This window comes from Candidatus Beckwithbacteria bacterium (assembly GCA_012797845.1).
In the GTDB taxonomy this organism is placed as follows: Bacteria; Patescibacteriota; Microgenomatia; order UBA1400; family UBA1449; genus JAAZOH01.
The window spans coordinates 1-51,759 of the sequence record JAAZOH010000041.1 but is presented as its reverse complement, the minus strand read 5'-3'; the positions used below and the strand labels follow the sequence as shown (position 1 = coordinate 51,759).

Sequence of the window (51,759 nt, the reverse complement as noted above, 5' to 3'; positions counted from 1 at the left end):
GCATGAATACTAGATGGTAAAGCAACCTATGCTTGGTATGAGCACCCATCCAATATTTGAGTCCCATACCAGAAATTATGCCAGAACTAATCTTTCACCTCTAGTCTAAAGACTAGGGATTAATGAGCGGTATCATTTAAAATGAAAAAGCTAAGAATTACAGTAATAGCTACTCTAATATTAAAAAGAGGAGACATAACTGAAACATCTAAAGTTTTTAAGGCTATAAGATAAAGAGTTTCTCCGATTACAGTCGCCAAGGCAGCAAAAATAATATATGGCCACGACACTGCTAATCTCCCACCATATAAATAAGCGATTACAGACATAATAATGCTACTAAAAAGTATGGAAAAAAATGAAAATTGATAAGAATTTTTAATTTGATATTTACCAATAAGTTTGGCGGTAATAGTATATAGGCCATAGGTAACAGAGGCTACCCATGCAAGTATAATGGGTGACATATATATTGAGGTTTGAAAATTTACTATAGTAGATGTGTGCGGAAGGGGTGAGATTCGAACTCACGGGCCAGTAAACTGGCACGGTTTTCAAGACCGTTGCGATTGACCGCTCTGCCACCCTTCCGAAATCAGAAGTATGAATTTTGAATCAAGAATTATGAAGGGGGCTCAAAACCATTATTCATAATTCATGCTTCATGATTCTTTTGTATTATATCTTATCTTGCGAGCGTCAGAGCCCAGATTTTGCTTGCTCCCAGTTTTTTCAAGATTCGAGCACAAGTCTGCATAGTTGAGCCCGTTGTCCACACGTCATCGACCAGTAAAATCTGTTTGTCTTTCAGTGGTTTAGAGCTTATTTGTAAAACTTTACCAGAAGCAAAAAAAGCATTTTTGATATTTACAGCTCTTTCTTTTTTAGATAGTTCTGATTGCGGTTTGGTATTAACGATTCTAATAAGTATTTGTTTGGAAAATGGCAAATCGTAATATTTAGCCAGGGTTTTACCAATTATCTCAGCTTGATTAAAGCCTCTCTGTTTTTGTTTAAACTTATGTAATGGCACCGGAATTACAATTGGTTTTTGCTCCAAATACTTTTGAAGTCTTTGATACTTTGGTTTTTGCAGGTACAACAAATATAGCTGGATAATTTTATCAAAAAAAGCCCAGTAGTATCGATATTTAACTGATTTAATCACTTTTTGGATTACGCCCTTATACGACCAAATTGCGACCAAACCGTCAAGGTTACCTTTACACTTACTGTGTTTTTGGCCATACAGACTAGTTTGCAAACAAAAAGGACAGATCAACTGTTCCTGCTCATGAATTTGAGCTAAACATTTGGAGCACAAAACTTCAGCAAACTTACCACAAGAAAGACAGGTAGGTGGAAAAAGGAAGTCAAGAAAAAAATTGCTAAGCTGCATAGTATTATCCAGTGTAGCAATTTTGTGGAGATGGAGGGAATTGCACCCTCGTCTGATTGTGTTACTAAAAACTTTCTACACGCATAGCTTGTTAAGATACTAGCAAGGTGAATAACAAGCAATTCATAGCTTGCTAGTTTGGTCAAAAGTTTCGGGCTAGCTGACCAGACTAGTCTTACACCTGAAGTTTGTTTTCACCCTAGCTCGACTCCCTCAGGAAAAGTGAGCTAAGATGTCCTAAACCAAATTAAGCTGCTAGAGCAAAAGCTGGTGTTCGGAAACCAAAGTCAAAAGCTGAATTAACAGCATCTTTAGCCTTATCAGCTAAAGTTCGACCTCGATTTGTGTTGACTTGTTTATCAGCACTTATTTTTTTAAATCTGTTTAACGACAACTATTTAATGTCGGCGTGCCAGTTTTTAATGAGCAAAACCATCGATTCTAAACATCCCCATATATACATAAAACAATATGTAATATCGCACTTATTATACTTTGTTTGTCAATTTTTTACATACAACAACACACTATAATTGACGTACAATGTATTGTGTGTAAATGATAAATATTTTTATTTTTTATTATGGAATCTCAGAGTGCAAAATTTCCCGTTGATTACACCTAATCAGCAATGAAAGATGTTGTAACAAAAAATAATACTCCCAATATGGCTCAAACAGAGGACAGAAGGGGCAATTTATTAAGCTTAATTAAACCAGTTCTTGTGCATGACTTTAAAGGAAAAGGGCCTTTTATAATCCCAGACACAGACATTCAAGTTTTAGAAGTTATTCATAATGGAAGTTTTGGGCTAAAATGCAGAATCATTGAACCAAGTGGAAAAGAAAGGATTGTTAGCGCTGCATTTCTTATGCAATTTTTTAAGTAATAGTCTTTAATATTTTTTGAGCTTCCCGATCCAAATCCTGCTCTTTTATTTTCTGTTTTTTCTGATGCTGTTTTTTACCCCGCGCTAAGGCAATTTCTACTTTAACTTTATGGTGTTTGGTGTACATAGCTGTTGGCGCTAGAGTCAAATTACTACTTTCCATTTTTTTAGTCAAAGATAATAGTTCGCTTTTGTGCATTAAAAGTTTTCTGATCCGATTCGGTTCTTGCTCATCCTGATTGCCCGCAAATTTGTAAGGAGAAATAGTGGCATTGATTAAAAACAGCTCTCCACCCATTAAGCGCACATGGGCCTGGGCCAGAGATACATGACCAGCCTTAGCACTTTTGACTTCGGCTCCAGTTAACACAATTCCAGTTTCAAACCGGTCCAGCAGCTCATAGTTAAATCTAGCTTTACGATTGATGATTTTCATAAATTATTTCCGCATATTTCCTGTATTATTTCTGCAGGTCAATTCCATATATCTTATCATCTAGACCAAGCAGGATTTTGCCCAAGTTTTCTGAAACCGTGATAGTATCAATTTCTTGGATTTTATCCCAAAGATATTGCCCCACATATTCTCCTTGTTTAGAAATAACCACAATTCTATTGTTAGCCTGATCTAAGATATAAAGGTTTTTACAGTCTTCATCTGTGATAATTCGCTGTGGGTTTTTAAGTGGCACATCTAAACTAAAACTAGGATAGTAAGCATCCCGCAAACCCATTGTGTACTGCTCAACTCCCCCATCAGCTCGTAGTAGCCAAACCGAGCCATCAATCGCAAAATCATTAATTTCCTGTAAATCTTGCTCCTGCGAGAAAAAGGCATCTGGTTCAGCTAAACTATCTTTTATGCCTCGAAAACGCCAAAGTTGGCCCAAGTTTTTGTCTAATACATACACGTTATTGCTATAGCCTAATATTTGATCAATGGTGATTTTGCTGAGGCGAAAGCTTTGCAACTGCTTCCCGCTTTGTTTATCAATAATTTGAATTTTACTATCTGAGGCTAAAAATACCCAAGCCGGAATTGAAGCCAAAGTTGTATCGGTAAAAACTAAATCTTTACCAGCTAAAATTTTAATAGCCTTACTCTCAACATTAAGTAAGGCTAAAACTTGATTATCTTGATCAAGTAATACTAAGTCATCTTCGGATAAAGACATTTGCGAGAGTGAAAAGCCATCCCGAAACAGACTAAGATCATAAAAGATTTCCGGTTCTCTAACTTGATGTTGTCTAGCAACTTGAGCATAAGCTTCGTCCAATTTTTCCTGCAAGCTCTTGATTTGAGTAGCTTGGTCTGTGTTTTGCTCATATTCTTCTAAAATTTGTTTGGCTTCATTAAGGAGAGTTTTAGCCCTGTTGGGATTAAGGTTTTGTAAAGAGGTGGCTTGATTGAGCTTATAGGTAATTGCCTCTGCTAGCTGTTGCTCTTGTTTTTCTTGATTAAATTGCATTTTTTTGCAATAACCCAAACCTAAACTACCTCCAAGCAAGAGTAAAAATAAAAAAGCTATTCCTAAAGCTATCCGGCGTTTTTTGGAAAAAGTTCCTTGGCGCTTTGATATATAGTTTGTTTGATCAAAAAGCTTATATTTAATATCTTGAGGATTAAACCGCAATTTTGTAAGATTGGGAATTTTAGGAAAAGAAGGTGGAGTCTTGCTCAAATATTGCACAATGCCTCCTATTTTTGAGGAATCATGACCAAGTATTTTGGCCAGCTCTAGCCATGAATTGCTGTGCAAAGCTAATTGAATATGCTGAGTAGTAAGTTTTATAAAATCGCTCGTACCCCAAAGTAATGTATCGCCTGTCATAAATTCCCCACTTAAACCCATTGGACTCATTGGCAACTGACTAAGCTTTTGATTCCGATACAGTAAAACCTGAAAATGGACATCTCCAAAACATTGTAAGGTTGTGGGTTTTTTATCTTTTTTAATAGCCAGTAAACAAATCGGTTTGGCTAGTTTTTTGACAAGATTTTGATAAAAAATAGTTAAGTTCCCAGGTAAGTATTGGACTATCTCTTTTTGAAGATCTTCTGAACTAGGTACCAGTATTTGTTCTGTTTTACCAATCAAAAGCCAAACAAGCATAGAGGATTGATGAAGCTGTAAAAGTATTGTTTGCTGCTTAGATTGAACTTTAGTCAAATCGCTTTGACCAAAGAGATGAAAGACTATTTTGGGCATGAGATCGCTATGCTGAGTTATTACTACCTATTTATTGTATTACAACAATATGAGTGCTAAGAAGAAAACAATAATAACTAACATTAAATACAAATAGCCAACAATTTTAAGCGGAGCATCGATACTTCCATTAAGTGTAGCTGTCATGAGGTGAATTTGTCTGACGACAATAATTGAAAAGAAGGTAAACAACAGTAGCACAGCTAAGTAAATATACTTTACAACAAGCCAAACAGTGTCTGGTAGAATTACTGGATTTGCCATATTTAACGTACTCTCCCTTCAATTTTTTCTTGCTCTTCTTGTACTAGCAATTGATTTAATACTTTGACTACCTGAGCTGGTCTGGGTACAGCTTCAAACTCAAATTCAGTGATTTCAGCGGCAGTTTGAATATTGATCCAACCATAGTTAAAAACTGATTGCAGCAAGCCACCTTGAGTAAAAGTAACATCTTCAATTTTATCAATTTTACAATCAGAAATCCGTTTATAGACTAGAGAATAAAAATCCACATCAACTACTCGTTCGTCAGTAATAATATAAACATTAAAATACCAGGATAAAAAGTTTTCTAAAATATAGGCAATGACAAATAAATACCAGAACATAAAAGTTACCAATTGAAAACGAGTCGGTAGAAAAGAAAGTATACCCAAATAAGGTGCTATAAATGGAGCTAAAACCATAATAAAGCTAGTTACAATCCAGGAAACATTGGTGATAAAATGTCGTCTCAGCAACAAGATAATTTTTTCTTGATCTTCCTGAGTTTCAAATTTGACTTTAGTTGGGAAAGTTTTAAAGCCAGACAATACACCCGTTTGGATTTTAACTAATTCAGACTGGATATCCTTCAAAATCTGTTGACTTTGAGGCTGGGATTTTTTAGCTTGACTGGTTGGGTTTGCTTGTTTAGCACTAGCAGAATAAATTTCCGGCATATCTAGACTTTATTGTAGCATAGGCTACTTCTTTTCAATGTTAAAAAGCCCTGATGTCAAATGAATAGCTCCGGGCGCCCGCAAATTAAAAACTTTATAAAATTTCTGACCATCAATAGGAACTGCGCCTCTATTGGTATTAAAAACAACTTGCGAGGTAGTACCATCTTCACTATAAGTAATTGACACCGAACTAATACTAGTTACCGCTCCCCCGTGGCCATTAGCTTCACTTTTAAGCTGATCCTTAGACCAAGTATCTGGGATAGCTTCACCAAAACAGCTCGAGTCTTCTTGAGATAAATGGCTTTGGCTTGATTCGTCACTACTATAAACAATAGCGGCATTAACAATATCTGCCATTTCCTCCTGAGATAACCAGGGATGTGAACGACCACAACTAGTTCCGCCGCGGGTTTTATACCAGCCTTTATAAAACCAGGGCGAATCGGCAATTTTTTCATAAGCATCAGATGTCCAACCTGACCGACCATTTTTAGTATCCCAAAAACCAGGAGTTGAATAACCATTAAAACTATATGATTCCTGATAACCACCAGAAGTAGAAGCATACCAAGCTGAAAAAGGCTGACCATTAGCCATCAAAACCCAACCACGAGTTGCATCAACTGCCGCTTCCCAGTTACCGCCTTTTGGTTCCGACTTAAAAACTTGACAAGATTCACTAGCACAAATTGAGCCAGATGATTGCATTCGGGCTAAAGCGTAACTCCGAGCTGCTACGGCTTGGGCTTTCAAAGCTTCCATACCGTTTTCATCACCCCAACTGCCAGGCATTTCATAGATCCGTTTAGCATAATCTTCAAGTGAGAAATTGCCATAACCTTCTACATTAATTTGAGTATTGGGATCATAATCTTTTTTGATTTCAACACCATTACCATAATATGCTTTCAAAATCTCCTCAACCAACTGACCCTCCTTGGCTCGACCAAAGGCTCCATACTGACTCATGCCTTTAAAATGAGGTGCTCCAAATGAAAAAGCTGCAAAAGCTGGTGAAAAGCCTGGGTTATAATCTGGTCTGGAAGCTGGATCATCAGCTAGAGGTACGTTACCAACTGAAATTTGGAAGGTTGCCGTTTTTTTGGCTAGCAGTTCTTTCTGTTTTTGAGTCAGTTCGGTAATCTTCTGAGATAAGTCTTCCTGATAAGCCCTAGCACCTTCAATTTCTCCTTTAAAAAAGTCAGTTTGGGTTGCTAGCTGTCCTCGCAGCTTCTCTAAATAAGCCTTATCATTTTCAACTTTTTGTTTATCTTTTTCTAAACTAGATAGGTCCCGAGAAATTTGAGCAATGATTTTTTTGTCTTCTTCAGTTACACTGCGACGGTAGCTTAGTTCTCTAGTCAGTTGAGAAGCGTTACTACTTGAAAAAAGCAGAAGTAGCTCGGGTGGTTGGCGCAAGCGTTTATAAAATTGTTCAACCCGACTAGTTAAAATTTGATACTGATGATCAAAGTCCTTTTCCCGCTGGTCAATACTGGTTTCTAATTTTTCAATATTGGCCGCAGCTTGAGCAAGAGAGGTTTGGATATTTGTAATTTTCTGTTCCAATCTGGTTACTTCTGCTTCTAAAGGTTTGGTTGCATCTTCGCTTTGCTGTTTAGCTTTTTCTAACTCCGCAATTTGCCGGGCAATGTCTTCCAGCTCATCAGCTTTGACCAGCTCCACATTTCTAAAGAGAAAACCACAACAAACAAAAATTGCAAACAATAAACAGAGGGTCTTTTTGCTTTTCAACATAAATTAACTATATAATACACTATAGAACTTTTGATTGACTCCAAATTATCATGAAGCTAAATAGTCTCACTATATTCATACGAATTTTGTTTTTTTATTGCTTGTTTTTGTTTATTTTTCAAGGTAATGCGTTTGCCGCATTACCCGATTGTCGAGATTTAAACTATATAACCATAGATAAAGATCTTATTATTTCTGGGCAAGAGAGTGAATTGATTTTTCAAATAATTTCTAATAGTCTTGATCCAGATGACCAATATTCTATTACAATTGAAGGTCATACATCTAATCCCTTCCACCCATCTCAAAACTTAAACGTCATTATTCATAGCGATGGAGATGGAGATAGTGCTTTTAGTAGACAAGGTGCTCTTGGAATTACCGAATTAGATAATGGAAATAGGTGGGTTACATTACATAATCTCACTACAGGTCTAGGTCTTTGTGAAATTTTTTACAAAATTGAAACCGATTTAGCTTTGCCCGACAATTGCGATATCACTCTTTCTCCCAGTGGTTGTATAGATAACAATAATACTTCTATATCTATATCTTCTAATAATCTAGTTGTTGATAACCAATCGTTTAATGGTTTGGTTGAAATTTATTTAAACAACACAAACATAGTCAAGGTTCAAGCACAAAACGGCTCTTTCTCAAGCACAATTAATATAAATGATTGGACACCATACTGGATTAATGAGAAAGAAAATGAGTTTGCCATAAAAACAGAACAGGGCGTAATTGTCCAAAGTGTTTGTAGTCAAACCATATTAAAAAAGGAGTATTGCACTGAAGAAGATAAAAAAACTACCCCCAAGATTACTGGTAGTACAACTAATCCAAATAGCACTGACGTTGACCCTATTCCCATAAAACCTGATACCTGCGATACAGATAGTGACGGCAATGATGACGGCATGGAGACTGCTATTGGTTGTATCCCCTATGAATTAAAACCATTTATTGCTTGGGTGTTTAAATTTGCAATCGGTCTAGCGGGAGGAATAGCCTTTCTCTTAATTGGTCTTGGTTCATTTTTAATGATTACTTCTGCTGGTGACCCAGAAAAGCTAAAGCAGGCTAAAGAAATTATTGTATCTGCTATTGCTGGTTTATTTTTTATTATTTTTGCCACCTATTTATTGGGCATTATTGGTGTTGATGTTTTACAAATCCCTGGTTTTAGTTAAAAATATGAAAATAAATAAACAAACCGTTTCAAAATTTTGGTTAACACTTCCTGGAGCTTCTGGGGTAGAAATTTATGATCCTTTAACAACAGATGGATCAAAAGCTGCTCAGTGGTCTGGCAGCAACAAGGTTGGTATGATAATCTCCCTTCTTCTTCCTTATGTTATGGCCTTTGCCGGTCTAATTCTTTTTGGTATGCTCATTTTTGGTGGTTTTACTCTCTTGGTTTCAGTCGGAAATCCCGATAAAGTAAAACAGGGTCAAGGTATGATTGTTTCAGCTTTGATTGGCTTTGCTATTATTTTTATAGCCTATTGGGTCATGCAAATTTTGCAGATTATGTTTGGGTTAAAATTAGGTTTTTAATGGTAGCTGCTCTGATATCATGAATCAACTTCTTCCTCAGCACGTAGCCTTTATTGTGGATGGTAATCGTCGCTGGGCTACACTTCATAAACGATCAGCGATCACTGGCCATAGCAAAGTTGCCAATCAAACCATTGATGATTTAGTTTTTCATTGTCTTAAATTAGGTATCCCTTATGTCACTTTTTGGGCTTTTTCTACGGAAAATTGGAAACGGGGTCGACGCTTTTGCAACAGTCTTTTTAAACTATTAGAGCAGGTGTTACAAAAAAATGTTGATAAATATAACCAAGCTGGTATTAGACTGAATACTATTGGTGATTTATCACAACTACCGCCCAAATTAGTTACTTCAATTGAAAAACTAAAATACGATTCTCGCAATAATACTAAATTAGTAGTCACTATTGCTTTAAATTATGGTGGGCGGGATGAAATCGTTAGAGCTATTAAAAAACTGGTTCAAGATAAATCCAGACCAGAAATTGCCAAGTTAACTGAAGCGGATTTTAATACATACCTAGATACCATCGATTTACCGGATCCAGATTTGATTATCCGCACCGGTGGTGCCCAAAGATTATCTGGTTACCTGCTTTGGCAATCTCAATATGCTGAATTTTATTTCACAGATGTGTTAATGCCTGATTTTGACACCAAAGAATTTGATAAAGCACTTGCTGACTTTGCTAAACGTCAGCGCCGCTTTGGCGCTTAAACTTCTGTTTTACTTCATAATTGGTTAGAATAAAAACTATGTCTCCTAAATTTAAACCCCGTCGCCAAATCATTGCTGAGCTAAAGAAAAAACAAGAAGAGAAAGAACAACGCCTTGAAAAAACCCAGGAATTAAAACAAAAAACTACTAACGTTATTCAAAAAATTAACGAATATATAAAGCAAAAATGGCAAATAATCAAAGATAAAAACTTTCCAGATAAGACAAAATTATTGCTTAAAAACGCTGCCAAAGGAATAAAAAACTATTTTTTATTAGGCGGAAAGGCCTTACAAACCATAATTGCATTGTTTTTTAGCTTAATTACTGGTATTTGGAACTTTTTTTACCAAGGAGTTACGGGTTTATCTATTTTTATATGGCAAATCCGCTGGGTAAGTATGGTATTACTAATACTCTTTTTCCTAGCTGGCAATACCTACTTTGAAAACCAACGTTTTAGTAAACACCCTCAAAGCAATCTACTTCAAACCCTTAATTTTTACCCTACTTGGCCTCTTACCTACACCACTATTAGCAAACAGCTGTATGACTTAGGTTATGAACAATTAGCCCAAACTTATTTTAATAGGTCCCAGACAAGTTTTAGACTTATTAACACAATTCCTTTTTTCACAGACAACATGGAAGAGACTAAAAAATATATAAGCGCAGCTAAAACTCAGCGTGACTTACTAAATAAAATTAATCAACAACTAGAAAAAAATCCTTATTTGTGGCAACTTTGGCTTCTAAAGGCTAAAACAGAGGCGCAGCTCTGGCAAGACAAAGCCAGTCATAATAGCCTGGATTTTGCGATGTGGCTTTATCCCCTACTACCCAAGAGGTTTCAGCAACTGAACTAGCACTTACGCTTCTTTAGCAGCTTCTTCAGTTTTTTCTTCTTTGGTTTCAGTGGTTTCACCTTCAGCAGTAGCTTCTCCTTCAACTGGAGCAGGAGCTTCTTCTGGCTCTTCTTTTTGAGGTTCTTCAGCTTTAACCAAAGCTTCATCTGCTTCAGCTAAAATCTGAACTTTTTCCTTATCGTACTCTAAATCCTTAACCAAAATAGTGTCACCAATTTCTTTAAGCTTGCTAATATCAATAGTAAAGTTTTCTGGTAAATCAGTTGGTAAAGCTTCCACTTCTAATTCATCTTTAAGAGTAATAACTACTCCGCCCAAAGCCTGAGCCGGACTTTCACCCATTAATTCAATTCCCACAAAAGCTTTGATTTTTTGCTTAAGATCAACTTGGCGTAAATCAATGTGCAAAACCTGTCGATCAACCGGATGAACTTGAACTTCATGAACCAAGATTGGCCTGGTTTCTTTTTCATCATCAATTTGTATGTTAATAATGGTGGTTTCTCCAGCTTCTTTGAAAACTTGCTTGAATTCGGTTATGTCTAAAGTAATGGCTTGGGATTTTACCTTAGTACCATAAATATTGGCTGGAACTTTACCTTCTTTACGTAGGTTTTTAACTTTACGACCAAAAACTTCTCGTTTTTGAGCATTGAGGTTTAATTTAACTGCCATACTGTCTCCTTTATATATAGCTTGTAAAACGAAGGCATTTTATCAGATTTAGGGAGAAAAAGAAACAGCTACAACTGCATCTTTATTAGTGTCTAGAGAAATATCCAATGCGCCAGGAGATAACTGGGCTTTATGAGATAACTTAGCTACCTGTAAACTATCTGGATATGTTATGTGCACTGTTATGGGTAAATCAGTAATGCCTGACTGCTTTTGAACATACAGCGCATAGTTACTACTTTCTTGTCCAATCGGCAAACCATCGGATAGCTGGTAATCTATTTGGACAATCTGGGTCTGCTGGGGCAAAACTTTCAGAAAAAGCGTTACTAGATTTTTACCACCCTCGCTACTAATAGCGACTTGCTTAGAACCAATCTTTTTAAGATTTTGGACACTATCCCCCACCCAAACTTGGCTTACCTTGCTATCAGCCGGAATATAGGTTTTGACTAATACTTGATAAGTGCCCCCTGGCCAGGCTTCTGTAGTACTTGAGTTTTGTAAAGATAACCTGGTTTCAGCTTGGACTTGCCCTTTTTCATTGATAGCTACATCATGCTCAATAGAGCGCTTCATATAGTAATTGGTTTTATTAAAACCATAATTGGCCTCAAATGTGGCCAAAAAATCACTCAAGTCAATGGTGCCAAATTCTACCAGTTGTGTTGGCGTTGAACGCAGTGAACCATCCCATCCGACTTCATCCATAAAAGAAGCTGAGTTTGTGTCTGGCAACCAAATTTGTAAATCATTTTCTCCCAAAGCTTGATGCATTGACAGCACCACGTCATCAAAACTACCAATTTGGCCTTTTATTCTTTCAAAACTATGTTTAGCCAGGCTTACCAAAAAACTTTTTGAGGTGTTATTTTTATCTTCATCTAGTAAAGTAATTTCTGCATGCTGTTGAGCCCGCTCCATAATATTGCCACTGCTTACTTTTTCATCAAATTCTGGCAAAAAAAGTTCTCCACTTTGAGCTAAGTATTTTTGGAAAAAAGCTAAATTAACAGCCATAACTCCATCAGCCTTAATACCTAGTTCTTTTTGCACAAACCAAGCTGCTCGAGCTGCGCTTTCAGGAAAATTAGGGTTTATGTTGGAATCGCGCAACCACCAAGCCTGTTCTTTCAAGTAGTCTTTGATTTCTGTTGGCGGTTCAACCGCTCCTTTAAGTTGTTGGTCTAAACTATAAACATCCATAGTCTGAAAATCAGCCAATTTTCCCTGATCCATAGTAAGAAGCGCTACTCCTTCAATAAAGCCACCAGTAGATCGTAACTCATGCTCATCTTGTAATAAGATTAACCAGGTTTTCTTGGAGTCAAAAGCTAGCAAGTCAGGCAAAATACTAACCATTTCATTCATAGCTACCACTTGGTCTTTCATAGCTAGACTTTGAACTGAAAAGTTATCATTTTGTTCTTTCAAGGCTTGGTCTGCTTGGAGCAGACTTAGGTTTTGATTAGCTTCTGATAAATTTAACTGTAATTGCTGCAGCGCTTCTTTGGGGTCACCAGTTTGGTCCCCAAATACAATTTCTGCCAAATTTTGGGTTTGGCTTTTAACTTGGAGCAGGCTATCTAAAATAGCATTGGCTCTACTACCATACTGTAAATAGGTAGTAACCTCATCGCCTAGCTTGACACCAAACAAGTCTTGTTGCCAGGTAAATAAGTTTTGGATTGACCGGGCCTGAGCCAAGGTTTGTTTAGATTTAGCTAAAGCTGATTTAGCTTGTTCTATATTTTCCTCTTTTAGCAAGTTTTGCACTAAATTTGTTTGGGCCCCGCCACGGCTTGTTAACATAGCTAGCCCTAATCTTGGCCCCAAACCAATACCAAGTAAAAGCAAAATGCCAAAAATAATCAAGAGATAGCTCAACTTAAAAACATGGTGTTTGTCTTGATTTTGAACCTGGCTTAAAGAGGCTTGGATTTTCTTATGTTTAATCTCCCACAACCAACCTTTTTTAGAAACAGTCGGCTGGACAGTGGTGACCACTGGTTCTGATTTGACTACTAACTCAGAACTACTTTGAATAGGTGGAGCTACTTGCAATGGTTTGATTTTTTCTTGATAGGTTGTTTTTACCACTGGCTCAGGGGCTGATATTTTTTGGGGCTTAGGTTCATTTACAATCTCTGTCACTAATTCTTTTCGAGGTGTATTTACCAAACCCTCGCCCTCTAACCAATCCAGGGTTTTTTTGATACCAGAGTTAAGGTTTTCTCTTGGATACCATCCCAAGGCTTCCTGACTTTTTAAAATTTCTTGAGCAATAATGGGGTTTGGTGGTAATTTTTCATTAGGATAAAAATTGATTTTAATATCTCTTTTAAGTGTATCCCTGATTTGATAAGCCAGATTTAAAAGCGTTACTGGCTGGGGATTGATTAAGCCATAAATCTTGCCTTTTGAGCTCTGAGAAAACATAGCTTTGATAAGACCATAAGCTGCATCAGTAATAAAAGTTGGGTACAAAACTGCCATGCCATCATTCGGTAATCCCACCACCCCATCTTTAACAGCGCCCAATAAAATCTTGGCTAACATATTACCTGAATGTAGGTTCATTTTGGGGCCAAACAAAAAAGCCAGGCGCACAATTCGGGCATCAATTTGTTGCTCTTTAGCATATTCAACGGTTAGAGCTTCTGAAAACCGCTTAGCCTCTAAAAACACTTGCTGACCTTGTTGAGCCCGACTGTCACCAAAGTAGTTACTAAAACCAACCCCTAAACCGTTTTGACCATAAATCTGCTCAGCTGAGCCTAGTAGAAATTTAGCCCGGTGTTCACGAGCTAGCTCCAATAAGGTTTTGGCTCCAAATGAATTCACCAGCAATGTATCCATGTCAGCATCCAGACCATTGGTATAAGCTTCAATTCCAGCTACGTGGAATATGTAATCTAGTTGGTGATCAACCTTGAGCGGAGCTTGCTCATTGAGATCATGTTCAATAAAAGTAAAGTTGGGGCTTTTAGTAAGAGTCTCAATATTGGCTTTACGACCTGTGGAAAAATTATCCACACAATAAACCGCACAGTTTTGATCCAGCAGCATTTGACACAAATGAGAACCAATAAACCCAGCTCCTCCGGCAATAAGGCAATGGATTAAATTATCATCGGTTCGAGATGAAGAGGTAGTATGGCTGGACATGGGCAGAAAATTATAACGATATCGTCCCTACTATCATACGCTAGAACCCCTGATGGTGACAAGTCTTATCCTGTTTGGGTTATTACCTCGGTGATTTTAGGAGAAAAATTCGGAAAAATGCTAAATAACAGGCGTGAACGTGAACAGGCCTGCCTACTAAACTATAATTTAGCTTGAGCGTCCAAAGCTTGATTAACCAAAGCATCAGCAGCTTTGTTCTGGGTTCTGGGAACATAATTAAAGCTAATTTGAGCACAACCTCGTTCTTTCATTTGCTTTATAAGCTGATAGACCTGGGTTGCATGAAGCGCCAAGTGAGCTTGTTTGATTTTATATTCACCCTTAAGCTGCTTAACTACTAGTTCAGAATCTAAAAAACAATCAATGCTTTTGGGCAATAATGGTAGCGAGGCTATTTTAGACAAAGCTTGTTTAATAGCTTCATACTCAGCCACGTTATTAGTAGTTTCACCAAGATAATTTTTATCTTCCCAAACTACCTCTTCCCCTACTATTACTACATAGCCAGTAGCGGCCGGTCCGGGATTGCCTCGCGCTCCTCCATCAGAAAAAATTTTGACTTGATCAGTGGCTTGTAGATTAATCATGCTTTGCATCATACCATACGGCTTTGAGCTTTAGCCAGAAGATGATTGGCTTAAATCCTGTAATACGTCATCTTTTTCGGAGTATGTTTCATGCTTTAGCTATTCACGTCTGAGCCGGTTTTTCACTTTTTACCAACCAGGCAATGAGAAAAAATAGTAAAACCAAAGTTTGTTGCTGGGTTATCAAATAGTGATCAAAGCTTCCCAATAACATAACTGTCACCAACAATGCCACGCTTTTAAAACTGCTTTTAAAAACCAGGCTTATTTTTTGATGGTAAAAAAATAAGATCACCATTGGCAACAAACCAACTGATCCAATGAGGCTCCACCAAACATGATGTGCTGGTTGTAACCAAGATCTGTTTAATACCAAATTAGCTGATTGCGGAAGCTTAGCTAAAAATCCCCACCAACCATAACCACCAAGTAAAGCTTTGGGCAAAGCTTTCCAAAAGGTTTCAAAAAGCTGATTCCGAACCAGTAGTTCTTCAGCTCTAAAAAAGTTGCCAAGAACCAGAAGCAAAAATGGAATTAGCAAACTAATTAAGATCAATCCAAACCAAAACCAGGAATACCCCTTATCAGCTAAGTGTTTTAAAAAAGGTTTTCCTAAAAACATTAGAACAATCATTGCCAGTACAAACCAGGCTGCTTGCGAGAAACTAAGTAAGATTAATAGCATCCCAATACCAATAGCTAAAAGTTGAACCATCTTTTGCCCCACCGTTTTCGTTTGCCAAAATAGTAAAAAAACCAGGCTCAAGCACACATAACCAGCCAAAACATTGGGGTGAGAAAAAGTAGCATAGGGACGCAACCACAGTTGCTGACCCACTTGTGCCAGCGCAATACTTGGTGTACTTATGGTCAAATACCGTTCGCCTAGAAAATACCAAATCCCCTGAAGGCTACGACCTAAACTTATTTGCATTAGTGAAAGTAGTAGCAATAAAACATATTGCACAAAAAATAAAAGAGCAACTATATGCTCTTGCCATTTAATACGACTCACAAAAGCTGAAACTAAAATCAGCACAAATAAGCGCATGGAAAAAAGCAGGTGTGAAAGCTGGAGCGGAACCCAAAAAAGTTGCAATAGATTCCATAAAAATATGGTAACAGCTAATAACAGCCAAGGCTTGTACACTACCACCTTGGCCTTAGAAGAAAGCACTTGATATAAAAATACTCCCAAAAGGAGTAATAAAATTATATCCACCACACTCAGATTCAGACTTAAATAATCAACTCTTAAACCATTGAGCAAAACTGATTGAGGCCAAAAGTGTTTAGCTAGTTGGGTGGGCATAACTAGCACCAACACATAAGTCAAAAAAATATCTAGTCTGAATTTATTTGTTTTAAAAAATTTTAGCAAAAAAACTGGCAACATCTTGGCTCTTATTTTAGCCAGAAAGTAGATATAAACCAAGCAGAAGACTAATTATGATTGAGGGAAAACCACAAGACGCCTAGCTTCATCTTCGCCAATTGATTCTGTTTTAATTCCTTCCACTTGAGATAAATAGGTGTGAATTAGGCGCCGCTCTTTGGCTGACAAATATGGTAGTGATTGAGATTTGCCTGTAGCTCTCACTTGATCAACAGCGCGATCAGCCATGTTGTACAATTGCTCTTTCCGCCCTTGAAGATATCCTCCCACATCAATGGTAAATTTTTGCCACTCCCCTGTTTTTTTATAAACTAGTTGCGATAAAATTATTTGCAGGGCTTGCAAAGTTTCACCATGATACCCAATTAAAATCCCACTTTCCTCATTATCGATTTCTAAAACCACCCCCTCATCTTCTTCGTGAAGAGAAATTTTTGCTTCAATACCCAAAAGGGTTAGTAATTCTTTGGCAGTAGTGAGAAAAATTTGATCATCTTGGACCATAATCTACTCCTTTGTTTTTTTAGTTTTTTTAAGCAATGTCTGTTGCGCCACCATCATAACAGAAAAAGTTAGCCAATAAAGCACCAGACCAGAAGGAAAATTAAGACCAATTAAAATAGTCATAACCGGCATAAACAGAAGCATCTGTTTTTGCATAGACATAGCCATATCTTCTGGTGAGTCTGATTTTGTGTTTGTTTGTTGTTTTGCAGCTTTGGGCATGGTTATTTTAGAAGAAAAATATTGACTTATTGCTGCCAAAAGCAAGAGGGGGCCGGGTAGCTTACCAATAGTAATAAAACCTAGTTTAAGAGCATTACCCAAACTAATCACATCTGGTTTGGTCACATCAAGATAGAAAAACTTGGTTTGCAGCACTGTGTTTTTAGCTAATTGATTAAATGGGTATAAAATCTGATTTAGTTGAGCAATAGTATTTCCATTAGCCCGCAACACGTTGTTAAACGCCTGGAAAAGCGCAATTAATACTACCAATTGGACAATCATGGGTAAAAATCCACCCAAGGGGTTAACTCCATGTTGCTTATATAAATCCATTTGCGCCTGAGCTAGAGCCTGTTTGTCTTTGCCGTGTTTTTCTTTGAGTTTATCTAGCTCCGGTTTAAGCTCCTGCATCTTTTGAGTTGACTTAAGACTAGGCATGGTAAGAGGTAGCAAAGCAGCTCTAATTAAAACGGTCATAGTGATAATAGCTACCCCCAAACCGCCACCAACAGATTGGTAAACAAACATCAGAAGATTAATTAGCGGCTGGTATAAAAAAGTGGTCCAAAGAGACATAGTTTACAAAAATATAATACAGATCATCATAACACAGATGATGCATTGCTTTAAAAAATTCTTTCTAAGTCTTGTTTTAACTCCTGAAAACTAGCTGTTTCAGCTTGTTTTTTAACAATAAACAAATAATCACCAAACCTGGGTTCTTGAGTTTTTAAAAATATATTAATCAAAGCTTTTGAGCGTCTTTTTAAGCGAATGCGCTGATGGGCACTACCTATTCCCGAGCCAAGAATCACTTGCCAACGCAACACATCCTCCCCTTTTTTAAAATGAATCCCTACCAATTTCCCCCGTCTTACTTGACCATATTTAAGCAAATAAACAATCTGGGGGTTGGGTAATTTGGTGGGCATTGCGCTACCTACTTATGCCACAGTTTTTTGGCTACAGTAAGTTTTTTGCGACCAGCCTGGCGTCTCCTTTTTAAGACATCTTGACCAGACTTAGTGCTCATCCGCTCCATAAAACCATGAGTGCGGATTCGTTTTTTCTTTTTGGGTTGATAGACTCGTTTTGACATAAGTAAACTAGATTTTTTAATCAGTTGCTATCATACCACGAGATTGCTTTTTTACCAATTAGTAAGTGTGGAAAACCCTTGACGAATTGTGGATAACTTGATAGTTTGTTTTTGATAAAAACATTATGGATAAAAACAAGCTTTGGCAGGAAACACTCATTGAGCTTAAAAATCATCTTTCAACCTCTAATATTGGGGTCTTTTTTAGGGGGGTTTTTATTGCTCAAACCAAAAATCAGGATGGTAAAACTATCATCACCATTTCTGCCCCCAATGCTTTTTCCAAAAAAACCATTGAGCAAAAACATCAAGAGGTTTTAACCACTATTTTCCAAAAAATCTTAAAAACCCCGTGCGATCTTAGGGTTAATATTCAAACACCCAAAGAAGCTGATCCCAACACCCCATCGCTTTTTAGCCCAGAAACAACTAATTTAGTAGCCAACCAAGCTCAAAAAAACCTATTTAAAGAAGCAGTTGCCAAAACCAAACTCAAACCAGATTATACCTTCCAAAATTTTGCTGTCTCCCCCACCAATGAGGTAGCTTATGCGGGAGCCACGGCGGTTGCCAAGAATCCGGGCAAGGCCTACAATCCCCTGTTTTTATATGGCGACGTTGGTGTGGGCAAAACCCACCTTATGCAAGCAGTTGGCATTAGAATCTTGGAAAAAAATCCCAACTACAAGCTTCTTTATTGTGCTGGAGAGCAATTCACCAACGAAATCATTGAGGCTATTAGACTAAAAAAAACCATTGATTTCAGATCTAGATACAGCAAAGCCAAACTTCTCATGATTGATGATATTCAATTTATTGCTGGAAAAAACACGGTTCAAGAAGAGTTTTTTCACACTTTTAACGCCATACAGGGAGCTGGCGGCCAAGTTATCTTAACCTCAGATCGCCCCCCTCATGAAATAAAACTTCTAGAAGATCGGCTTAGATCTCGCTTTGAAGAAGGGCTAACTATAGACATTCAGGCACCAAACTTTGAACTACGAACCGCAATCCTACTTATTAAAGCCAAACAAATGAAACAAGACCTCCCCATGGATGTTGCTCAAACTATCGCCAGCCACATTACTTCAACTCGCAAACTTCAGGGTTTTTTAATCAAGCTTTTTGCCATAGCTGATTTAAAAAATCAGGAAACATCAAGTGAATTAGCCTTACAACTTTTGCAAAAACAGGATGAGTATGGCCACGAACCCACCATTCAAAATCATGCCAATCCCAAAGAAATAGTTGAGGCGGTCTCCAAGCACTTCAACATCCCCCTAACAACCCTGTTTGGCCCCAAGCGCGCTCGCCCAATTGTTGTCCCTCGACAATACGCCATGTATCTCCTCAAAACAGATCTCAATATTCCCCTTATGGAAATTGGGCGTATGTTTGGGGGCAGAGATCACACTACTGTTATGCATGCTGTGGAAAAGATTTCCAAAGAAGTTAGTCAATCAGAGGAAATGCAATTAGAGTTTTCCACAATTCGTAAACAAATATATGGATAAGTTGTGGAAAACTTTTCCACTTATACACAAAGAATTATTTGTAATGAGTTTTTTTCAACAACCCCAAACTGATTATCCAATTGTTTTCAACAGTTTTTCCACAGGTTCCCATATGGGTAGGGATGGTGTTTTTCCACCTATCCACAAGCCTACTACTAAAACGAGTTGAAAAAAATAAAAAACAAAGGCAAAATAAGCAAGACAGGAACAAGAAAGGAATTTTATGAAATTAATCATCAACCAAGTAGATTTTTCAAGGTGTTTGCAGACAGTTAATAATACCAGTAAAAATCCCAATCATCCAACGCTATCTGGTTCAATTTTATTGCAAATAAGCAAAGATGTTCTTGTGATGAGGTCGACGGATTTTACCTCCTCTACTCAGGTAAAGGTTAAAAGTCGAGTAGATAAATATGAACAAGATGAGTCGTTTGTAATAAATGGTGGACAACTATTTGATTATGTGCAAACGCTAGGGGAGGGGGACATGGAGTTGCAGAAAAAAAATGATAAGCTATTGGTTTTTCAGAAGGGGAGTAGGGCCAGTTTTAGTTTGGGGAGCGACAAGGATTTTCCTAAATTTTCTTTGAGTGGAAAAGGGGGTGGGGTAGGGATTAAAAGTGAGGTTTTTGTTGATGCCATTAGAAAAGCTAGTATTGCCAGCTCTATTGATGAGAGTCGTCCCGTGTTGACTGGTCTACTTTTGCAAAACAAAAAGGGCAAGCTTGGTATTGTTGGTACAGACGGATATCGACTGAGTTTGATTGAGCTTAAGATTGGGGGAGGGGAAGACTTTTCTTTTATTGTGCCAGCCAAAGCCATTCTCTCATTTGTGAGGGGGGTTGAGGGCGATGAATTGGTTTTTGGCTATGATCCCAAGGGTGGTCAGGCTTGGTTTGAGAGAGGGGAAACCTTAATTGCAATTAGGGTGATTAATGGCGACTTTCCAGATTATGAAAAAATTATGCCCAAAACCGAAGGGGGGCTTTTGCAAATAGGAGGAGAAGATCTGCAAAATGCTATTCGCCAAATTGCGGTTTTTGCCAGGCAAAGCGCTAATATTATGGTATGGGAGCTGGATAAGCAATTACAAATATATACCCAGGAGAGTGCCTTGGGTCAAAGCGAAGTGTTGATGGAGAGTAAATTTAGAGGGGAAAAAATCAAGATTGCCTTTAATTTTCGCTACTTTTTGGAATATTTAGGAGTGGCTGGAAAAGAGGGGGTTACCATTTCTTTCAATGGACCACTGGCTCCGGCTAAAATTACGAGCGAGGCGGATCCCAATTTTATTCACATCATTATGCCGGTTAAGGCCTCTTAGTATCCAAGGCTCTCTAGGGCCTTGTCTATTTCTGTTTTTTGATCAGAAGGCTGTTGTTGACCCTGGCTTTGGCGCATGGCTAAAATTTCTTGTGGATTCGAAGTTATAAGTTTATGTTCATCTGGAGAGGCCACGACTCGCATAGCCACATGATTGGCGCCCGCAAAAAATAAACCTTCCCCAATGCCCGCTGAGAGTAGGAGATTGCGCTCTCCCTGGGATAGGTAGAAAACTTTAGCCAATTTGTCAATGGCGGCAGTTGACTGCTTTAAAAGCATTTGAATAGAGGAGTTGGTGACAATAGCCTTGCCCATGTCGGTTGTTAGGAAATCCTCAACATCCTGGGTGATGGTGGTGACTCCTAGATAATATTTTCGAGCCCGCTTGGCCATGCCATATAAAAACAAGGCTGAGTCGGGGTGTTGCATGAGATACCAGGCCTCATCAACTACTAAGAGGCGTCGCTTTAAATCTTGTTTGATTTTGGTCCAGATGTAATCAAGGATAATAAACATGGCTATAGGGCGCAGCTCGTTACTGAGCTCTTTAATGTTGAAGGTGGTAAATTGGTTGCGAAGATCGATATTGGATGGTTGGTCAATAATGCCGCGCAAACTACCCTTAACATATTTTTCAATTCGAGCAGCCAGCGAAGCAGCCCTTTCTTCCTCCATGCCAATCAGCACTTTATATAAGTCTTCTAATAAAGGCGGGGCATTTTTTTGGGTTTTAGGGTCCGGAGTGATACCTTTTTGTTTGTAGGTTAAAACTAGGGCTTTGTCTAAAATAGCTTCTTCAATAGCATTCATATTGCCCATAATGATTTTAAACAAAGAATGAAGTGATAAAATTTTTAAACCCAGCTCGTTCTCTTCTTCATTATAGATTTGCGATAAGTCAAAGGGGTTGATGCGCGCAGGGGAATTGAAAGAGAAATCGATTTGTTCTCCTCCCACAATTTTGCAGAGATCGTTGTATTCTGCCTCTGGGTCTATGACAATGACTTCGGTGTCAAAAAACATGGAACGCAAACTCTCTAGTTTTACAAGATAAGATTTTCCTGCTCCGGATTTAGCAAAAACCACGCTATTGGCATTTTCTAGGCTAAAGCGGTCAAAAATAATCAAGGAATCGTTATGGGCATTGATACCATACATAATTCCTTTGTTGTCGGTTAGCTCAGATGAGGTGAATGGAAAGGTTGAGGCTAAGCTGGTGGTGTCCATGTTGCGATGGATTTGGAGGCGATCCTCACAATAGGGGAGAGTGGTTTTAAAGCCATCTTCGGTTTGGAGGGTAGCCGGTTTGGAGATAATAAGCAATGAACCAAGCATGGATTGAACTTGTTTAGTTACTGTTTCTAGTTCCTTTTCGTCTCTGGCTGTAATGGTGACGTAGAGTCCAAATTGAAAAAAGCGTTCAGAGCCTTTGGCGAGCTGTTCTTGTAGATTGCGAGCATCTTCCAATTGAACTTGAGTGGAAATGTTAGCAATTTTACCCCTTTGTAGATCGGTTTGGATTTCAGCTTCCATTTCACCAATTTTCTTTTTTAAATCATCTAAAATTCCTTTCCCATCTACAGGATATATATACATACTAATATTTAAGGGGTGATTGAAGTTAATTAAGGGAGACAGCCAATTGGCGTTTACAAACCTGGGATAACCAGCCACAAATAGGGTTCGATAGAGTAGTTGACCAATTTTTAGATTGGTAAAATCTACCTCAATTGAGGCTGGGGCAATAATGTCTTGAATAGAGGTGAGGCCGCGAACAAGGGTTTGTTTGGGGTCGTTTGTTTTGGGTGTGGTTTCTGATTTTGGTTTTTTGGGCAAAAAGTTAAACATAGTTATATTTCACTACTATCATAATTAAAACCAGAGACATTTTTGTCAGTTGCTTCTATTGGTGTGCTAGGTGGATTGGGTGACGATGGGGGTGTGGTGAGCGCTGGGTGCTGGGATGGGTTTTGGACTTCGGATCTATTTATTGTTGATTTGGGTGTTTGAGGCTGAAAATGAGTTGGGTTGACCACTGGTTTTAGGGCTGCGTTTTGGGTTGTTTGCATTGATTGTTTTGGCTCTGTCGTTTCTATGGCTTTATTTGATCTAGGAAAGGGGGTTGTGGGCATGCTTGAACTAGTAGGTGAAAAAGTGGGCCCCCCGAGAGAGGTTGGATTTTGTTTGCTGGGGTCGGTTTGAACTATGGGGATTTGATAGTTTTTGGTGTCCACAAAATGCTGCCCAACATTTTCTTGATTATAGAGATTGTAAAACAACTCAAGAATTTGCTGGGTGTTTAATTGTTTGGCCTGAAGACCAAGTCTGGCAAATTGTCGGAACAAATGATCCCTCTTGGGGTATAGGTTCATTTTTGCTCTTTCTAAAATATAGTTTTTGGGATATGGCAATTTTTTAGTTTTTTGAAATGAGCTACCCAGAGTATTGACCAATCCCAGCTCAAGAGTTGTGAAGGGGATGACTGCATAAAATTTTTTATCCAAAACCTGGTTTTCTTTAACAATAGATTCTACAAAAGAGCGGTATTTTTTAAGCTGTTCTAAGAGTAAGGGCTTTTTTTGTTTAAACTCTTGTTCTTTGATGAGGTGTAGGTAGTCGGTAATATCCTTAATGGTGGAGCGGATCAAAATCTGGATAGGAAAAGTGAGAGAGTTGAGAAGACCGGCATAAGCAAAGATGATGGCGTCTTGTTCCTCTTCTGACAAAAGTCCAAAATTGATTGCGGTAACTTGAAGAATTAGGGCGCAAGCGCCAGTTTTGAGAATAACCACATCATCCTGAATGTCTTCAATGTCAAGGTGGTCTTGGGTACTGGCTTTAATGGGGAGATTGGCAGTGCTTGTCATGGTTAAAAATAAGTGTTATTGATTGTTGGTTGTGGTGGTTTGGTAGACTTCTTTGGAAATAATTTTTAACGGGGGGATAATTTCTCCCTTGGCCTCTATGGTAATTGTATCAAAACTATAATCGTTATGTTCGGCCTCTATGGTATATTTGCCGTTTTTTAATGGGGTGGCAATGAAAAATTGACTAAGCTGATTCGACTTAACGGCTCGGACGGGGATATCTCGATGATTTTTAATTTCCAGAATTACTCCTGGCAACAGATGCTCATCTTTGGTTAGCGTCATACCAATGACTACATTGGCCACATCGGGACTTATAGGCATTTGCACATCGCTAAGGTATTGAGGACTATTGGACTTTTTAGGTTTAGCTGGTTGCTCTGGTTTTAGGCTTTGCAAGTTTATTGGAGGGCTTAGCGGCTCAGCCTTTTCTACCACCACTGGTTTTGGTTCCAGTGGTGGCGTTTGGCTGAAAACCAGACTTTGTTTTATTTGTGGCTCTTTTTTTTGTGGAATGATGGGCTTTAGGGGGGGAATTTTGGGACCCGGATTTGGTGTTTGAGTAGTGGCTGGTATTGGTTTTGGCGTTTGAAAAGCAGGGGGTGTCGGTGATCGACTTATGTTTTGGGCGGTTCGTGGTGCAAATTGACTAGGTGGTTGAACGCTGGTTTGGCTGGGTGTTTTTAAGCTATTTACAAGTACAGCCCCCCCACCTTGGATCTGTTGAATTTGATTGAGCCGTTGTTGTTCAAATTTGTCGATAGAATTTTGAGGACTTTGTTTGAGTGACTCCAGGTAGGAGTTAAGTTTGTTTCGATCGGCTGGGCTAATATCTGGAATCGGAGCATTGGTATTTTTCGTTGAAAAAGAAAAAAAATCTGGTAAGGCCGGTTTTTTTTGCCAAAGGAATTGAGTTGGGCGATAAATAGCTTTAAAAAAATTAACAATCCAAACATCAAGCGATCTTTCCTCCATGGGAACAAAGGCAGTGGCTGCTCCAATCCCAGCAAAAAGTCCCGCCAAAGGCCAGCGAAATAAGGCTGGAACCAAAGGGGCCTTGGTGGTGATAAAAGCTAAAACAATTCCTCCACCCAAAAAAGCAAACTGCTTAATAGTCATGTCACCAATTAGGCGAAATTGATATTGGGTGACATTTTGGGGGATTGGGTGTTGGTCCATAGTAGTAAGTATAGCAAGATGTGAGATTTGAGGAAACGATAATTGACAGTTGCTCGGCAAAACTCTTTAATAAAACTATATGAACAAAAAAACCATCAAAGATATTAATCTTACCAATAAGGCTGTTGTAGCTAGAATGGAATACAATGTGCCTTTGGAAAAAAAACAAGGCAAATTAGTTATTGCTGATGACACCAGGATTCGCCAATCTCTTCCAACCCTTCTTTATATCTTAAAGCAAAAACCAAAGCGACTAGTGATTATTGCTCATCTGGGCCAGCCCCAAAAAGATGGCGATCCAGATTTTTCACTCAAGCCCGTGGCTGAATTTTTAACCAGAGAATTGGGGCAGGCGGTAGTATTGGTGCCAAACTATCTGCGCAAAAAAGATCAAGAACAAATTTTGTCTAAAACTCATGGTGAGATAATGCTATTGGAGAACATTAGATATCATAAGGAAGAGGAGCTTAATAACCGCATATTTTCTGCAGAATTAGCGCATCTCGGAGACATCTTTGTCAACGATGCTTTTGGGGCTTGTCATCGAGCTCATGCTTCTGTGGTAGGAATTGCTGAATTTTTACCAGCCGTAGCCGGATTTTTATTGGAAAAAGAAATTACCATGATTGGTGATACTCTAGAAAATCCACAATCTCCCTTTGTGGTGATTTTGGGGGGTGCCAAAGCCACTACCAAAATTCCCATGATAGAACGACTTATGACCAAGGCTGACTATATGCTTTTGGGTGGTGGAGTAGCTAATACTTTTTTAAAAGCGTTTGGCTATAAGGTGGGGCGCTCAGTTTACTCTAAGGAAAGTTTGCGTCTGGCTCAAAATCTAATCTGGAAAGCAACTCGGGTAAACACTAAGCTATTTTTACCCAGTGATGTGGTGGTAGGAAGTTATGTGGCCGGTAAAAAAGAAGGGGTAGTTACTGTTGACCAAATCCCAATGCAACTTCAGGCTTTAGATATCGGCCCCCAGACTATAAAAGACTTTTGTGAAGTTATTGCTCAGGCCAAAACTATTATTTGGAATGGCCCAGTGGGAGCCAATGAGGCCAAGGCTTTTACTAAAGGGACAGAAGCCATTTATCATGCCATTGTGGCTAATAAACACGCTGTTGATATTGTGGGTGGAGGCGATACGCTGAGTAGCATTAAAGGACATGATCATTTGCAAAATATCAGCCATATCTCCACCGGTGGTGGAGCTATGCTTGAATATATTGAAAAAGGCAGCTTGCCTGGTATTGATGTTTTGCAAAACAAATAATATTCATGGCGATTATTGTTCCCACCATTTTGGAGACAACCTCTCAAAGTTTTGCTAGTAAAATAGAGCAAGCTCAAAACAGAGTTCATCGAATTCAAATTGATGTTATTGAAAAGCAATTTCGAGACAATCAAACCCTGCTTCCTGAAAATTGGCCTCCTTTGCCAACTGATGTTCATTTTGATATTCATCTTATGGTAACTAAGCCATTAGAGTGGGTTGATCAAATTATCTCTCAGCATTCGCATCTTATTATTAGCCAAATAGAGGCTCTTGATGACCAAATAGCTTTTTTAGCAAAAATCAAAAAAGTTGGTGTAAAAGCTGGTTTGGCATTTGATGTAAATACACCACTTTCAAAACTTAATCTCGAAGCATTGTCATTATTAGACCACATTCTTTTAATGGCTATTCCGGTTGGTTTTGCTGGACAAAAATTTCATTCTTCGGTTTTGGAAAAAATAAAAGAGATTAAAAGTAAAATTCCTACTATGGAAATTGGAATAGATGGGGGCATTGATTTGGAAAGTGCTGAGGCTTGTATAAAAGCTGGGGCTGATGTTTTGAATGTCAATTCTTTTTTATGGTCAGATTTTGAAAATAGGCTTACCCAGCTGCAGGAACTTACGCTAAAATAAAAGCATGAAACCTGCTCAATTGGCCCTTGCTGCCAATTTGATTCGCCAAGATATTATCACCATGCTTGCCAAGGCTGGTTCTGGCCATCCTGCTGGTTCTTTAGGCATTGCTGATATTTTGGTTTACTTATATAGTGATTTTTTGTATTACAACCCACTTAATTCTTCTTGGCCAGAACGGGATCGCCTAGTCTTATCGGCTGGTCATTTGTGTCCAGCGCTTTATGCTACTCTGGCCGATTTTGGTTATTTTGATAAAGGAGAGTTGTCTACGCTTCGACAAATAAATTCAAGATTGCAGGGTCATCCTCATGTAGGCGATTTGCCAGGGATTGAAAATAGCTCTGGCCCTTTGGGGCAAGGAGTTTCGGTGGCAGTGGGTTTGGCACTGGCTGCCAAGAAGGATCGCAAACCTTGGCGAGTAGTGTGTATAAGTAGTGATGGTGAACAACAAGAGGGTCAGGTGTGGGAAGCGTATTTATTGGCCGCTAAATACAAACTAGATAATCTAATTTTTATTATTGATCGCAACGACATTCAAATTGGGGGCTCAATTTCTCAAGTTTTGCCTCTTGAGCCATTGCTCAAAAAATATCGAGCATTTGGATTGGAAGCAGTTACTGTTAATGGTCATAATTTTACACAGATTGATAAAAAAATAAAAGAACTAGTTTCCAAAAAGGGCAGACCCAAGCTTTTGCTTGCCAAAACTGTGCCTGGTAAAGGAGTAAGTTTTATGGAGCATGATTTTGCCTGGCATGGTAAAACTCCCAATCAAGAAGAAGCCAAAAAAGCATTGCAAGAATTGCGAGCCCTGGAGAAAAAATTGAAGAAAAATGTATGAACGTTCAAAATAAGCAATCAACTCGAGATGGTTATGGTCAAGGCTTGTTGGAGCTAGCTAAAACAGATGTCAATATCGTGGCCTTAACAGCTGATTTGGCTGAAAGTACCCGGGTTTTACAAATTGCTAAAACCTTACCAAATCAATTTGTAGAATGTGGGGTGGCTGAGCAAAATATGATGGGGGTAGCTGCTGGGCTGGCTTTGGCTGGCAAAACTCCTTTTGTTAACTCTTTTGCGGTTTTTAATCCAGGTCGCAATTGGGACCAGTTGCGGGTTTCAGTTTGCTACAGCAATCTGGGTGTTAAAATCGCTGGTCATCATAGTGGTTTATCAAATGGGGGTGATGGAGCTACTCATCAGGGTTTGGAAGATATTGCTATCACTGCTTGCTTGCCCAATCTGACTATCATATCGCCTTGTGATTTTAATGAAGCGAAAAATTGCGTGGCAGCTGCAGCTAACTATCCTGGTCCGGTCTACATCCGCCTGAGTAAGTCTGAAATAGTAGCCATTACTGATCCCAATCAAGAATTTGTAATTGGTAGAGGGGAATGTTTGCAACTAGGAGATAAGCTAACAGTTATTACTACTGGCAGGCTAGTGAGTGATTGTTTAGAGTTAGCTCGGCAACACTCCGAAGTTGGAATTGAACTATTAAAACTTTCAACTATTAGACCACTTGATGAAGAACTAATTTTAAGTTCAGCTGCTAAAACCAAAAAAGTTTTAGTAGTTGAAGATCATCAGATAACCGGGGGGTTGGGATCTTTGATTTGCCAGCTCCTCTCGCAAAAATTGCCTGTACCAACCACCTGTCATGGTATTTATAATAGATTTACAGAGTCAGGCTCAGAACCTGATTTGTTAGCCAAATACCAACTTGACCAGACTGGGATTTGGCAAAAAATTAGCCAAATTTTGTAAAAATACCGCCTATGCTATTTGATGTTATTACTTTTGGTTCAGCTTTTTATGATACCTACTTATTGTCTGATGAGTTTTTGCTTCAAAAGCAAAAAGATGGAGTAATGCTCTGTCAGCGTTATGGTAAAAAAATCACCATTGATACATATGTTGTAACCACGGGAGGTGGAGCTACTAATGCTGCAGTTTGTTTTGAGCGTTTGGCTTTGCAGGCAGGGATCATTGCCTGTGTAGGTAGAGACCACTGGGGAGCAATTGTGCGAGCTAAATTAGAAGAGGAGGGGGTGAGTTTAGTTCACATCCAGGGCTCGGCTCAAAAAATGACTAGCAGCTCAGTAGCTTTGGTCGGGAGCGATGGAGGACGAACTATTTTGGTACACCGAGGAGCTAGTAACCTTCTCTCTAAAAAACAAGTTGATTGGGATCGATTACATGCTAAATGGTTTTATGTCAGTAGTTTGGGGGGTGATATTGCTTTTTTGGAGCAAGTTATAGAAGAAGCGAGCAAAAAACAGATCTTAGTAGCTTGTAATCCTGGAAATGGTGAGCTAAAGAAAAAAAGCAGTTTTAAAAAATTGCTACCCAAAATGGAGGTTTTGCTTCTCAATCTCCAGGAGGCTCAAACTCTGCTTGGTCAAACAGAAATCAAGCCTGAATCGGTTTTTGATTTAGGAGTAGGCTTGGTAGTTATTACTGATGGTCGTCGGGGTTCGAAAGTATATACCAGTGACAGGGAAATTATTTCCCAAAAAGCCTTTAAAGCCAAAGCTAAAGAAGAAACAGGAGCTGGAGATGCCTTTGGCTCAGCTTTTGTAGCGGGGCGAATTCATGGACTTAGTGTTAAAACTGCCCTACAGTTAGCTGCTTTAAATGCAGCTTCGGTTGTTCGCCAAATTGGTCCCAAAGAAGGACTGCTTTTTTGGCCAGATGCCCAGAGAAAGCTAGCTAAACTTCAGAAGTAGTTCCTTGCTACAATAAGCCCACTCATGCAAGACTATAATAGGCAACATTACTTATCTAGATCTGCTTTCCAAAACCCCAAACCACCTTATATTAAAATTGGTCTTGGAATTATGGTTTTGGGTGTGTTGCTGTATGTTTTGACAAACAGCCTTAGTTCGACTGAAATTTTAGCTCCTCAGGTTTATGAATTTAGCCAAGAAAAACCCGATTCCAAACCCTCTGCTAGTAAAAACTCTAATACTCAAAATGAAGGAATTATTTATACCTCAGCTGATGAAGTAGTAACAGCTATTGATGGTTTGGTTCAAGGGAAGCAAGGAATGTATGGGTGGTATGTCCAGTCACTATTAACAGGGGAAAGTTATGGGCGCAATGATGATTTTTCTTTTACAGCTGCTTCAATCAACAAAGTCCCTATTTTGGTATCTTACTTACATGGAGTAGAACAAGGCAAGTTTAGTCTAAGTGATATCTATCGTCTCAATGATAATGATAAAGAAGAAGGAACAGGTTCAATCCAATATGAAGATGCTGGTAAGCCTTATACCTATGAAGAACTTATTATGGCAATGGGCAAACAAAGTGACAACACAGCTACAAACGCTATCGCTAGGAAGGTGGGTCGATCCCAAATCCAAGCTTTTATTGATAGTCGCCACATGAGTCAAACCAATATTGTAGACAATAAAACTTCTCCAAAAGATATGGGTGAACTATTTAGCAATATTTATCTCGACTTTTTATTTCAAGATAAAAATTTAAAAAATCTATTTATAAAAGCCTTATCAAACACTGATTTTGAAGATCGAATTTCCAAAGGGGTGCCGGAAGAAACTCTAGTAGTTCATAAGATTGGTAATCAAATTCAGGTGTGGAGTGATTGTGGCTTAGTGATAGCTCAAAATCCTTATTCGATTTGCATTTTAACTGATGGGATTAAAGAAACTGAGGCTCAAGATCTGTTGCCTAAAATTTCTCACGTTATTTGGAATTATGAAAGCAAGCGTAATTAAAGCTCTTCCAAATGCATGTTTTCGGAGTTGTTTTTTTCTTTAATAAACTCCAAATATTTCTCAGTAGTGGAAAGTCGTTTGTGGCCAGCTAGTTTGGAAACTAGGGTTAGTGGTGTACCAGCTTTTAACTGATGGGCAATAAAGGTGTGGCGCAAATCATTAACCGTAGCGTTGGCAATATCAGCTAATTTAAAATAGCGATCCAAGGCAGTTCTAATATTTCGAACCTGAAAAGGTCGGCCAGTTTTAGTGATAAACAAGGCTTTGCTGTCAGATTGAGGTCTAGTTTCCAACCAAAGATCAATAGCAGCTTTGGCTGATTTGTTTAATGGAATAGTGCGGTCAATATGAGATTCGTAAGCTCCAATAGTAATTTTGCTGTTTTTAACATCCTCGAGCGTAAGACGAGCTAACTCGCTGATCCGAATGCCAGTTTGTAAGAAAAGCTCAACAATGGCATACATTCTAGGATCGTTTCGACACACATCTCTTAAACTACGATATTCCATTTTAGTTAAAATCCGAGGTGGAGTTAAAACATACTTGGGATGAGCTACTCCCTGGCTAGGATTAGCACTAATCAGATTTTGTGACTCTAAAAAGCGGAAATAGGTTTTGATAGAATTAAGCTTGCGGGCCACTGATTTGGTAGTATAGCCCTGATCAAGAAGGGAGTTCTTAAAACTCTCGATATGATCTTTGCTGATAGTGCTTAACTCGTTAATATTTTGCTTGTGTAAAAAATCAATAAACTGATTGATGTCATTACCATAAGCCAAAATAGTAGCACTAGCCCGACCTTTTTTTTGTAAAAAGTCGATAAAATTTGTTTGGGTTTGTGATAAAGTAATAGCCATGAATATCTTCTAAAGACAGGTATCTATTAATTTTGGAATAGCTTATAATAACCTAATAGGGGATTTTTGTCAATGCACGCTAAAACAATACTATCAGCAGTAATTGTGATATCTATTATACTCCTTATTGTTAGTATTATTCAAAATAGTTTTGATATGGTTAAAGCTCAACAGCGGCTTAGTGATGCTCAGACAAAGGTCAAGCAACTGCAAAAACAAAAGCAAGAATTGTTTTTTGGTCAAAACAAAACTCAGAGTTCTGATTTTTTGGAAAAACAGATACGGGATAAGCTTAAATTGGTTAAACCAGGGGAAGCTTTAGTGGTATTGCCGTCAACGCTGCAAAATAAAAGCGAGGAAAAACTGTATAAATATCATGCCAGTGAAGAAATGGCCCAGATCATAACACCAACATGGCGATTATGGTGGCAACTGTTTTTTTAGGTTTAAAATAATTCGTTAAGCTCTTATTTTAAGCTTTAACTTATAGGATTTAAAAAATTAATCTCAGATTTCATTGCCATTTGAAGTAAATTTTGATAAGATATAGCCTGTTATAGCGGGTGGGGGGTAAGTATCCCGTGAGGCTCATAACCTCACCTAACCTCTGGAGCGTTACCGGGGACCCGCTACACAAGATGAAGCATGGATTGTGAATGATGAATAATGGCTAGATTAACAGTTTTTAATTCATGATTCTTGATTCATGCTTCATTTTTTGCCAGCGTAGCTCAGTGGTAGAGCAGAGTCTTCACCCGCCTGCAAAAGCTATGCCAGGGTAGCTCAATGGTCTGAGCAGAGTCTTCATAAGGCTAAGGTTGTGGGTTCGAATCCCACCCCTGGTACAAAATTTATTTGTAATTAAGTTTGTTTTTCAAAACGGCGCTTTAGCATTGCGGGCAGGTAAGGCTAAGGTTGGTGGTTTCACTCCAAGAGTGACCGCTCTTTGAGTGGCGAACCCACCCGCTGGTACAAAAAAACTAATAAGTAAAAATTTGATATAATATAACTCTTATGAATAAATACCAAACCTCATCTAGCTCTTGGTATGTCAACCACTGTTTACAGGAGGTTGAGTTTTTCATGGTCTAAAAAACAAATAATATACAAAAAAACTACAACCTCCTTTAAGGAGGTTTTTTTATGACTTGTTTAGCTATTTATTAAATTTTATGAAAGGATATATGAAAAAAACAAACAATAAAATTATTGGCATATTGGGTGGTATGGGGCCCGATGCTTCAGCTCAACTTTATCAATTGATGATTGAGGCAAGTCGGGAGTATCTTTGGCGTAGCCAATAACAATGACTATCCAGAAATAATTATCGACTCAATTCCTGTTCCAGATTTTATTTCCAATAAAAGAAATGAAAAAAAAGCCTTACATATTTTGCAAGATCGAGTACTAAGATTATCTCAAATACCCGTTTCATATTTAGCTGTTGCTTGCAATACCGCGCATTTGCTATTGTCGGATTTACAAAATGAAACAAACAAACCTTTTGTTTCCATGATTGATGCTGTAGTTAATGAAATTAAGCTTCGTGCTTATAAAAGAATAGGTTTACTGGCATCACCAACAACAATTCAAACAAAGTTGTATCAAGATAAAATGAATCAAAACCAAGTTAAAGTAGTTTTACCCTCCCAAACATCAATTAAAAAACTTGGTAAAATTATTAAAAGGATTATTAATGGGGAAGTAAAAGAATCTAAAAGAGAGTTAGTGGCAATTGCCAATGAATTAACTAAACGAAAAGTTGATGCAATTATTTTAGGGTGTACTGAATTACCCTTAGTATTTCCAAAGAAATATGTAATACCATCAATAAACTCTTTAGATGTATTAGCTAGAGCATTAATTGTTAAATATTATTTTGAATAAGGAGTATATATGAGCAATAAACAACGTGTTTTTTCTGGAACCAGGGCTACTGGCCGATTGCACTTAGGTAATTACTTAGGAGCAGTTAAGGGTTATATAGAACTTTCAGAAAATCCAGATTATGAATGTCTCTATATGGTGATGGATTTGCATGCTATTACCACTCCATATAATCATACAAATCTAGTTCAAACTGCTAGAGAAGTTGTTGTCGATTATTTAGCAGCCGGTTTGGATCCGGCTAAAGCTATTATTACCAAGCAATCACTAGTGCCTGAACACACTTATTTAACTAACCTATTTTCTTCAGTAGTAACTATTGCTCGAATGCAACACTTGCCGACCTTTAAAGAAAAAGTTAAACAGCACCCAGATGCAGTCACTATGGCTTTGCTAAACTATCCAATTTTAATGGCAGCTGACATTTTGACCTATAAAGCTGGTTTGGTTCCAGTAGGAGTTGATCAAGAACCTCATTTAGAAGTAACTCGGGAAATTGCCCGGAAAATGAACGATATGTATGGAACTGACTTTCCTGAACCAATCCGGTTTGCGACTAAAACTGGTTATGTACCGAGTTTAACTGGAGAGGGAAAAATGAGTAAGTCAGTTGAGGGTAGCTACATCAATTTAACAGATAGCCTAGAAGAAATTAGTAAAAAACTGGCAGCTGCTCCAACCGATAGTGGTAAAGGTAATCAAGTTCCCCGAGTTGGTGGTGTAGCTAATTTATTAACCTTTGTGGAACTATTCCAAGGTAAATCAAAACGTGAGCAATATGAACAACAATATAGAAATGAAGGGATCCGTTATGGTGATTTGAAAAAAGAACTAGCTCAAGCTATTTACAATGAGCTTCAATCCATCCAAGCTAAACGCCGAGAGCTGGAACAAAATCCGGACTACGTGGATCGGGTAATTGCTGAAGGGACCCAAAAAGCTCGAGCTATTGCCAGTCAAACCCTAGACGAAACTAAAGCAAAAATGGGGTTAGTATAGCGCTTTTAAGTTTGCTATTTTCCCCATATACTGCTATACTACCTGGCATGATAAAAGACCAAATTTCTTTTCCAGATTTTATTAAATTAGATCTTCGGGTCGGTACAATTTTAGAGGCTGAAATAGTTGAAGGTTCGGAGCGATTGATTAAGTTGCAAATTGATTTAGGTTCAGAGATTGGCCAGCGCCAAATTATTGCTGGTATTGCTCAACACTATAAAGCAGAACAATTAGTTGGTCGGCAGGTTATTGTTATCTCTAATTTAGAACCTAAAAAAATGATGGGTATGGAATCACAAGGAATGGTATTGGCTGGTGGCGATGAAGAAATTGCCCTGCTCACACCTGATAAAAAAGTCTCCAACGGTACTATTATCCGCTAAGCAAATTCATGGCAAAACATACAACTAAAAAGCAAACTAAACCAGTTGGATCAAAACCCAATTCCAAACAATCAGTTCAAAAGCCAGTTGAGAAAAAAATTGAGCTTAAGTTTAAATTTAATATGCAAAACCTGGGTAAATGGCTGTTAGTAGTTTTTGCCCTCTTTTTCTTCATTGTTTTGTTTGTTTCCCCTGTTAATGACGAAGCTCCTTTGTCTAAAGTTTTACAAGATATTCAAAATAAAAAAGTCAACTCATTATCTGTTGAGGGTGATGTAATTACGGCTATATATAAAGATGAAACCCAAGTTCTGACCCGCAAAGAGCCCTTAGATACAGCGGTAGCAATTTTACAAGATGCTGGCATTAAACCAACTGCCGTTGAGCTAACTATCAAAAACCAATCAGGCTTAAAAACCTTAGGTAGTATTTTAGAACTGTTATTACCAGTTATTTTAACAGCAGTTATCTTCTTTTTTATTTTCCGGCAAATGCGAGGAGCTCAAGATAGTGTGTTTTCTTTTGGTAAAAACAAAGCCAAGGTGTTTATGAAAGGTAAGCAAAACATTCGCTTTAAAGACGTGGGAGGAGTGGATGAGGTTAAGCAAGAGCTAGAAGAAATTGTCGACTTTTTAAAGCATCCTAAAAAATACCAACAATTAGGAGCCAAAACTCCCAAAGGAGTTTTGCTAGTTGGTCCAGCCGGCACCGGGAAAACTTTGCTGGCTCGAGCCGTAGCCGGAGAAGCTGGAGTGCCATTTTTATCCATGGCTGGTTCGGAATTTATGGAAATGCTGGTTGGAGTAGGCGCTTCTCGGGTGCGGGATTTATTTGAAACTGCTAAAAAAGCTTCACCAGCCATTATTTTTATTGATGAAATTGATGCCATTGGTCGGCAACGAGGCACTTCTCTTACTGGTGGTCATGATGAGCGGGAACAAACCCTCAACCAAATTTTAGTAGAAATGGATGGGTTTACTCCTAGAGATAATGTTATTGTTTTGGCAGCTACCAATAGAGGTGACTTACTGGATAATGCACTGCTGCGACCGGGTCGTTTTGACCGTCGGGTTTATCTGGATTTACCAGATATTGAAGGCCGTCAAAACATTTTGCATATTCATGCTCAAGGCAAACCTTTTGTTAAAGATATTAAGTGGAACATGGTAGCTCGCCGGACAGTTGGTTTTTCTGGAGCAGATTTAGAAAACATGCTCAACGAAGCGGCCATCAATGCAGCTAGAGCCAATCGAAAAGAAATTAACTATGGCGATATTGAAGAAGCAGCTACTAAAGTCAAACTTGGTCCACAGAAGAGGCGCCTCCAATCAGATGAAGAAAAACGGATGACAGCTTATCATGAGGCTGGTCATGCAGTTTGTGCTTTCTATATGAAATATACTGATCCAGTTCATCGGGTCTCGATTATTTCCCGGAGTATGACTTTGGGTCAAACTGAAGTACCGCCCGAACGGGATAAATATCAGGAAACCAGATCAGAGCTCCTGGATAAAGCAGTCATGCTCTTAGGAGGACGAGCAGCTGAAGAATTAGAATTTAAAGAAATGACTGGTGGGGCTTCTTCGGACATTGAGCAGGTAACTAAAATAGCCCGAGCGATGGTAGTTGATTATGGTATGTCTGCTTTGGGACCAATTAATTTAAGCTCTCAATCCGAGCAGATCAATTATCGTCGAGGGACAGTTATTCAATCAGATTTATCAGAAGCCATGCAATCCCAGGTTGATACCCAAATGAAAAAGATCGTTGATGAAGCCTATCAACGAGCCCTGAAAACTCTTAAAGGTCACAAAAGTAAACTGGATGCAGTAGCTGCTAAGCTGATTGAAAAAGAAACATTGGAGCGGGAAGACTTTGAAGCTATAATGAAGAAAAAGACTGTCTAATATTTGTATGTCTACGCGTACTAAACTGCTGCTACGAGAACTATTTACCATTTATAAAATCCAAAAATTTCTCCTTCTTGGTTTAATTTTAGTATTAGTTTCAGCTATTATTGTTCCTTTTTTGGAATATTCTCACGATCAAGCTACTATTACTAGCTTTGGAGATGGTTTATGGTGGGCTTTAGTAACCGTCAGTTCTACTGGCTATGGTGATTTTGTGCCAGTGACTTTTGGAGGCAAGGTGGTTGGGGTAATTTTAATGTTTTCTGGAATTGCCCTATTTTCAACTGTAATTGCCTTAGTAGCCTCTTTCTATGCGCACCGCCGGACCTTGCGTAATAATGCTAAAATTTCTCAGGAACTGGATGAGCTTATGACTAAAGTAGATGAGCTCAAATCTAAAGTAGATTATTTAGTTAAGGATGGTCTTAGTAAAAAGTAATACTTCATGTCTGACGTGCATTCCGAAAAACTAGTGTTGTTTGATGGCAATGCTTTATTGCATCGAGCCTATCATGCATTTCCCCAAACCCTGCGAACCAGTCAGGGTGAACTAACCAATGCGGTTTATGGTTTTACTAGTACTTTGCTAACAGTGTTTAGAAAACTGCAACCAACTCACACCATTGTGGCTTTTGATGAAAAGGCGCCAACTTTTAGACACAAGCAGTTTAAAGGTTATAAAGCCTCCCGACCCAAAATGGATGAAGAACTAGCTGGTCAAATTAAACGTACCAAAGAAGTGGTTTCAGTGTTAAATATTCCCCAATTTGGGATCGAAGGGTATGAAGCTGATGATGTTTTGGGAACTCTATCGTATCAAGCTGAACAAAATGGTTTTGAAGCCATTACTATTGTGACCGGTGATAGAGATGCCTTGCAACTCATCTCAGCTAAAACATCAGTTTACTTTCCATCCCGAGGTCGAATCCCGGAAAAAACCTTTGATCAAGAAATTTTTGAAAAAGAATATGGTTTTAAACCCAAACAACTCATTGATTACAAAGCTTTAGTGGGTGACAGTAGTGACGAAATTCCAGGAGTTAAAGGCATAGGGCCAAAAGCTGCTACTCAACTAATTACTAAATATGGCAGCATGGAAACAATTTACCAGCATTTAAGTGAGATCTCGGGTTCTTTAAAAGACAAATTGGAAATCGATCGAGATATAGCAAAACTTTCCAAAGAACTAGCAACAATTATAATTAATGTTCCCATCACCTTTGATAAAGCCAAGAGCCGACTTACCGACTATAACCGCGAAGAAGCTGAAGAGCTGTTTTTGCAATTAGAATTTAGAAGTTTGCTGAAGCGCTTACCTGGAGACAGTTGGGAAGAAATGGTGCAGGACACTATGGGTGGTGAAGCAGCTCCTAAAAAAACCAAGAAAAAAACTGCTGATAATCAAATGGGTCTGTTTTAAATCTATGAAAATTGTCTTGGTTCACGATTATCTTAATGAGTATGGAGGAGCAGAACGAGTGTTACAAACTCTTTCTAATATGTTTCCGCAAGCTCCTATATATACGGCTTTTGCGACTAAAGATTCTTCGGCTTGGCAACATTTTAACGATAAAAAAATCATTGAATCCTGGTTGGCTCCACTTTTGAAAAGAGGCAAGTTGTATAGTCCGCTAAGGTTTTTAGCCCCAGTTATTTGGGAAAGCTTTGATTTTAGCGACTTTGACATGGTGATCTCTTCGGCTTCTTGGTATATCACTAAAGGCATTAAAACCAAGTCCCCAACCAAACATATTTGCTATTGCCATACTCCGCCTCGTTATTTATATGGCTTGCCAACTTCAATTGAATGGCAACGCTATTTTCCGATTAGAATCTATGCCAAGCTAGTTAATGGCTTTTTGAAAAAATATGATTACCAAGCGGCTCAAAGACCAGATAGTTTTATTGTTAACTCTGCTAATGTCCAAGACCGGGTTAAGCGTTTTTATCATCGTGATTCAATTATTGTTTACCCACCTATTAAAGTTCGAGAAATTATGCGGGTTACAAAAAATATCAAAAAACAGGATTTTTACCTAATCGTTTCTCGCGTAGTTGGTTCAAAAGGAATTGATTTAGCTATGCAAGCAGCCAGACAGCTCAAATTTTCTCTAAAGATTGTAGGTGAAACAGCTGGTCTTGCTTGGGAAGAAGACAAACTTAGCAAGCTTAAGGCAGATAATATTGAGTTTTTAGGTCGAGTGCCTGATGCTAAACTATGGCAACTGTACGGTCAAGCCAAAGCCTTTCTAGCCTTAGCCCAAGATGAAGATTTTGGTATGACTTTAGTTGAAGCCCAGGCAGCTGGAACACCTGTTATTGCCTACTATGGAGGTGGTTATAAAGAAACAGTAATTGATGGTAAAACTGGAGAATTTTTTAGAGATTATAGTATTAGTAGTTTGGTTAAAGCGATTAAGAGATTTGACAAAAAACATTATAGTAAAAAAGATTTGCAAAATAACGCTCTTAGATTTGATGAAGAAATATTTAAAAATAAAATCACACAACTGACTCTTGCATAAGGCCTTTTTTCATTTCTATAATCATGTTATGAACAAATTTATAATTGGAGTATTGGGAGTATTTTTATTATTGCTCATTGGTTTTTTTGTTTACCAATATAATCTGTACTCTCCTCAAAGAAAGGCTCAAGAATTTACAGAATTAGGCTGCTTTTATAGCGGGGGAATAATAGAATCAATGTGGACTCCTGAGTCAAATACTTGCCCTAAGCAAAGAGTTATGGGACAAGTAACGGGATTAAAATGTGGATATTGTATTTGTTGTCGGCGTTTTTAAGCTTATACTCTTTACACTTCAAACTTTCTCTTGTTATCATTATATTTAGTAACTAATTGCCTACTTCCCTGCCCATGCTAAGTTTTTTTATTACTTTAGTAGATGTTTTGCTGTTTTTTGCGGCCCTGTTTTTCCTGACCAAAGCTAGTCAAATTATTATCACTGCCTTAAACGCTTTATCAAAATCGAGTAAAGTTGAGATTTTTGCTATAGCCGGGCTATTTTCAGCAGTAGCTACTTCACTACCAGAACTATTTGTAGCTCTTTCTAGTGCCATAGCTGGCAAACCAAAACTAGTGGTAGGAATGGTAATCGGCTCTAATGTAGCTGATGTGACTTTGGTTATTGGAATGGTAGCGGTTTTGGGGGGTGGATTACGAGTAGTCAACGGCTTTATTAAAAAAGATGTTTTAAAATCATTTTTAATTCTTATGTTTCCTCTCACTTTACTACTTGATGGCAAACTAGCTAGAACTGACGGAGCCTTGCTAGTTTTTGCCTTTTTGCTTTACCATGCCACGGTTTTGCATAGCAAACGTCAGGATGTTTCAAAACAAGCTACTAAGCAAATTAAAAACGTTGGTCGATGGTTGCATGTATTGGGGAAAAGCTATGATAAAAAACAGTTAAGCAGTTTTGTTTTTGGAATTGTCATGTTGCTTGTCTCTGCTAACGTGGTGGTACAAACCGGCTCCCGAATTGCTTTAGATTTGCATATGCCCATTGTTTTAATTGGTCTATTTTTAATTGCAGTCGGGACTTCTTTACCAGAACTGGCTTTGGAGCTTCGAGCTGCTCGACAGAAACAAGTCAGTGCGGTTTTTGGTGATTTACTTGGCTCTTTAATTGCCAATTCCACGCTTATTTTAGGCTTAACTGCCCTTATTAGTCCGGTGACTTTGGGTACCGGAAGTACTTCAGTTTTAACAGCTTCTATCATGTTTTTATTTGGCTTTGCCTTGCTGTGGCTGTTTGTAAGAACCAAATTAATATTGCAGCGTTGGGAAGGTCTAGTTTTGGTTGGGCTTTATGCGCTCTTTCTTTTTATAGAGTATAGCTTAGCCTAATTTTTGTTTGAGATAGGTTTGTAAAACCTGAGCAGATTTTTGATTGTGATTTCTTATTTTTGTAATACCTTGACTAAAGCGTTTTAAAATTCTGGGGTAGGTGATAATTTTGTGTAGCAAAGGAATAGTTTTTAAAGGATTTTCTTCTACAAAACCAAGTTTCAAATCTTTAATAAGCTTTAGATTAGGTTCTTCTTGGCCAGGCATATGGGAAATGGCTAGGAAAGGTTTCTGGCTTGCCACTGCTTCAAAAAGCAAATTAGGGCCAGCCTTACCTACCACTAAATTAGCCATACTCATAAGTTCGGGCATTTTAGTTGTAAAACCCAGCACCTTAATATTTGCATTATGACTTTGAGGTAATAATGATTTAGTACTCCTTAAAAATTGCTTAATTAACCTTGCTAAGATTTTATTTTTACCACAAACAATGATTACCTGAACTGGCTTGGGAGAATTAATAAAAGCTGGTAAAATTTTTAAAATAGCGCTCATGCCTTCGCTGCCACCACAAATTAAAATAGTAAACACCTTAGGGTTAAAGTCAAAAAACCGCCACATTTGTTCTGAACTATCGTGTTGATAAAATTTGGGATGAACAAACCAACCACTAACCAGAAGTTTGTCTTTTGCAATGTTGTATGCATGTTGAGCTGTATCAGATAACTCCTGATCAAAAACTAAATTAAGTGTTTTTTTATCGAGTAAATTTGAGTGTGCAATTCTAGGATCAGTAACAATATTAAACCATGGTATTTTTTTAGCTTTACAGATCTGATTTAAAGCTTCATTAAAGCCAAAATAGGTTGAAATAATACAATGAGGTTGAAATGAAAGTACGTCTTTTAGTGTTTTTTGATAGGCAGTTTTTTTGAAGGCTTGACGACTCAACTTATTAAAATACTCATTTTTTGCCAGAAAAAAAGGAATATACATGATATAAGGAAAAAATTGAATCGATTTTGAATAAGGTCTAAAGAGAATGTCGAAATAGTTGTCAGGAGTTTGTTTTACTTGATATTGTTGGCTCAATAAGGCTTCTATAGCGTTAGCGATACTTTTATGTCCTTCTCTGACTGTGGTAATCAAAACTCTTTTTTTAGTCATTACACTATTGTAGCAGTTTCTTTTTTTGCAAAATTAAGTTAAGCTGTCTCTTATGCAATTAGTAGCAGATCTTCACCTTCATTCTAAATATTCCCGAGCCGTTTCTAAAAATATGACACTGCCAATTATGGCTAAAATGGCTAAAGTTAAAGGAATTGATTTACTGGCTACTGGTGATTTTACTCATCCGCTTTGGATTCGAGAATTAGAGAGTCAGCTGGAAGAAACAAAACAAGGTATTTACCGAGTTAAATCAGAGTCAGAAGGAGCTTTATACATTTTAGGAACTGAAATTTCCTGTATTTATAGTCAAGGAGGTAAGGGGCGGCGGATTCATATCTTAGTGTTTGCTCCTAATCTTGAGACAGTTAAGAAAATTAATGAAGCTATGAGAAATAGGGGTTGCAACCTGATGTCTGATGGCCGGCCCATTATTGGTTTATCGATAATTGACCTATGCAAACTTTTATTTGGCATTTCAGAAGACATTATCCTCATTCCGGCTCATGTTTGGACGCCATGGTTTGGACTTTTAGGCTCTAAATCAGGTTTTGATAGCTTGCGGGAATGCTGCGGTACATATGCGGAGAAAATTTATGCAGTAGAAACCGGACTATCTTCTGATCCAGCGATGAACTGGCGGATTACCGAATTTGATAATCGTTCAATTGTGTCTTTTTCTGATGCTCATAGTCCGGATAAACTAGGCCGGGAATTAACAATTTTTGAAAGCAAAAACAAAGAAAATTTTAGCTACCAAGATTTTAAAGCTGCTTTGCAGAAAAAAGGTGATTGGCGAATCAAAGAAACAATTGAATTTTATCCTGAAGAAGGCAAATATCATGTCGATGGTCATGCTAAATGTAATATCAGGCAATTGCCACAAGAAACTCGGAGTAGAGGGCAAATGTGTCATGTTTGTGGCAAACCTTTGACTTTAGGAGTTATGGGTCGAGTGGAGCAGTTGGCTAGTCGGGATGTGGAAATTGTCAAAAAAACAGACAAGCAGGGTATTACTCATTATCAAGCAGAGCAGTCAGGTACAAACCCATATGTGATGTTAGTACCACTTAAAGAAATCATTGCTGAAATATTAGAAAAAGGAGTTAATACTAAAGCAGTAGCTATCTTATATGATCAACTGATTGATCAATTTAAATCTGAGTTAGCTATTTTGCGGGAAGTTGATATTAAGGCCATAGAAAGTGTTGGAGGAACTAAACTTGGTCAAGCTATAGCCAAGGTTCGGTCTGGTGACATTGTAGTTGAACCTGGGTATGATGGTGTCTTTGGAACGGTTAAAATCTGGGGTAATGGTGCGACAGACAATACTCCCTCTCAATCTCAACTAGGACTATTTTAAGTTATTAGCAATTTTCTATATTAGACTTGTATTCCAAGCAAAGTTTTTGTTACTATGAAAGTAGTTACTAAGTTTTAATCACATATGGCAACTGCATTTTCCACTTCAGAAGCCGTTTCTTTTGCTTGGCAAACTGTTAAACAAAATCTCGGCTTTTTCTTGCTCCTACTTTTAATTCTATTTGGCATTAGTTTTATGAGTAGTTTTGTAACTAAAGCCTTGGAAGATGGTCCAGTTTTTTTGACCATTATCTTTCAGCTAATTTCAACAGCTATTAGCCTGATGATTGGCTTAGGAATGATGAAGATTACCCTGGCTTTTGTTGACGGAGAAAAACCTGAATTTAATGAGTTATTTAGTACCCTACCATATATTGTTAAGTATTTTCTTGCTTCAATTCTGTATGGTTTAATAGTCACTGTAGGTTTAGTTCTTCTCATCGTCCCTGGTATTATGTGGGCCATTAAATATGCTTATATGCCATTTGTGATTATCGATAAAAACTTAGGGCCAATCGAAGCCTTAAAAGAAAGTGCCAAAATTACCAAAGGCAGTCGTTGGCAGATTTTGCTTTTTGGCTTGACCATGATTGGAGTTGAAATCCTAGGACTGTTAGCTTTGGTAGTTGGCCTACTAGTGGCGGTTCCAGTGGTAATGGTAGCTTCAGCCTATGTGTATCGGCAGTTAGCAAGTCGCAGTATTATTAATAAAAATCAAATAGCAGAATAAATTTTACAGTCAATATATTTATTGGCTCAAAATTTATTTCACAAAAATTATGGCTGAAAAAACTTCTAAAACTATTACTGGTCTAGAACCAAATGTCGAAGCAGCCCTGTGTTATGTTTTGGGTTGGGTTAGTGGTTTGTTGTTTTTACTTTTGGAAAAGGATAATAAAAAAATTAGATTTCATGCTATGCAGAGCCTAGTAACCTTTGGTTTTATCCATATTTTATATATGGTACTAGTGGTTGTGCTTGTGCCTGTTATGTTTGCTATTGGTCCCCTGGCGGCTCTGCTAGGGATTATTATGCCACTGATTGGGATTGGCTCTTTTATTCTCTGGTTAGTTTTAATTGTCAAAACTTATCAAGGTGAAGAATTTGTAGTGCCGATTTTAGGGGAATTTGCCAAAAAACAATTAAAATAATATCTTGAAAAGAAATATACAAGCCCCGCATTGACGGGGCTTTTTGTTGGCAAAGTAGGATGATGTGTTAGTATAAGAATACCTATGTTTGTAAGTAGAACTCAAGCTGGTCAACAACTGGCTCAAAAACTAAAATTAGTTTTGCAAGATTTTACTGGTAGTGAGGTGATCGTCTTAAGTATCCCCAGAGGGGGAGTGGTAGTAGGACGGGAACTGGCTACAGCTTTAGCTTGTCAGCACGATATTATTGTAACCAGAAAACTACAATCTTCCGGTGATCGCGAATTAGCATTGGGAGCAGTTGGAAGTTTAAAAGGAAGCTTATATCTCAATGAAAAGCTTCTAAGTGACTTACACATCAATCATAGCTATTTGGAAAAAGAAATAGCTAGGCAACAGCAGGAAATTGATAGGCGCACCAGTTTGTATCGCCAGAATCAAGCAACTCTGAGTTTGGCTGGCAAAACAGTGATTATTGCTGATGATGGGGCAGCTACGGGAGCAACTATTATTGCTGCAGCCCGAGAGGTTTGGGAGCAAAATCCTCACCAGGTTTTGATTGCGGTACCAGTTTTACCTTTAGACACCTTACAACTACTGGAAAAAGAAGTTGATGCAGTTTACTATTTGGAAGTGCCGCAACAGTTTTTTGCAGTTGGTCAGTTTTATCAGGAATTTCCACAAGTATCTGATGAAGAAGTTGCTGAGATATTGTGTGAGAAAATATAAATGTATGAAACTAGTAGTTGGTTTAGGTAATCCGGAACCAAAACACCGCTATAACCGTCATAATATTGGCTTTATCTTTGTGGATTTTTTGCAAGAAAAAATTGACCCCAAAGCTCGTTTTTGCCATGAAGAAAAATTCAAAAGCTTGGTTTGTCAGTTAAAATATAATGCCGATGATCTACTTCTGGTTAAGCCACAAACATACATGAATAATTCAGGTATAGCTGTAAAAGCTTTGATAGATTTTTATAAGCTTAAACCTCATCAGGATTTACTACTTATTCACGATGACTTAGACATAGCTTTTGGCCACTATAAACTAAGCCATAATAAAGGACCTAAACAACACAACGGGGTAAACAATATTGTTGACCAGCTTCATACTTCAGACTTTTGTCGATTACGTTTAGGTATTGCTGGTTTAGGCTATCAAAGCATAAAACAACAGGGTTTAAGTTTGGCTGATAATTATGTTTTAAAAGATTTTAGCCAGACCGAAATGGCACAATTACCAGCTTTATTTGCCACTGCTTTAGAAAAAACCCAAGAAGTCCATTGTCTATGAAACCAGCTCCAAAACGCCAAGCTTCCAAAATGCAAAGCTTGGGAGACTTGCTTCAAAATCATGATTTAGACAATAGTGGTAAATATATTAGCCGAGAGTTTCAGGATTATGGTTACCGTTTAGCTTTGGAACTTGATGATCTTAAGCGAGTTAGTATGTATATTAAATTTGCCAAAACCATGCCCAGATCACTTTTAGAACAAGCCCGTTCTTTTGTAACCGATGCTACTAATGTTAAAAGTAAATCTCGGCTTTTTATGTGGAAGCTTAAACAGATCAAGAGCAAAGAAAAGAAAATCTAATTGGGTTATACTTAGAAATAAGCTATGAAAACCTTGCCCAAGATTCCCACTACCATTGCAGTTTTCGCGATTAGCGTTGCCATCTTACTGATTCGACTATTTAGCAATCAGCTTTATATATATTGGCAATACTGGTTGCCGATAGGTTTGTGGATATGTGGCGGTGGTTTGGGATACATGGTTTTGTATGCTGATAGATTGGTAGATCTGTATTTTGCTAATCCAGATACTGAATTGGCCTACTACGTTAAAGCCTATTTTGCTAAAAAACAGTTCAAAAAAGGCTGGCAGCTTTTGATGTACAACAAACGTTTGCAAAAACACCTTACCTTTCGCTCGGCTCTATTTCAGGTTGTATGGGTCTTACTAGCTTTTTTTACTATTAGTTCCACTTCTTCGCTATTTGGCAAGGGGTTTGTGTTAGGGCTGGGTTTACATCTACTTCTAGATGAGTGGCAGGACTTTGTGAGTAATAAAGACTATTTGCGAACTTGGCTATTTTGGCAGATTAATAAAACCATATCTGATCAAGAGTTACAAATTTATCTGATTGTAATGACTGTAATCAATGTATTGTTTTTTATTAAAACCATCTACTAATTATGGTATTGCATATATATGGGTTGTTAATTGGCTTGGGTATTTGGCTGGGAATAGAATTAGCTGGGAAGGTACAAAAACAACTTACGACTTTTCATAAAACATACCAACACATTTCTTTGGATCAACTGCTGCTTTGGCTAGCTATTCCGGCTGTAGTTGGAGCTAGAGTTTACCATGTAATTGATTATTGGGTCTATTATCAAGAAGATCTTGCTAAAATTTTATATCTTTGGCAGGGGGGGCTAGGGATTTTTGGGGCAATTTTTGGTGGGTTATTGGGGCTACTTTTGTATCTTTGGTATAGTAAGCAAATTTCTCTATTTTTATATAGTAGCGATATTTTGGTTTTTGCTTTGCCTTTAGCCCAAGCTGTGGGTCGCTTGGGCAACTTTTATAATCAAGAACTCTTTGGCCCACCCAGTACTTTACCTTGGGCTATTTTTATTCCCCTGGCCAAGCGTCCAGTTGAGTTAATCAATTTTACCCACTTTCACCCCTTATTTGCTTATGAAGCTTTATTAAACCTTGTTCTGCTGGGCGTTTTATGGTGGCAGAGTAAATACAAGCACAAGATAGGTTTTTTTACTGCTATATATTTTTTTGGTTATGGTCTAATTAGATTTAGCTTGGAGTTTTTACGCCTTGATCCGTGGCGCTTGGGGGTTTTGACTACTGGCCAATGGATGAGTCTTGTTTTTATTGCCAGTGGAATTGTTCTCTTGTGGAGAAGGAGATAGATTTGCTAGAATCTTTGGAGTTACCATTTTAAAAAAGGAATGTATATGACTCATGATTTTACCTTCAAACGCGTCATGATTAAGCTAACTGGCGAATCATTTAATCAAGCCAATGAAAAGGGACTCAATTTTGATGTAGTGGATGCTGTGTCTCGGGGTCTATTGGAAATGCGAGAGCGGACTGGGTACGAAATGGCGATCGTGGTTGGAGGTGGTAATTTGTATCGGGGTCGAGAAGCAAATACGCAAGTAGATAAAGCTACAGCTGATTATATTGGCATGTTAGCCACCATCATGAATGGTCTAGCTTTGGAAGAATCCATTAATCGACTGGATAAAAAACGCACCGCTATCTTAATGACTGCTATTCAAATGAATGCCGTTGCTGAGACGTTTTACCGCAAAACCGCACTCGCCCGCTTAGAAAAAAACAGAATTGTGATTTTAGCAGGCGGAACTAGCAGCCCCTTTTTTACTACCGATTCAGCAGCCGCTTTACGAGCAGCTGAACTTAATTGCAATATTATTTTAAAATGTAGTACCACTGATGGAGTTTATACTAGTGATCCTGATCAAAATAGTGAAGCCCAAAAATATAAATATCTCAACTATCAAACCGCTTTAGAAAAGCATCTCAAAGTCATGGATAGCAACGCTTTTGCTATTTGCCAAAATGAAAAAATCCCCATTTTAGTTTTTAAGGCTGAAGATCTGGGTCGGGTTTTGGGTGGTGAAAAACTAGGCACCATGGTTGCTGATGTGCCCGACGAGATGTTTTAGCAGATTTCCCCTTGACAAAACTACTATCTAGATATACCCTATGGGGGTATGTTACAAAGTGGCAAACACAAATCCGAGAAAGAGTTATTATTGGATCGAATCAGGCGGGCTAAAGGTCAAGTAGAAGGTATTGAGAAAATGATTGAGGAAGATAAAGGTTGTGTTGAAACAATCAATCAAATTATGGCAGTTCGAGCTGCTTTGACCAAAATAGCAACTAAAATTTTAGCTCAAGAATCTTGCAAAATTCAGTGTCAGCGCGATCAAACTAATTTTGAAGATATTGTTAATAAGTTATTAAATTTTAAATAAACTAGAGTTTTTGTTGGTAAAAATTTACTGGCTATTATTTCTAGTAAAAATATCATGGCAGCACCTCATTTTACCAAAACAGATTTTGATGAAAAAGTTTTAAAAGCCGATAAACCGGCGGTCATTGATTTTTATGCTCAGTGGTGTGGTCCTTGCCAAATGGCTGCTCCTATTATTGACAAATTGGCTGATGAGCTGGGTAATAAGGTTGTGATTGGTAAGGTTGATGTTGACGAAGCTCAGGAGCTAGCTATGCAATATGGAGTGATGAGTATTCCAACCATGATTGTGTTTAAAGATGGCAAGGAAGTAGATCGCAAAGTTGGATTTCCAGGAGAAGCCGGTTTACGAGCTATGATAGAAGATTTAGCTAAGTAAATTACTACTATGACAAAACACAAAGTTATCATTATCGGTTCTGGTCCCAGTGGGTACGCAGCTGCAATTTACCTGGCTCGAGCTAAGCTCAAACCCTTACTTTTTGCTGGTAATACTAGTGGAGGACAATTGATGTTTACAAGAGAAGTCGAAAATTTCCCTGGATTTGACCAAGGGATTGATGGGCCAAGATTGATGATGCAAATGCGTGCGCAAGCAGAAAAATTTGGGACGCAAATTATTGATGGTATAGTAGACAAAGTTGACTTTAGCAAAACACCCTTTGAAGTATGGCGGGGCGAAGAAGTGTTTTTAGGGCAAACAATACTGATTTCAACAGGGGCAGAAGCGATTAGACTCAATTTGCCAAACGAAAACCAATTCTTTGGACGAGGTATATCGGCTTGTGCAGTTTGTGACGCAGCTTTTTACAAAGATAAAATTGTCTATGTAGTTGGCGGCGGTGACGCTGCTTGTGAAGACGCTTTGGCTTTAACTCGCTTTGCCAAAGAGGTCTTTTTGGTAGTGCGGCGCGATCAGCTGAAAGCTTCTAAAGTGATGCAAGAGCGGGTTCACCAAAATCCCAAAATAACCATCTTGTGGAACAGTGAAGTTGTCGAACTTGGGGGTGAAGGCCGTTTAAGCAAGCTGACTCTCAAAAATAATGAAAACCAGGATAAACAAGTGGTGGAAGCTGATGGCCTCTTCTATGCGATTGGTCATATGCCCAAAACTGATTTGTTTTCTAAATATATCCAAATTGATGAAAAAGGGTACATAAAAACATCACTAACCGGTTTGTCACCAGCTAACAGTATTGAACATATTTGGCTGGATGGCTATCCAACTATGACCTCAAAAAAAGGAGTGTTTGCAGCTGGTGACGTAGTTGATTTTCGCTACCGCCAAGCTACGACTGCGGTTGGGATGGGAGTGATGGCAGCACTGGACATTGAACGGTTTTTAGAAAATCAAGAAACAAAATAGTTATAAATTTGGAGCATGGAGTCTTTATTGTTTTGTAGCTAGTCATATATACGTAACACTAAATACTTCATATTTTTATGTCTGCTTTTGATGAAGCCAAAGCCCAAGTGGTTCAAGCAGCTCAGGTTTTAGAGCTGTCTGACAAAACGATTGCAAGTTTGCAAACTCCGGATCGGGTAATTAAAAAGACCCTTACTATTAAAATGGATAATGGTAAGACTGTTAGTTATAAGGCTTTTCGCAGCCAACACAACAAATATCTAGGTCCGTACAAAGGTGGTATCCGATATCACACAAATGTATCAGAAGATGAAGTAAAAGCTCTATCACTCTGGATGAGTTTTAAAACAGCAGTAGCGGGAATTCCCTATGGTGGTGCCAAGGGTGGTATCAGTCTTGACCCCAAAAAATTAAGCAGCAAAGAACTGGAGGCTTTATCTCGTGAATATGGTAAAGCTTTTGCGCCATACATTGGGCCCTGGCTGGATGTGCCAGCTCCAGATGTCAATACCAATGGTCAGATTATGGCTTGGATGGTTGATGAATATGAGCACTATTTGTCACAAAAAGGCTTGCAGGGTTTGCAAAACCCTCGAGCTACTTTTACCGGCAAACCGATTATTTTAGGTGGGAGCCAAGGTAGGGAAGAGGCTACTGGGTTAGGAGGGTTTTATGTACTGCAACAGTTAGCTGCCAAACTTGGTAAGAAACCAAAAGAGTTACGAGTGGCAGTCCAAGGTTTTGGAAATGTAGCCTACTGGTTTGCCTACTTTGCCAATCAAGCTGGGTACAAAGTGGTTTCGGTTTCCAATAGCCGAGAGGGTTTGTATGTTGATAGTGGCCTTGATCCAGAAGAAGTGATGAACCGTTTACAGGAAGGAGAAAGTTTAGCTGACTGTGTTGGTAATGAAGGTAAAATAATTAGTAATGAAGAACTACTGGCTTTACCAGTTGATATTTTAGTACCAGCGGCTATTGATGGGGTTTTGACTAAAACTAATATTGGCAAAGTCAAAGCCTCGGTTGTTTTAGAGCTAGCCAACGGTCCAATGACTGTTGAGGCTGAACAGGAATTTTTGAAAAACTCAAAAAATATAGTTGTACCCGATATCTTAGCTAATGCTGGCGGGGTAGTAACCAGCTATTTTGAATGGGTGCAAAATTTACAAGGCTACTATTGGGGGAAGGAAGAAGTTTTTGCCAAACTCAAAACTATTATGGATCAGGCTTTTGCTAATGTTTGGGAAGAATATCAGAGTAGAAAAGTGAGCATGCGCATTGCTGCTTATGTAGTAGCTCTAAAGCGCTTACTGGAAGCTCATGAGTTGCTTAACTAAGTAATACTTCTTTAACTTAGATCTTAGTTTGATATAGATTTATTGTAGAGACGCGACAACATCGCGTCTCTATTTTTTCTATGCTTAATTACTAGCTTCAAAATCTAAATCTTGTTACAATAAAAAGGTTATAAAGTTTTTTACAAAATATGCCAAAAAAACTCAAGGTTGATAAAACTCTCTGTATTGCTTGCCAAACTTGTGTAGCTAGTTACCCTAACAATTTTAAGATTGGTGAGGATGGTAAGTCAGAATTTATTGGTGAGCCGATGGATGATGCTCAAGCTGAGGCAGCTAAAGGAGTCTGTCCAGTAGGAGCGATTCAAGAGGGAGAATAATTATTTTCCAAAACAAGAACTTTATAAGCGCGCTCTATTGAGCGCGCTTTTTGTTGTGTTTTTCTAATTAATAATCCACCAGTTGAAGGTAATGGCGTTAGTAGTAGCTTGAGGGATAGAAACGGTAAAGGTTTCTCTTGGGATTTTGTCAGTGACTGCCAAAGGTAGGGGAGTATTGCTGGTCGGAGTTATAAAGATCAGTGAATCTTTAGTCACAGCTGGAGCTTTAATAATTACGTTAATAAAGCCAGCTTTGATTTTACCCATGCCAATTGATTTAGCAATTTGATTGAGTTCTGTTTCGTTTAACTCCTCTGGATTAGTGGCATCTTCCGAAGGAATGTTAATTTTACTGGTAGTTAAAGTGGCTAAAGTAGCTGAGCCAGAAGCGTCAATTGAGGCTACAGTATCACCAGCATTTTTGATTTTAAAACTAGAGGCTAAGTCAGCTGAATCGGTAGCATTAGAAGTGGTACCTAAATTAACTGTCAGACCATCTTCGGCTTCAATCAGCGAGGCAAACAACGATCCAGATACGGTAGCATCATGGGTAGTTAGGCTGTCAAAAGAAGCTCCTTGAGCAGTAATGTTTCCAGCT

General features: G+C 38.2%; 57 protein-coding genes, 2 tRNA genes and 1 other RNA gene. 37 read left to right on the top strand and 23 right to left on the bottom strand.

The features are described 5' to 3' along the window. Window positions 1-119: 119 nt before the first annotated feature. From GYA49_06160 to ssrA, 4 genes are all read right to left on the bottom strand, one after another. Window positions 120-467 (bottom strand): EamA family transporter, encoded by a 348-nt coding sequence (locus tag GYA49_06160; protein ID NMC36598.1) that lies wholly within the window; start codon window positions 465-467, stop codon window positions 120-122. A gap of 39 nt (window positions 468-506) precedes the next feature. Further along, window positions 507-591 (bottom strand) — tRNA-Ser (locus GYA49_06155). A 94-nt stretch (window positions 592-685) separates the two neighbouring features. Then, entirely contained in the window at window positions 686-1,399 is a 714-nt protein-coding gene (locus tag GYA49_06150) for a ComF family protein (protein NMC36597.1), read from the bottom strand. 22 nt (window positions 1,400-1,421) lie between these two features. Continuing rightward, window positions 1,422-1,852: a transfer-messenger RNA gene (gene ssrA / locus GYA49_06145) on the bottom strand. 178 nt (window positions 1,853-2,030) lie between these two features. Here ssrA and GYA49_06140 point away from each other — a divergent pair. Beyond that, complete coding sequence (locus GYA49_06140; protein NMC36596.1) at window positions 2,031-2,288, top strand: hypothetical protein; 258 nt, start codon at window positions 2,031-2,033, stop codon at window positions 2,286-2,288. Here GYA49_06140 and smpB read toward each other — a convergent pair. Genes smpB through GYA49_06115 form a run of 5 tightly spaced genes read right to left on the bottom strand, consistent with a single transcriptional unit; the run spans window position 2,281 to window position 7,206 of the window. After that, window positions 2,281-2,724, bottom strand: coding sequence for an SsrA-binding protein SmpB (gene smpB / locus GYA49_06135; GenBank protein NMC36595.1), 444 nt, complete (start codon window positions 2,722-2,724; stop codon window positions 2,281-2,283). The two genes, GYA49_06140 and smpB, sit on opposite strands and share 8 nt — an antisense overlap. Window positions 2,725-2,749: 25 nt before the next feature. Then, on the bottom strand, window positions 2,750-4,498 hold the full coding sequence (locus GYA49_06130; GenBank protein NMC36594.1) for a hypothetical protein: 1,749 nt from the start codon (window positions 4,496-4,498) through the stop codon (window positions 2,750-2,752). 39 nt (window positions 4,499-4,537) lie between these two features. Next, window positions 4,538-4,762: a hypothetical protein gene (locus GYA49_06125; GenBank protein ID NMC36593.1), complete on the bottom strand. Its 225-nt coding sequence runs from the start codon at window positions 4,760-4,762 to the stop codon at window positions 4,538-4,540. A 2-nt stretch (window positions 4,763-4,764) separates the two neighbouring features. Continuing rightward, complete coding sequence (locus tag GYA49_06120) at window positions 4,765-5,442, bottom strand: PH domain-containing protein (GenBank protein ID NMC36592.1); 678 nt, start codon at window positions 5,440-5,442, stop codon at window positions 4,765-4,767. Window positions 5,443-5,466: 24 nt separating this feature from the next. Then, a complete protein-coding gene (locus tag GYA49_06115; GenBank protein NMC36591.1) occupies window positions 5,467-7,206 on the bottom strand; it encodes a hypothetical protein in 1,740 nt (579 codons plus the stop codon). Between the two features lie 107 nt (window positions 7,207-7,313). On the opposite strand from GYA49_06115, the gene GYA49_06110 reads away from it, so the two are divergent. The 4 genes from GYA49_06110 to GYA49_06095 are packed head-to-tail and all read left to right on the top strand — an operon-like array spanning window position 7,314 to window position 10,350. After that, the gene (locus tag GYA49_06110) at window positions 7,314-8,399 is read left to right on the top strand and encodes a hypothetical protein (protein NMC36590.1); all 1,086 of its coding nucleotides are present in this window, start codon (window positions 7,314-7,316) and stop codon (window positions 8,397-8,399) included. Between the two features lie 4 nt (window positions 8,400-8,403). Next, a complete protein-coding gene (locus GYA49_06105) occupies window positions 8,404-8,766 on the top strand; it encodes a hypothetical protein (GenBank protein NMC36589.1) in 363 nt (120 codons plus the stop codon). Between the two features lie 19 nt (window positions 8,767-8,785). Beyond that, the gene (uppS, locus tag GYA49_06100; GenBank protein ID NMC36588.1) at window positions 8,786-9,484 is read left to right on the top strand and encodes a di-trans,poly-cis-decaprenylcistransferase; all 699 of its coding nucleotides are present in this window, start codon (window positions 8,786-8,788) and stop codon (window positions 9,482-9,484) included. A 38-nt stretch (window positions 9,485-9,522) separates the two neighbouring features. After that, window positions 9,523-10,350 carry a hypothetical protein gene (locus tag GYA49_06095; GenBank protein ID NMC36587.1) on the top strand — a complete coding sequence of 276 codons (828 nt, stop codon included), beginning with the start codon at window positions 9,523-9,525 and terminating at the stop codon, window positions 10,348-10,350. 3 nt (window positions 10,351-10,353) lie between these two features. On the opposite strand, the gene GYA49_06090 is transcribed toward GYA49_06095, so the two are convergent. The 8 genes from GYA49_06090 to rpmH all read right to left on the bottom strand — a co-directional run bounded on the left by GYA49_06090 (window position 10,354) and on the right by rpmH (window position 18,025). Next, window positions 10,354-11,025, bottom strand: a complete 672-nt coding sequence (locus GYA49_06090) for a 50S ribosomal protein L25 (GenBank protein NMC36586.1) — start codon at window positions 11,023-11,025, stop codon at window positions 10,354-10,356. A 48-nt stretch (window positions 11,026-11,073) separates the two neighbouring features. Further along, entirely contained in the window at window positions 11,074-14,193 is a 3,120-nt protein-coding gene (locus tag GYA49_06085; protein ID NMC36585.1) for an NAD-dependent epimerase/dehydratase family protein, read from the bottom strand. Between the two features lie 161 nt (window positions 14,194-14,354). Further along, window positions 14,355-14,813, bottom strand: a complete 459-nt coding sequence (locus GYA49_06080) for a ribonuclease HI family protein (GenBank protein ID NMC36584.1) — start codon at window positions 14,811-14,813, stop codon at window positions 14,355-14,357. 91 nt (window positions 14,814-14,904) lie between these two features. Then, complete coding sequence (locus GYA49_06075; GenBank protein ID NMC36583.1) at window positions 14,905-16,197, bottom strand: hypothetical protein; 1,293 nt, start codon at window positions 16,195-16,197, stop codon at window positions 14,905-14,907. Window positions 16,198-16,248: 51 nt separating this feature from the next. Continuing rightward, window positions 16,249-16,701, bottom strand: a complete 453-nt coding sequence (locus GYA49_06070; protein NMC36582.1) for a KH domain-containing protein — start codon at window positions 16,699-16,701, stop codon at window positions 16,249-16,251. A 3-nt stretch (window positions 16,702-16,704) separates the two neighbouring features. Further along, a complete protein-coding gene (locus GYA49_06065; protein ID NMC36581.1) occupies window positions 16,705-17,502 on the bottom strand; it encodes a YidC/Oxa1 family membrane protein insertase in 798 nt (265 codons plus the stop codon). 50 nt (window positions 17,503-17,552) lie between these two features. Then, complete coding sequence (locus GYA49_06060) at window positions 17,553-17,858, bottom strand: ribonuclease P protein component (GenBank protein NMC36580.1); 306 nt, start codon at window positions 17,856-17,858, stop codon at window positions 17,553-17,555. Between the two features lie 8 nt (window positions 17,859-17,866). Beyond that, window positions 17,867-18,025 (bottom strand): 50S ribosomal protein L34, encoded by a 159-nt coding sequence (gene rpmH, locus GYA49_06055; protein NMC36579.1) that lies wholly within the window; start codon window positions 18,023-18,025, stop codon window positions 17,867-17,869. A 125-nt stretch (window positions 18,026-18,150) separates the two neighbouring features. Here rpmH and dnaA point away from each other — a divergent pair, with 125 nt between their 5' ends. Both dnaA and dnaN read left to right on the top strand, forming a co-directional pair. Further along, window positions 18,151-19,539, top strand: coding sequence for a chromosomal replication initiator protein DnaA (dnaA, locus tag GYA49_06050; protein ID NMC36578.1), 1,389 nt, complete (start codon window positions 18,151-18,153; stop codon window positions 19,537-19,539). A 223-nt stretch (window positions 19,540-19,762) separates the two neighbouring features. Next, window positions 19,763-20,863 (top strand): DNA polymerase III subunit beta, encoded by a 1,101-nt coding sequence (dnaN, locus tag GYA49_06045; GenBank protein ID NMC36577.1) that lies wholly within the window; start codon window positions 19,763-19,765, stop codon window positions 20,861-20,863. On the opposite strand, the gene GYA49_06040 is transcribed toward dnaN, so the two are convergent. Genes GYA49_06040 through GYA49_06030 form a run of 3 tightly spaced genes read right to left on the bottom strand, consistent with a single transcriptional unit; the run spans window position 20,860 to window position 24,908 of the window. Further along, entirely contained in the window at window positions 20,860-22,710 is a 1,851-nt protein-coding gene (locus GYA49_06040) for a DUF87 domain-containing protein (protein ID NMC36576.1), read from the bottom strand. The two genes, dnaN and GYA49_06040, sit on opposite strands and share 4 nt — an antisense overlap. 2 nt (window positions 22,711-22,712) lie before the next feature. Further along, window positions 22,713-23,729 carry a hypothetical protein gene (locus tag GYA49_06035; GenBank protein NMC36575.1) on the bottom strand — a complete coding sequence of 339 codons (1,017 nt, stop codon included), beginning with the start codon at window positions 23,727-23,729 and terminating at the stop codon, window positions 22,713-22,715. A 15-nt stretch (window positions 23,730-23,744) separates the two neighbouring features. Then, window positions 23,745-24,908 (bottom strand): hypothetical protein, encoded by a 1,164-nt coding sequence (locus tag GYA49_06030; GenBank protein ID NMC36574.1) that lies wholly within the window; start codon window positions 24,906-24,908, stop codon window positions 23,745-23,747. A gap of 79 nt (window positions 24,909-24,987) precedes the next feature. On the opposite strand from GYA49_06030, the gene GYA49_06025 reads away from it, so the two are divergent. Genes GYA49_06025 through GYA49_06000 form a run of 6 tightly spaced genes read left to right on the top strand, consistent with a single transcriptional unit; the run spans window position 24,988 to window position 30,568 of the window. Continuing rightward, entirely contained in the window at window positions 24,988-26,184 is a 1,197-nt protein-coding gene (locus tag GYA49_06025) for a phosphoglycerate kinase (GenBank protein ID NMC36573.1), read from the top strand. 5 nt (window positions 26,185-26,189) lie between these two features. Continuing rightward, window positions 26,190-26,822, top strand: a complete 633-nt coding sequence (locus GYA49_06020; GenBank protein NMC36572.1) for a hypothetical protein — start codon at window positions 26,190-26,192, stop codon at window positions 26,820-26,822. Between the two features lie 4 nt (window positions 26,823-26,826). Continuing rightward, complete coding sequence (locus GYA49_06015; protein NMC36571.1) at window positions 26,827-27,666, top strand: transketolase; 840 nt, start codon at window positions 26,827-26,829, stop codon at window positions 27,664-27,666. Further along, window positions 27,663-28,592, top strand: coding sequence for a transketolase family protein (locus tag GYA49_06010; GenBank protein NMC36570.1), 930 nt, complete (start codon window positions 27,663-27,665; stop codon window positions 28,590-28,592). Before GYA49_06015 ends, GYA49_06010 begins: the two co-directional genes overlap by 4 nt. Window positions 28,593-28,603: 11 nt before the next feature. Beyond that, window positions 28,604-29,554 carry a carbohydrate kinase family protein gene (locus GYA49_06005; GenBank protein NMC36569.1) on the top strand — a complete coding sequence of 317 codons (951 nt, stop codon included), beginning with the start codon at window positions 28,604-28,606 and terminating at the stop codon, window positions 29,552-29,554. Between the two features lie 24 nt (window positions 29,555-29,578). Beyond that, window positions 29,579-30,568: a serine hydrolase gene (locus GYA49_06000; protein ID NMC36568.1), complete on the top strand. Its 990-nt coding sequence runs from the start codon at window positions 29,579-29,581 to the stop codon at window positions 30,566-30,568. Here GYA49_06000 and GYA49_05995 read toward each other — a convergent pair. Beyond that, window positions 30,565-31,425, bottom strand: a complete 861-nt coding sequence (locus GYA49_05995; protein NMC36567.1) for a tyrosine-type recombinase/integrase — start codon at window positions 31,423-31,425, stop codon at window positions 30,565-30,567. The genes GYA49_06000 and GYA49_05995 overlap by 4 nt on opposite strands. Before the next feature lie 105 nt (window positions 31,426-31,530). On the opposite strand from GYA49_05995, the gene GYA49_05990 reads away from it, so the two are divergent. The 10 genes from GYA49_05990 (at window position 31,531) to GYA49_05945 (ending at window position 40,473) form a co-directional block, all read left to right on the top strand. Next, window positions 31,531-31,869 carry a hypothetical protein gene (locus GYA49_05990; protein NMC36566.1) on the top strand — a complete coding sequence of 113 codons (339 nt, stop codon included), beginning with the start codon at window positions 31,531-31,533 and terminating at the stop codon, window positions 31,867-31,869. A 328-nt stretch (window positions 31,870-32,197) separates the two neighbouring features. Continuing rightward, window positions 32,198-32,270, top strand: a tRNA-Met gene (locus GYA49_05985). A gap of 421 nt (window positions 32,271-32,691) precedes the next feature. Then, window positions 32,692-33,312, top strand: coding sequence for an aspartate/glutamate racemase family protein (locus tag GYA49_05980; GenBank protein ID NMC36565.1), 621 nt, complete (start codon window positions 32,692-32,694; stop codon window positions 33,310-33,312). Between the two features lie 9 nt (window positions 33,313-33,321). Continuing rightward, the gene (gene trpS / locus GYA49_05975) at window positions 33,322-34,311 is read left to right on the top strand and encodes a tryptophan--tRNA ligase (protein ID NMC36564.1); all 990 of its coding nucleotides are present in this window, start codon (window positions 33,322-33,324) and stop codon (window positions 34,309-34,311) included. 35 nt (window positions 34,312-34,346) lie between these two features. After that, a complete protein-coding gene (gene metG, locus GYA49_05970) occupies window positions 34,347-34,694 on the top strand; it encodes a methionine--tRNA ligase subunit beta (GenBank protein ID NMC36563.1) in 348 nt (115 codons plus the stop codon). Window positions 34,695-34,702: 8 nt separating this feature from the next. Continuing rightward, complete coding sequence (gene hflB, locus GYA49_05965; protein NMC36562.1) at window positions 34,703-36,601, top strand: ATP-dependent zinc metalloprotease FtsH; 1,899 nt, start codon at window positions 34,703-34,705, stop codon at window positions 36,599-36,601. Window positions 36,602-36,608: 7 nt separating this feature from the next. Continuing rightward, a complete protein-coding gene (locus tag GYA49_05960) occupies window positions 36,609-37,043 on the top strand; it encodes a two pore domain potassium channel family protein (protein NMC36561.1) in 435 nt (144 codons plus the stop codon). Window positions 37,044-37,049: 6 nt separating this feature from the next. Beyond that, window positions 37,050-38,024 (top strand): hypothetical protein, encoded by a 975-nt coding sequence (locus GYA49_05955; protein NMC36560.1) that lies wholly within the window; start codon window positions 37,050-37,052, stop codon window positions 38,022-38,024. Window positions 38,025-38,028: 4 nt separating this feature from the next. Then, entirely contained in the window at window positions 38,029-39,129 is a 1,101-nt protein-coding gene (locus tag GYA49_05950) for a glycosyltransferase family 4 protein (protein NMC36559.1), read from the top strand. A 351-nt stretch (window positions 39,130-39,480) separates the two neighbouring features. Beyond that, a complete protein-coding gene (locus GYA49_05945; protein ID NMC36558.1) occupies window positions 39,481-40,473 on the top strand; it encodes a sodium:calcium antiporter in 993 nt (330 codons plus the stop codon). On the opposite strand, the gene GYA49_05940 is transcribed toward GYA49_05945, so the two are convergent. Beyond that, on the bottom strand, window positions 40,465-41,580 hold the full coding sequence (locus GYA49_05940; GenBank protein NMC36557.1) for a hypothetical protein: 1,116 nt from the start codon (window positions 41,578-41,580) through the stop codon (window positions 40,465-40,467). The genes GYA49_05945 and GYA49_05940 overlap by 9 nt on opposite strands. Window positions 41,581-41,632: 52 nt before the next feature. Between GYA49_05940 and GYA49_05935 the strand changes: the two genes are divergently transcribed. The 14 genes from GYA49_05935 to GYA49_05870 all read left to right on the top strand — a co-directional run bounded on the left by GYA49_05935 (window position 41,633) and on the right by GYA49_05870 (window position 51,161). Next, window positions 41,633-42,943: a DNA helicase UvrD gene (locus GYA49_05935; protein NMC36556.1), complete on the top strand. Its 1,311-nt coding sequence runs from the start codon at window positions 41,633-41,635 to the stop codon at window positions 42,941-42,943. An 84-nt stretch (window positions 42,944-43,027) separates the two neighbouring features. Further along, window positions 43,028-43,672, top strand: a complete 645-nt coding sequence (locus tag GYA49_05930; GenBank protein ID NMC36555.1) for a DUF975 family protein — start codon at window positions 43,028-43,030, stop codon at window positions 43,670-43,672. A 49-nt stretch (window positions 43,673-43,721) separates the two neighbouring features. Next, the gene (locus GYA49_05925) at window positions 43,722-44,093 is read left to right on the top strand and encodes a DUF4870 domain-containing protein (protein ID NMC36554.1); all 372 of its coding nucleotides are present in this window, start codon (window positions 43,722-43,724) and stop codon (window positions 44,091-44,093) included. A gap of 84 nt (window positions 44,094-44,177) precedes the next feature. Beyond that, window positions 44,178-44,822: a phosphoribosyltransferase gene (locus GYA49_05920; GenBank protein ID NMC36553.1), complete on the top strand. Its 645-nt coding sequence runs from the start codon at window positions 44,178-44,180 to the stop codon at window positions 44,820-44,822. A gap of 4 nt (window positions 44,823-44,826) precedes the next feature. After that, complete coding sequence (locus GYA49_05915) at window positions 44,827-45,387, top strand: aminoacyl-tRNA hydrolase (GenBank protein ID NMC36552.1); 561 nt, start codon at window positions 44,827-44,829, stop codon at window positions 45,385-45,387. Further along, window positions 45,384-45,689, top strand: coding sequence for a hypothetical protein (locus tag GYA49_05910; GenBank protein NMC36551.1), 306 nt, complete (start codon window positions 45,384-45,386; stop codon window positions 45,687-45,689). Before GYA49_05915 ends, GYA49_05910 begins: the two co-directional genes overlap by 4 nt. 24 nt (window positions 45,690-45,713) lie before the next feature. Continuing rightward, complete coding sequence (locus GYA49_05905) at window positions 45,714-46,289, top strand: hypothetical protein (GenBank protein NMC36550.1); 576 nt, start codon at window positions 45,714-45,716, stop codon at window positions 46,287-46,289. A 2-nt stretch (window positions 46,290-46,291) separates the two neighbouring features. Beyond that, window positions 46,292-47,029 (top strand): prolipoprotein diacylglyceryl transferase, encoded by a 738-nt coding sequence (lgt, locus tag GYA49_05900; GenBank protein ID NMC36549.1) that lies wholly within the window; start codon window positions 46,292-46,294, stop codon window positions 47,027-47,029. 45 nt (window positions 47,030-47,074) lie between these two features. After that, on the top strand, window positions 47,075-47,809 hold the full coding sequence (gene pyrH, locus GYA49_05895) for a UMP kinase (GenBank protein ID NMC36548.1): 735 nt from the start codon (window positions 47,075-47,077) through the stop codon (window positions 47,807-47,809). A gap of 48 nt (window positions 47,810-47,857) precedes the next feature. Beyond that, window positions 47,858-48,121 (top strand): metal-sensitive transcriptional regulator, encoded by a 264-nt coding sequence (locus tag GYA49_05890; protein NMC36547.1) that lies wholly within the window; start codon window positions 47,858-47,860, stop codon window positions 48,119-48,121. A 54-nt stretch (window positions 48,122-48,175) separates the two neighbouring features. Continuing rightward, window positions 48,176-48,499 carry a thioredoxin gene (trxA, locus tag GYA49_05885; protein ID NMC36546.1) on the top strand — a complete coding sequence of 108 codons (324 nt, stop codon included), beginning with the start codon at window positions 48,176-48,178 and terminating at the stop codon, window positions 48,497-48,499. A gap of 9 nt (window positions 48,500-48,508) precedes the next feature. After that, the gene (gene trxB / locus GYA49_05880; GenBank protein NMC36545.1) at window positions 48,509-49,486 is read left to right on the top strand and encodes a thioredoxin-disulfide reductase; all 978 of its coding nucleotides are present in this window, start codon (window positions 48,509-48,511) and stop codon (window positions 49,484-49,486) included. 77 nt (window positions 49,487-49,563) lie between these two features. Next, window positions 49,564-50,823, top strand: a complete 1,260-nt coding sequence (locus tag GYA49_05875; protein NMC36544.1) for a Glu/Leu/Phe/Val dehydrogenase — start codon at window positions 49,564-49,566, stop codon at window positions 50,821-50,823. 149 nt (window positions 50,824-50,972) lie between these two features. Further along, window positions 50,973-51,161: a ferredoxin gene (locus tag GYA49_05870; GenBank protein ID NMC36543.1), complete on the top strand. Its 189-nt coding sequence runs from the start codon at window positions 50,973-50,975 to the stop codon at window positions 51,159-51,161. A gap of 63 nt (window positions 51,162-51,224) precedes the next feature. Here GYA49_05870 and GYA49_05865 read toward each other — a convergent pair. Continuing rightward, window positions 51,225-51,759, bottom strand: a 535-nt coding sequence (locus GYA49_05865) for a hypothetical protein (protein ID NMC36542.1), incomplete at its 5' end; no start/stop codon positions are given.

Bases quoted from the DNA above. Each gene is read 5' to 3' on its own strand.
- GYA49_06075 (NMC36583.1), bottom strand. From the start codon at position 16,197: ATGTTGCCAGTTTTTTTGCTAAAATTTTTTAAAACAAATAAATTCAGA.
- GYA49_06010 (NMC36570.1), top strand. From the start codon at position 27,663: ATGAACGTTCAAAATAAGCAATCAACTCGAGATGGTTATGGTCAAGGC.
- GYA49_06085 (NMC36585.1), bottom strand. From the start codon at position 14,193: ATGTCCAGCCATACTACCTCTTCATCTCGAACCGATGATAATTTAATC.
- GYA49_05940 (NMC36557.1), bottom strand. From the start codon at position 41,580: ATGACTAAAAAAAGAGTTTTGATTACCACAGTCAGAGAAGGACATAAA.
- trxA (NMC36546.1), top strand. From the start codon at position 48,176: ATGGCAGCACCTCATTTTACCAAAACAGATTTTGATGAAAAAGTTTTA.
- GYA49_06060 (NMC36580.1), bottom strand. From the start codon at position 17,858: ATGCCCACCAAATTACCCAACCCCCAGATTGTTTATTTGCTTAAATAT.
- GYA49_05995 (NMC36567.1), bottom strand. From the start codon at position 31,425: ATGGCTATTACTTTATCACAAACCCAAACAAATTTTATCGACTTTTTA.
- dnaA (NMC36578.1), top strand. From the start codon at position 18,151: ATGGATAAAAACAAGCTTTGGCAGGAAACACTCATTGAGCTTAAAAAT.
- GYA49_05955 (NMC36560.1), top strand. From the start codon at position 37,050: ATGTCTGACGTGCATTCCGAAAAACTAGTGTTGTTTGATGGCAATGCT.
- trxB (NMC36545.1), top strand. From the start codon at position 48,509: ATGACAAAACACAAAGTTATCATTATCGGTTCTGGTCCCAGTGGGTAC.
- rpmH (NMC36579.1), bottom strand. From the start codon at position 18,025: ATGTCAAAACGAGTCTATCAACCCAAAAAGAAAAAACGAATCCGCACT.
- uppS (NMC36588.1), top strand. From the start codon at position 8,786: ATGAATCAACTTCTTCCTCAGCACGTAGCCTTTATTGTGGATGGTAAT.
- GYA49_06020 (NMC36572.1), top strand. From the start codon at position 26,190: ATGGCGATTATTGTTCCCACCATTTTGGAGACAACCTCTCAAAGTTTT.
- GYA49_05920 (NMC36553.1), top strand. From the start codon at position 44,178: ATGTTTGTAAGTAGAACTCAAGCTGGTCAACAACTGGCTCAAAAACTA.
- GYA49_05905 (NMC36550.1), top strand. From the start codon at position 45,714: ATGAAAACCTTGCCCAAGATTCCCACTACCATTGCAGTTTTCGCGATT.
- GYA49_06070 (NMC36582.1), bottom strand. From the start codon at position 16,701: ATGGTCCAAGATGATCAAATTTTTCTCACTACTGCCAAAGAATTACTA.
- GYA49_05915 (NMC36552.1), top strand. From the start codon at position 44,827: ATGAAACTAGTAGTTGGTTTAGGTAATCCGGAACCAAAACACCGCTAT.
- GYA49_05875 (NMC36544.1), top strand. From the start codon at position 49,564: ATGTCTGCTTTTGATGAAGCCAAAGCCCAAGTGGTTCAAGCAGCTCAG.
- GYA49_05930 (NMC36555.1), top strand. From the start codon at position 43,028: ATGGCAACTGCATTTTCCACTTCAGAAGCCGTTTCTTTTGCTTGGCAA.
- pyrH (NMC36548.1), top strand. From the start codon at position 47,075: ATGACTCATGATTTTACCTTCAAACGCGTCATGATTAAGCTAACTGGC.
- GYA49_06040 (NMC36576.1), bottom strand. From the start codon at position 22,710: ATGTTTAACTTTTTGCCCAAAAAACCAAAATCAGAAACCACACCCAAA.
- hflB (NMC36562.1), top strand. From the start codon at position 34,703: ATGGCAAAACATACAACTAAAAAGCAAACTAAACCAGTTGGATCAAAA.
- GYA49_06035 (NMC36575.1), bottom strand. From the start codon at position 23,729: ATGACAAGCACTGCCAATCTCCCCATTAAAGCCAGTACCCAAGACCAC.
- GYA49_05945 (NMC36558.1), top strand. From the start codon at position 39,481: ATGCTAAGTTTTTTTATTACTTTAGTAGATGTTTTGCTGTTTTTTGCG.
- GYA49_06005 (NMC36569.1), top strand. From the start codon at position 28,604: ATGCTATTTGATGTTATTACTTTTGGTTCAGCTTTTTATGATACCTAC.
- GYA49_05950 (NMC36559.1), top strand. From the start codon at position 38,029: ATGAAAATTGTCTTGGTTCACGATTATCTTAATGAGTATGGAGGAGCA.
- GYA49_05890 (NMC36547.1), top strand. From the start codon at position 47,858: ATGTTACAAAGTGGCAAACACAAATCCGAGAAAGAGTTATTATTGGAT.
- GYA49_06065 (NMC36581.1), bottom strand. From the start codon at position 17,502: ATGTCTCTTTGGACCACTTTTTTATACCAGCCGCTAATTAATCTTCTG.
- GYA49_06095 (NMC36587.1), top strand. From the start codon at position 9,523: ATGTCTCCTAAATTTAAACCCCGTCGCCAAATCATTGCTGAGCTAAAG.
- trpS (NMC36564.1), top strand. From the start codon at position 33,322: ATGAGCAATAAACAACGTGTTTTTTCTGGAACCAGGGCTACTGGCCGA.
- GYA49_06120 (NMC36592.1), bottom strand. From the start codon at position 5,442: ATGCCGGAAATTTATTCTGCTAGTGCTAAACAAGCAAACCCAACCAGT.
- lgt (NMC36549.1), top strand. From the start codon at position 46,292: ATGGTATTGCATATATATGGGTTGTTAATTGGCTTGGGTATTTGGCTG.
- dnaN (NMC36577.1), top strand. From the start codon at position 19,763: ATGAAATTAATCATCAACCAAGTAGATTTTTCAAGGTGTTTGCAGACA.
- GYA49_06130 (NMC36594.1), bottom strand. From the start codon at position 4,498: ATGCCCAAAATAGTCTTTCATCTCTTTGGTCAAAGCGATTTGACTAAA.
- GYA49_06115 (NMC36591.1), bottom strand. From the start codon at position 7,206: ATGTTGAAAAGCAAAAAGACCCTCTGTTTATTGTTTGCAATTTTTGTT.
- smpB (NMC36595.1), bottom strand. From the start codon at position 2,724: ATGAAAATCATCAATCGTAAAGCTAGATTTAACTATGAGCTGCTGGAC.
- GYA49_06015 (NMC36571.1), top strand. From the start codon at position 26,827: ATGAAACCTGCTCAATTGGCCCTTGCTGCCAATTTGATTCGCCAAGAT.
- GYA49_06025 (NMC36573.1), top strand. From the start codon at position 24,988: ATGAACAAAAAAACCATCAAAGATATTAATCTTACCAATAAGGCTGTT.
- GYA49_05925 (NMC36554.1), top strand. From the start codon at position 43,722: ATGGCTGAAAAAACTTCTAAAACTATTACTGGTCTAGAACCAAATGTC.
- GYA49_06125 (NMC36593.1), bottom strand. From the start codon at position 4,762: ATGGCAAATCCAGTAATTCTACCAGACACTGTTTGGCTTGTTGTAAAG.
- GYA49_06030 (NMC36574.1), bottom strand. From the start codon at position 24,908: ATGGACCAACACCCAATCCCCCAAAATGTCACCCAATATCAATTTCGC.
- GYA49_05870 (NMC36543.1), top strand. From the start codon at position 50,973: ATGCCAAAAAAACTCAAGGTTGATAAAACTCTCTGTATTGCTTGCCAA.
- GYA49_06000 (NMC36568.1), top strand. From the start codon at position 29,579: ATGCAAGACTATAATAGGCAACATTACTTATCTAGATCTGCTTTCCAA.
- GYA49_06105 (NMC36589.1), top strand. From the start codon at position 8,404: ATGAAAATAAATAAACAAACCGTTTCAAAATTTTGGTTAACACTTCCT.
- GYA49_06090 (NMC36586.1), bottom strand. From the start codon at position 11,025: ATGGCAGTTAAATTAAACCTCAATGCTCAAAAACGAGAAGTTTTTGGT.
- GYA49_05935 (NMC36556.1), top strand. From the start codon at position 41,633: ATGCAATTAGTAGCAGATCTTCACCTTCATTCTAAATATTCCCGAGCC.
- GYA49_06140 (NMC36596.1), top strand. From the start codon at position 2,031: ATGAAAGATGTTGTAACAAAAAATAATACTCCCAATATGGCTCAAACA.
- GYA49_06080 (NMC36584.1), bottom strand. From the start codon at position 14,813: ATGATGCAAAGCATGATTAATCTACAAGCCACTGATCAAGTCAAAATT.
- GYA49_06160 (NMC36598.1), bottom strand. From the start codon at position 467: ATGTCACCCATTATACTTGCATGGGTAGCCTCTGTTACCTATGGCCTA.
- GYA49_05910 (NMC36551.1), top strand. From the start codon at position 45,384: ATGAAACCAGCTCCAAAACGCCAAGCTTCCAAAATGCAAAGCTTGGGA.
- GYA49_05960 (NMC36561.1), top strand. From the start codon at position 36,609: ATGTCTACGCGTACTAAACTGCTGCTACGAGAACTATTTACCATTTAT.
- GYA49_06150 (NMC36597.1), bottom strand. From the start codon at position 1,399: ATGCAGCTTAGCAATTTTTTTCTTGACTTCCTTTTTCCACCTACCTGT.